This window comes from Roseinatronobacter bogoriensis DSM 18756, assembly GCF_004366635.1.
GTDB classification, from domain to species: domain Bacteria; phylum Pseudomonadota; class Alphaproteobacteria; order Rhodobacterales; family Rhodobacteraceae; genus Roseinatronobacter; species Roseinatronobacter bogoriensis.
Genome location: NZ_SORN01000003.1, coordinates 1 through 57020 on the forward strand (window position 1 = coordinate 1; position 57020 = coordinate 57020).

General features: G+C 58.5%; 54 protein-coding genes and 1 tRNA gene (1 of these 55 running past the window's edge). 23 read left to right on the forward strand and 32 right to left on the reverse strand.

The features are described 5' to 3' along the window. On the reverse strand, positions 1–197 hold a 197-nt coding region (locus EV660_RS08255), incomplete at its 3' end, for a hypothetical protein (protein WP_134047587.1). A gap of 228 nt (positions 198–425) precedes the next feature. Continuing rightward, positions 426–502 (reverse strand) — tRNA-Pro (locus EV660_RS08260). A gap of 138 nt (positions 503–640) precedes the next feature. Here EV660_RS08260 and rnd point away from each other — a divergent pair. Next, positions 641–1813: a ribonuclease D gene (rnd, locus tag EV660_RS08265; protein ID WP_071479932.1), complete on the forward strand. Its 1173-nt coding sequence runs from the start codon at positions 641–643 to the stop codon at positions 1811–1813. Positions 1814–1837: 24 nt separating this feature from the next. Here rnd and EV660_RS08270 read toward each other — a convergent pair whose 3' ends face one another. Beyond that, positions 1838–3064 (reverse strand): FAD-dependent monooxygenase, encoded by a 1227-nt coding sequence (locus EV660_RS08270; protein ID WP_071479931.1) that lies wholly within the window; start codon positions 3062–3064, stop codon positions 1838–1840. A gap of 151 nt (positions 3065–3215) precedes the next feature. Between EV660_RS08270 and EV660_RS08275 the strand changes: the two genes are divergently transcribed. The 3 genes from EV660_RS08275 to EV660_RS08285 all read left to right on the forward strand — a co-directional run bounded on the left by EV660_RS08275 (position 3216) and on the right by EV660_RS08285 (position 9098). Next, positions 3216–4556 carry an amidase gene (locus EV660_RS08275; RefSeq protein WP_071479930.1) on the forward strand — a complete coding sequence of 447 codons (1341 nt, stop codon included), beginning with the start codon at positions 3216–3218 and terminating at the stop codon, positions 4554–4556. Between the two features lie 182 nt (positions 4557–4738). Further along, positions 4739–5917, forward strand: a complete 1179-nt coding sequence (locus EV660_RS08280) for an aminotransferase class I/II-fold pyridoxal phosphate-dependent enzyme (protein WP_071479929.1) — start codon at positions 4739–4741, stop codon at positions 5915–5917. A gap of 13 nt (positions 5918–5930) precedes the next feature. Beyond that, positions 5931–9098, forward strand: a complete 3168-nt coding sequence (locus tag EV660_RS08285; RefSeq protein ID WP_071479928.1) for a DNA translocase FtsK — start codon at positions 5931–5933, stop codon at positions 9096–9098. A 56-nt stretch (positions 9099–9154) separates the two neighbouring features. On the opposite strand, the gene EV660_RS08290 is transcribed toward EV660_RS08285, so the two are convergent. From EV660_RS08290 to EV660_RS08310, 5 genes are read right to left on the reverse strand one after another with little or no spacing between them, the layout of a single operon-like run. Beyond that, positions 9155–10267 (reverse strand): flagellar basal body P-ring protein FlgI, encoded by a 1113-nt coding sequence (locus tag EV660_RS08290; protein WP_071479927.1) that lies wholly within the window; start codon positions 10265–10267, stop codon positions 9155–9157. Next, positions 10264–11283: a flagellin gene (locus EV660_RS08295; RefSeq protein WP_084634725.1), complete on the reverse strand. Its 1020-nt coding sequence runs from the start codon at positions 11281–11283 to the stop codon at positions 10264–10266. The genes EV660_RS08290 and EV660_RS08295 overlap by 4 nt, the downstream gene beginning before the upstream one ends. Continuing rightward, on the reverse strand, positions 11283–12737 hold the full coding sequence (gene flgK, locus EV660_RS08300; RefSeq protein ID WP_071479925.1) for a flagellar hook-associated protein FlgK: 1455 nt from the start codon (positions 12735–12737) through the stop codon (positions 11283–11285). The genes EV660_RS08295 and flgK overlap by 1 nt, the downstream gene beginning before the upstream one ends. Positions 12738–12762: 25 nt before the next feature. Then, positions 12763–14073: a flagellar hook protein FlgE gene (locus EV660_RS08305; protein ID WP_071479924.1), complete on the reverse strand. Its 1311-nt coding sequence runs from the start codon at positions 14071–14073 to the stop codon at positions 12763–12765. A 50-nt stretch (positions 14074–14123) separates the two neighbouring features. Continuing rightward, the gene (locus EV660_RS08310) at positions 14124–14930 is read right to left on the reverse strand and encodes a flagellar motor protein MotB (RefSeq protein ID WP_071481930.1); all 807 of its coding nucleotides are present in this window, start codon (positions 14928–14930) and stop codon (positions 14124–14126) included. Positions 14931–15127: 197 nt separating this feature from the next. Here EV660_RS08310 and EV660_RS08315 point away from each other — a divergent pair, with 197 nt between their 5' ends. Then, positions 15128–15718, forward strand: coding sequence for a transglycosylase SLT domain-containing protein (locus EV660_RS08315; protein ID WP_071481929.1), 591 nt, complete (start codon positions 15128–15130; stop codon positions 15716–15718). Positions 15719–15733: 15 nt separating this feature from the next. Here the strand turns inward: EV660_RS08315 and paaZ are convergent, their stop codons facing one another. From paaZ to EV660_RS08360, 9 genes are all read right to left on the reverse strand, one after another. Continuing rightward, entirely contained in the window at positions 15734–17785 is a 2052-nt protein-coding gene (gene paaZ, locus EV660_RS08320) for a phenylacetic acid degradation bifunctional protein PaaZ (protein ID WP_100319064.1), read from the reverse strand. Next, the gene (locus EV660_RS08325; protein ID WP_071479922.1) at positions 17785–18537 is read right to left on the reverse strand and encodes a Phenylacetic acid catabolic protein; all 753 of its coding nucleotides are present in this window, start codon (positions 18535–18537) and stop codon (positions 17785–17787) included. Before EV660_RS08325 ends, paaZ begins: the two co-directional genes overlap by 1 nt. Positions 18538–18549: 12 nt before the next feature. After that, positions 18550–19620 carry a 2Fe-2S iron-sulfur cluster-binding protein gene (locus tag EV660_RS08330; protein WP_071479921.1) on the reverse strand — a complete coding sequence of 357 codons (1071 nt, stop codon included), beginning with the start codon at positions 19618–19620 and terminating at the stop codon, positions 18550–18552. 10 nt (positions 19621–19630) lie between these two features. Next, entirely contained in the window at positions 19631–20137 is a 507-nt protein-coding gene (paaD, locus tag EV660_RS08335) for a 1,2-phenylacetyl-CoA epoxidase subunit PaaD (RefSeq protein ID WP_100319065.1), read from the reverse strand. Beyond that, a complete protein-coding gene (gene paaC, locus EV660_RS08340; protein ID WP_071479919.1) occupies positions 20131–20901 on the reverse strand; it encodes a 1,2-phenylacetyl-CoA epoxidase subunit PaaC in 771 nt (256 codons plus the stop codon). Before paaC ends, paaD begins: the two co-directional genes overlap by 7 nt. Next, positions 20901–21185 (reverse strand): 1,2-phenylacetyl-CoA epoxidase subunit PaaB, encoded by a 285-nt coding sequence (paaB, locus tag EV660_RS08345; RefSeq protein WP_071479918.1) that lies wholly within the window; start codon positions 21183–21185, stop codon positions 20901–20903. The genes paaC and paaB overlap by 1 nt, the downstream gene beginning before the upstream one ends. 89 nt (positions 21186–21274) lie before the next feature. Beyond that, positions 21275–22252, reverse strand: coding sequence for a 1,2-phenylacetyl-CoA epoxidase subunit PaaA (gene paaA, locus EV660_RS08350; protein ID WP_071479917.1), 978 nt, complete (start codon positions 22250–22252; stop codon positions 21275–21277). A 15-nt stretch (positions 22253–22267) separates the two neighbouring features. Then, positions 22268–23473, reverse strand: a complete 1206-nt coding sequence (gene pcaF / locus EV660_RS08355; RefSeq protein ID WP_071479916.1) for a 3-oxoadipyl-CoA thiolase — start codon at positions 23471–23473, stop codon at positions 22268–22270. 134 nt (positions 23474–23607) lie between these two features. After that, positions 23608–24591, reverse strand: a complete 984-nt coding sequence (locus EV660_RS08360) for a PaaX family transcriptional regulator C-terminal domain-containing protein (RefSeq protein WP_084634721.1) — start codon at positions 24589–24591, stop codon at positions 23608–23610. A gap of 133 nt (positions 24592–24724) precedes the next feature. On the opposite strand from EV660_RS08360, the gene EV660_RS08365 reads away from it, so the two are divergent. The 4 genes from EV660_RS08365 (at position 24725) to EV660_RS08380 (ending at position 28266) form a co-directional block, all read left to right on the forward strand. Further along, positions 24725–25774 carry a TRAP transporter substrate-binding protein gene (locus EV660_RS08365; RefSeq protein ID WP_071479915.1) on the forward strand — a complete coding sequence of 350 codons (1050 nt, stop codon included), beginning with the start codon at positions 24725–24727 and terminating at the stop codon, positions 25772–25774. A 72-nt stretch (positions 25775–25846) separates the two neighbouring features. Further along, positions 25847–26440, forward strand: coding sequence for a TRAP transporter small permease (locus EV660_RS08370; protein WP_244927324.1), 594 nt, complete (start codon positions 25847–25849; stop codon positions 26438–26440). Beyond that, entirely contained in the window at positions 26437–27933 is a 1497-nt protein-coding gene (locus tag EV660_RS08375; protein WP_071479914.1) for a TRAP transporter large permease, read from the forward strand. The genes EV660_RS08370 and EV660_RS08375 overlap by 4 nt, the downstream gene beginning before the upstream one ends. Before the next feature lie 153 nt (positions 27934–28086). Further along, complete coding sequence (locus EV660_RS08380) at positions 28087–28266, forward strand: hypothetical protein (protein ID WP_071479913.1); 180 nt, start codon at positions 28087–28089, stop codon at positions 28264–28266. Here EV660_RS08380 and EV660_RS08385 read toward each other — a convergent pair. The 7 genes from EV660_RS08385 to pyk all read right to left on the reverse strand — a co-directional run bounded on the left by EV660_RS08385 (position 28256) and on the right by pyk (position 32534). After that, positions 28256–29065 carry a division plane positioning ATPase MipZ gene (locus tag EV660_RS08385; RefSeq protein WP_071479912.1) on the reverse strand — a complete coding sequence of 270 codons (810 nt, stop codon included), beginning with the start codon at positions 29063–29065 and terminating at the stop codon, positions 28256–28258. The two genes, EV660_RS08380 and EV660_RS08385, sit on opposite strands and share 11 nt — an antisense overlap. A gap of 154 nt (positions 29066–29219) precedes the next feature. Beyond that, positions 29220–29441 (reverse strand): 50S ribosomal protein L31, encoded by a 222-nt coding sequence (rpmE, locus tag EV660_RS08390; RefSeq protein ID WP_071468043.1) that lies wholly within the window; start codon positions 29439–29441, stop codon positions 29220–29222. An 11-nt stretch (positions 29442–29452) separates the two neighbouring features. Next, complete coding sequence (gene rplS / locus EV660_RS08395) at positions 29453–29833, reverse strand: 50S ribosomal protein L19 (protein WP_071479911.1); 381 nt, start codon at positions 29831–29833, stop codon at positions 29453–29455. Between the two features lie 299 nt (positions 29834–30132). Further along, positions 30133–30495, reverse strand: coding sequence for a 50S ribosomal protein L20 (rplT, locus tag EV660_RS08400; protein WP_071468041.1), 363 nt, complete (start codon positions 30493–30495; stop codon positions 30133–30135). A gap of 12 nt (positions 30496–30507) precedes the next feature. Continuing rightward, positions 30508–30708 (reverse strand): 50S ribosomal protein L35, encoded by a 201-nt coding sequence (gene rpmI / locus EV660_RS08405; RefSeq protein ID WP_071479910.1) that lies wholly within the window; start codon positions 30706–30708, stop codon positions 30508–30510. A 116-nt stretch (positions 30709–30824) separates the two neighbouring features. Continuing rightward, on the reverse strand, positions 30825–31058 hold the full coding sequence (locus EV660_RS08410; RefSeq protein WP_071479909.1) for a hypothetical protein: 234 nt from the start codon (positions 31056–31058) through the stop codon (positions 30825–30827). A gap of 27 nt (positions 31059–31085) precedes the next feature. Next, on the reverse strand, positions 31086–32534 hold the full coding sequence (pyk, locus tag EV660_RS08415; protein WP_071481926.1) for a pyruvate kinase: 1449 nt from the start codon (positions 32532–32534) through the stop codon (positions 31086–31088). A 195-nt stretch (positions 32535–32729) separates the two neighbouring features. On the opposite strand from pyk, the gene EV660_RS08420 reads away from it, so the two are divergent. From EV660_RS08420 to EV660_RS08435, 4 genes are all read left to right on the forward strand, one after another. Next, positions 32730–33044, forward strand: a complete 315-nt coding sequence (locus tag EV660_RS08420) for a DUF1244 domain-containing protein (protein ID WP_071481925.1) — start codon at positions 32730–32732, stop codon at positions 33042–33044. Positions 33045–33047: 3 nt separating this feature from the next. Continuing rightward, a complete protein-coding gene (locus EV660_RS08425) occupies positions 33048–33671 on the forward strand; it encodes a DUF5671 domain-containing protein (RefSeq protein ID WP_071479908.1) in 624 nt (207 codons plus the stop codon). A gap of 1 nt (position 33672) precedes the next feature. Beyond that, positions 33673–34068, forward strand: coding sequence for a hypothetical protein (locus EV660_RS08430; RefSeq protein WP_100319067.1), 396 nt, complete (start codon positions 33673–33675; stop codon positions 34066–34068). 219 nt (positions 34069–34287) lie between these two features. Beyond that, positions 34288–36162 carry a calcium-binding protein gene (locus tag EV660_RS08435; RefSeq protein WP_071479906.1) on the forward strand — a complete coding sequence of 625 codons (1875 nt, stop codon included), beginning with the start codon at positions 34288–34290 and terminating at the stop codon, positions 36160–36162. A gap of 68 nt (positions 36163–36230) precedes the next feature. On the opposite strand, the gene EV660_RS08440 is transcribed toward EV660_RS08435, so the two are convergent. From EV660_RS08440 to dgcN, 4 genes are all read right to left on the reverse strand, one after another. Beyond that, positions 36231–37094: a D-amino-acid transaminase gene (locus EV660_RS08440; RefSeq protein WP_071479905.1), complete on the reverse strand. Its 864-nt coding sequence runs from the start codon at positions 37092–37094 to the stop codon at positions 36231–36233. A 1-nt stretch (position 37095) separates the two neighbouring features. Continuing rightward, the gene (ilvD, locus tag EV660_RS08445) at positions 37096–38937 is read right to left on the reverse strand and encodes a dihydroxy-acid dehydratase (protein ID WP_100319068.1); all 1842 of its coding nucleotides are present in this window, start codon (positions 38935–38937) and stop codon (positions 37096–37098) included. 60 nt (positions 38938–38997) lie between these two features. Continuing rightward, positions 38998–39960, reverse strand: a complete 963-nt coding sequence (dgcA, locus tag EV660_RS08450) for an N-acetyl-D-Glu racemase DgcA (protein WP_071479904.1) — start codon at positions 39958–39960, stop codon at positions 38998–39000. Between the two features lie 71 nt (positions 39961–40031). Further along, positions 40032–41033: an N-acetyltransferase DgcN gene (gene dgcN / locus EV660_RS08455; RefSeq protein WP_071479903.1), complete on the reverse strand. Its 1002-nt coding sequence runs from the start codon at positions 41031–41033 to the stop codon at positions 40032–40034. 264 nt (positions 41034–41297) lie between these two features. Between dgcN and EV660_RS08460 the strand changes: the two genes are divergently transcribed. Continuing rightward, positions 41298–42254 carry an L-malyl-CoA/beta-methylmalyl-CoA lyase gene (locus EV660_RS08460; RefSeq protein WP_071479902.1) on the forward strand — a complete coding sequence of 319 codons (957 nt, stop codon included), beginning with the start codon at positions 41298–41300 and terminating at the stop codon, positions 42252–42254. A gap of 135 nt (positions 42255–42389) precedes the next feature. On the opposite strand, the gene dnaE is transcribed toward EV660_RS08460, so the two are convergent. Then, the gene (dnaE, locus tag EV660_RS08465; protein WP_100319069.1) at positions 42390–45833 is read right to left on the reverse strand and encodes a DNA polymerase III subunit alpha; all 3444 of its coding nucleotides are present in this window, start codon (positions 45831–45833) and stop codon (positions 42390–42392) included. A gap of 175 nt (positions 45834–46008) precedes the next feature. Here dnaE and EV660_RS08470 point away from each other — a divergent pair, with 175 nt between their 5' ends. The 9 genes from EV660_RS08470 (at position 46009) to EV660_RS08510 (ending at position 55011) form a co-directional block, all read left to right on the forward strand. Next, positions 46009–47535, forward strand: coding sequence for an ABC transporter ATP-binding protein (locus EV660_RS08470; RefSeq protein WP_071479901.1), 1527 nt, complete (start codon positions 46009–46011; stop codon positions 47533–47535). Next, positions 47532–48617, forward strand: a complete 1086-nt coding sequence (locus tag EV660_RS08475) for an ABC transporter permease (protein ID WP_100319070.1) — start codon at positions 47532–47534, stop codon at positions 48615–48617. Before EV660_RS08470 ends, EV660_RS08475 begins: the two co-directional genes overlap by 4 nt. Then, positions 48614–49543 (forward strand): ABC transporter permease, encoded by a 930-nt coding sequence (locus tag EV660_RS08480; RefSeq protein WP_071479900.1) that lies wholly within the window; start codon positions 48614–48616, stop codon positions 49541–49543. The genes EV660_RS08475 and EV660_RS08480 overlap by 4 nt, the downstream gene beginning before the upstream one ends. A gap of 32 nt (positions 49544–49575) precedes the next feature. Continuing rightward, a complete protein-coding gene (locus tag EV660_RS08485; protein ID WP_071479899.1) occupies positions 49576–50640 on the forward strand; it encodes a BMP family ABC transporter substrate-binding protein in 1065 nt (354 codons plus the stop codon). Positions 50641–50821: 181 nt separating this feature from the next. Further along, positions 50822–51415 carry an HD domain-containing protein gene (locus EV660_RS08490; RefSeq protein WP_100319071.1) on the forward strand — a complete coding sequence of 198 codons (594 nt, stop codon included), beginning with the start codon at positions 50822–50824 and terminating at the stop codon, positions 51413–51415. Between the two features lie 63 nt (positions 51416–51478). After that, positions 51479–52375, forward strand: a complete 897-nt coding sequence (gene hemF, locus EV660_RS08495; protein ID WP_071479898.1) for an oxygen-dependent coproporphyrinogen oxidase — start codon at positions 51479–51481, stop codon at positions 52373–52375. A gap of 66 nt (positions 52376–52441) precedes the next feature. Further along, complete coding sequence (gene panC / locus EV660_RS08500; RefSeq protein WP_071479897.1) at positions 52442–53311, forward strand: pantoate--beta-alanine ligase; 870 nt, start codon at positions 52442–52444, stop codon at positions 53309–53311. Next, a complete protein-coding gene (gene panB / locus EV660_RS08505; protein WP_071479896.1) occupies positions 53308–54117 on the forward strand; it encodes a 3-methyl-2-oxobutanoate hydroxymethyltransferase in 810 nt (269 codons plus the stop codon). Before panC ends, panB begins: the two co-directional genes overlap by 4 nt. A 306-nt stretch (positions 54118–54423) precedes the next feature. Continuing rightward, positions 54424–55011 carry an NADPH-dependent FMN reductase gene (locus tag EV660_RS08510; protein ID WP_071479895.1) on the forward strand — a complete coding sequence of 196 codons (588 nt, stop codon included), beginning with the start codon at positions 54424–54426 and terminating at the stop codon, positions 55009–55011. Positions 55012–55302: 291 nt separating this feature from the next. Here EV660_RS08510 and EV660_RS08515 read toward each other — a convergent pair whose 3' ends face one another. The 3 genes from EV660_RS08515 to EV660_RS08525 form a co-directional block, all read right to left on the reverse strand. Continuing rightward, the gene (locus tag EV660_RS08515) at positions 55303–55437 is read right to left on the reverse strand and encodes an entericidin A/B family lipoprotein (RefSeq protein ID WP_100319072.1); all 135 of its coding nucleotides are present in this window, start codon (positions 55435–55437) and stop codon (positions 55303–55305) included. Positions 55438–55612: 175 nt separating this feature from the next. Beyond that, a complete protein-coding gene (gene cobS, locus EV660_RS08520) occupies positions 55613–56584 on the reverse strand; it encodes a cobaltochelatase subunit CobS (protein WP_071479894.1) in 972 nt (323 codons plus the stop codon). A 95-nt stretch (positions 56585–56679) separates the two neighbouring features. Further along, on the reverse strand, positions 56680–57020 hold the 3' portion of the coding sequence (locus tag EV660_RS08525) for a cytochrome P450 (RefSeq protein ID WP_071481924.1). The gene runs 829 nt beyond the window's last position; only the last 341 of its 1170 coding nucleotides appear in the window; its start codon lies off the right edge, out of view — the gene reads right to left on this strand; it ends in the stop codon at positions 56680–56682.

The following is a 57020-nucleotide window of genomic DNA, read 5'->3' on the forward strand; positions in this document are numbered from 1 at the left end:
AATGAGGGGTTACACTGGCCGGTCTGGTCATTCGCCCATTTCACCGACAGCGCGCTTGCGAGTGTCTTTGCCCGGTCTGTAACATCGGCTTGCAGTGCACGCTTGAGCCACTCTAGGCGGTGATGTGTGCGGTGTACAAGGCGCGGATCAGGCTTGGCCCGGTCTGAGGCGCGCTGGATCCGAAGGGTATCGCTCATAACCGACCGCCTTTCTGGCTTGTGAAAAGGCCGTGAACAATGTATTCAGAAGGGGTCCATTTAGACTTCGGCCCTAGCCCCTCGAGCGTGTCCAGCTCGGGGGGGTTTCCGTTTCTAGCCGGGGGAAGCAAAATTGCCTGCAGGGCTGAAAATGGGGGTTTTTGCACCAAAGTGCAGAAACGCGGCTTTTCAAGCTGCGCGCTACCTCTACCAAGTCCCTGTAAATATTGGTCGGAGTGAGAGGATTCGAACCTCCGGCCCCTGCCTCCCGAAGACAGTGCTCTACCAGGCTGAGCTACACTCCGACTGCGGTGGGCTATAGCTTCGGCGCCAGATGAATGCAAGCGTTCCGATAGGGTTGAAAAAGCCCTTATCCGTGGGGTTTTCAAAGCTGCGGTTATTGCATATGCACTGTTCATAGCACGAGCAGTCAGGCAGTTTTGATGGAACTGATCACCACAACCGAAGATCTGGCGCGCTTTTGTGCGCAGGCGCAAGCCGCCCCCTATGTAACAGTGGATACCGAATTCCTGCGAGAGCGTACATATTACGCAAAATTGTGTCTGTTGCAGATGGCCCTACCGGGGCCAGAGGGGCCGGAAACTGGCCCTGCTGTGCTGGTCGACCCCTTGGCCAAAGGCCTGTCGCTGGAACCGTTTTACGAATTGTTGCGCGATACCAGCACCGTCAAGGTGTTACATGCTGCGCGGCAGGATCTGGAGATTTTTCTGATCGAAGGGCGCAGCCTGCCCAAACCGCTGTTCGACACCCAGATCGCTGCGATGGTCTGTGGCTTTGGCGACCAGATCGGATATGAAACCCTTGTGCGCAAGCTGACGCGTGGCAGCGTTGATAAAAGCTCTCGGTTCACGGATTGGTCGCGCAGGCCCCTGACCGATGCACAGCTGGGCTATGCGTTGGCAGATGTGACGCATCTGCGTGTTATCTATGAGAAACTCGCTGCGCGCCTTGAAGAAACTGGCCGCGCAAGTTGGGTTGCAGAAGAACTTGCCACGCTGGACGACCCTGCCACATATATCACGCAACCCGCCGATGCCTGGAAACGGGTCAAGACGCGCAACGACTCCGGGCGCTTTCTGGCAATCGTGCGGGAACTGGCAGAGTTTCGCGAAGCGCATGCGCAATCCAACAATGTGCCACGCTCGCGGGTGTTCAAGGATGATGCGTTGCTGGAACTGGCCTCGCTCAAGCCGCAAACGCCCGATGATCTGGGACGCACGCGCCTGTTGTTGCGCGAGGCCCGCAAGGGAGAGATTGCCCAAGGCATTCTGGATGCTGTCGCGCGTGGCATGACTTGCCCGCCCGAAAATTTTCCAAAACCTGAAAATGGCCGCGAGAACCTGCAAGTCAACCCGGCTTTGGCCGATCTGCTGCGGGTCTTGTTGAAGGCCAAATCAGACGCGACCGGCGTGGCGGCCAAGCTTATCGCCTCGGCATCGGATCTGGATGCATTGGCCGCAGGTGTGCGGGATGTGCCCGCGCTTTCTGGCTGGCGCGCGGCTGTGTTCGGGGATGACGCGCTTAGCTTGTGTAACGGCGAAGTCGGTCTGGCCGTGCGTGGCGAACGTGTTGAGGTGATGGCGGTGCCACGCTGAAGCGCGCCGCCGCAATTGAGGCAGTCAGATCGGCAGGCCCCGCATCAGGCGTGGCAGATCCTCTGTCAAACCGGCCGCTTCGCGCATGAAGGTGCGGCGCAAAGCAGGCACCGCCGAAATTGCCCCCATGCCCAGATCGCGCAACCCGCGCAGCACAGTATTGTCATTGGAAAACAAGCGGTTCACACTATCCGTGCCAACGGCCATGACCATTGTGTCAAAACGCCGCCATTGCTGATAACGCTCCAATACCAGCGGGCTGGCAATATCTTCGCCGCGCCGCGCGGCGTCTATCAGCACCTCGGCCAATGCGGCCACATCGCGCAGCCCGAAGTTGAAACCTTGCCCGGCAATCGGGTGCATACCATGTGCTGCGTCCCCAACCAAAGCCAGACGCGGGCCAATAAAGCTGTTGGCGATGGTCAGTTTCAACGGATAGGCAAAACGCTTGCCAGCCAGTGAGAGCTTGCCCAGAAATTCGCCAAAGCGCGGGCGCAGGGCGTCGAGATAGGCGTCGTCATCAAGGGCATGGATCGCGGCGGCAGCCTCTGTCCGCTCGCTCCAGACGATGGAAGATCGGTTGCCGGGCAAGGGCAGGATCGCCAGTGGTCCTGCTGGCATGAAAAACTGATGCGCGCAGCCATTATGGGGCAGTTCATGTTCAACGGCACAGACCAGACCTGTCTGGCCGTAATCCCAACCCGTGCGCTTGATGCCCGCGCGTTGTGCGGTAGCGCTGTCGCGCCCGTCACAGCCCACCAGCAGGCGGGACCGCAATGTCCTGCCACTATCCGTGGTAACAGTAACACCATGCGCGTCAACTTCTTGGCCAATAACACTTTCACCTGAAAGATGCGTTATGCGATCCTCGCGGTCCATTGCGGCCAGCAGGGTCGGGCGCAATATGCGGTCTTCCAGCATGTGGCCCATTGGCCCTTCTTCAAGTTCGGCATGGTCGAAATGCAGGAAAAAGGGTGCAGCACCTTCGGCAGGGCGGCCATCGCTGGCCTTGATCTGCAAGATGGGCTGAGTCTTGTCCGCGACATCGGCCCACACACCCAGCCCGGCCAGAACGCGGGTTGAGGCGATTGCCATAGCATAGGCGCGGCCATCGAATTCGGGGTCTGCCCGCGTGTCGCGTGGCAAGGCGTCAATTACTGTGACGCGCAATCCCCCCTGCGCCAGCGCCAAAGCCAGTGACGGGCCATTCAACCCGCCGCCTACGATCAGAATGTCGGTATCATAAGTCATAATGCAACTATGCCATTCAGAACCACAAAGTCCATGCGGCAAAAGCAGCGAAGCGCCGCATTTTTGGTGATTTGCTGCGCCTATTGTCCTTGACAGCGGGGCCCGGCAGATAGTCCCTTTCGGCAAGACAAAACACCAGCGCGAGGGACAGATGACACAGACAAACTGGGCCGGGCTATCCGCAACAGATCTGGGACGACAGATTGAGGCTGGCAAGATTTGCCCGGTTCAGTTGACCGAGGATTTGCTGGACAAGATCAGCAACCACCCGGACGGCACCCGAATCTATGCCCGCCTGACGCGCGAAAGGGCGCTGGACGAGGCAATGGCCGCGCGCGGTCGTGCGCGGGCAGGCCTGCGGCGCGGGCCGCTGGATGGCGTGCCAGTGTCATGGAAAGACCTGTTCGACACAGCAAATGTCGCAACCGAGGCCGGGACAGCCCTGTTGAAAGGGCGCGTTCCGACGCAAGATGCTGAGGTGCTGCGCACAATGACGCTGGCGGGCACCATATGCCTTGGCAAGACGCACATGACGGAATTTGCCTATTCAGGGCTAGGGCTTAACCCGGTGACAGAAACACCGCCTTGCATCAACAATCCGCAAGCTGTGCCGGGGGGGTCGTCTTCGGGGGCAGCGGCCTCGGTTGCCTTTGGGCTGGCGCTGGTTGCGATCGGTTCTGACACGGGGGGGTCCGTTCGCATTCCGGCGGCATGGAATGACCTTGTGGGGCTGAAGACGACATCAGGGCGGTTGTCTTTGGCCGGTGTGGTCCCTCTGGCCCCGAAATTCGACACGGTTGGCCCGCTGGCCCGCAGTGTCGAGGATTGCGCGCAGATATTGGGCGCGATGGAAAACCGGCCCGCACCCGATTTGCGGGGTGCGACACTGGCGGGGCGGCGTTTTCTGGTGCTGGAAGGCGCGCCATTTGAGGGTATCCGCGAACAGCCCGCGCAAGGGTTTGAACTGGCAGTGGAAAAGCTGGAACAGGCGGGCGCACAGATCGAGCGCGCCACGCTTTCCCCGGTCGAAGATGCCTTGGCACTCTCGCCGATCATCTATACGCCCGAATGTTACGCGCAATGGCGCCACCTGATAGAGACACGGCCAGAAGTCGTGTTTTCACCCATTCTGGAGCGTTTCCGTTCAGGGCGTGATCACAATGCAGCCGATTATCTGGTTGCGTGGGATGCATTGCGGGCGCATCGACAGGACTATCTGGCGCGGACGGCGGGCTATGATGCGGTCTTGTTGCCCACTGCCCCCAATATGCCACCAGATGCCGAGCGCCTGATGCAGGACCACGCTTATTTCACAACCGAAAACCTGCTGACTTTGCGCAACACCCGCATCGGCAACCTGCTGGGGCTGTGTGTGTTGACCTTGCCCACGCAGACCCCCTCGGTCGGGATCAGCCTGATGGCGCCCCCGATGGCCGAAGACCGTTTGTTGCGTCTGGGCGCAGCGGCGGAAATCTGTCTGCGTCAGGGCTAAGTCATGCGCTAGAGTTAGCGGAAACCGACATAGGACACACGATATCTTGTATGATCTGCGAAAATGCCACAAATTCGTGGGGTTATTGTCGTTTCTTCAAGCCTTTTTCTGGACCAGCGCCGCCTGTCGCGGTATGCTCTGCCTCAATAGGGGCAAAAGACCCCAGGAATTTGAGGCAGTCCATGGCATTTCCAGAGCGGTTTTCGAACCTGCCTGAATACGCATTTCCGCGCTTGCGCGCGCTGTTGGATCACCACCAGCCCGGTGGTGCACCTGTCGCCATGACCATTGGCGAGCCGCGCCACGAAATGCCGCCCTTCCTGACTGATGTGTTGAATGCGCATCTGGATGGTTTCGCAAAATACCCTGTGAATGAAGGTATTCCAGAGTTGCTGGAGGCTATTCAGGGGTGGATTTCCCGGCGCTATGGCGCTTCGCTTGCAGCCGAAAACCTGATGGTGCTGAACGGCACAAGAGAAGGTCTGTTCAACGCCGCCCTTGCCTTGTGCCCGGAGCAAAAAAACGGCCAGACCCCCGTTATTCTGACACCAAACCCGTTTTATCAGGCTTATGCCGTGGCGTCGCTGGTTCTGGGCGCAGAGTCCATTTATGTGCCTGCGACAGAGGCAAGCGGGCACCTGCCCGATTACGCAAACCTGCCTGCCGAATTGCTGGACCGTGTTGCGATTGTCTATATCTGCTCGCCCGCCAACCCGCAGGGCTCGGTTGCCGATGCTGCTTATCTGCGCAACCTCATAACACTTGCAGAACGCCACGATTTCCAGATTTTCGCAGATGAGTGCTATTCCGAGATATACCGCGACACGCCACCACCAGGTGTATTGCAGATAGCCGCCGAGATGGGCGTTTCCCCAGAGCGCGTGTTGTCCTTTCACTCGCTGTCCAAACGCTCGAACATGCCCGGGCTGCGGTCGGGCTTTGTTGCGGGTGGGGCCGAAAGCATCCGCCGTATCCGCCAGTTGCGGGCCTATGCGGGTGCGCCCTTGCCTGCACCTTTGCAGCATGTTGCCGCCGCTGCCTGGAATGACGAGAAGCACGTAAACCGGTCCCGCGCGCTGTATCAGCAGAAATATGCGCTGGCAGACCGTATTTTTGCGGGTGTTGACGGTTATCAGGGTCCAGAAGCAGGGTTTTTTCTGTGGCTGCCGGTTGAAGATGGCGAAGCAGCGGCCTTGCACCTGTGGAAGCAGACCGGAATCCGCGTGTTACCGGGGGCTTACCTTTCGCGCGACAGCGGCGATCTGAACCCCGGCAAGCAGTTCATTCGCGTGGCGATGGTTGCACCAATTGACGAACTAGAAGAGGCGCTTCGGCGTCTGCGCAACTGCCTTTACCCGTAACGAGGCTTAAAAGATGGCATCTTACAATACCCGTTCGAACGACCCTTTGCTGGACAGCAATCTGCAAGCAATGTTGCAAAAGCGCGGCCGAGAGCTTGTTGGTCTGGGACTGATCGTTCTGGCCGGGGTCTTTGCGTTGTTGCTGGGGTCATATTCGCCTGCGGATCCAAGCTGGCTAAGCTCATCTGATGTCGCGTTTGAAAATTCGTTGGGGCGCTTCGGGGCAATGATCGCCTCTCCGCTGATGATAATCATCGGTGTCGCGTCTTGGGGGATGGTACTGTTTCTTGGTGGCTGGGGCCTTCGCCTGATAACGGGAGTGGGGCATAATCAGGTCTTCGCGCGCGGTATTTTCTTTCCCATTGCGCTGGCTGTCACCGCGGTCTGGTGCGCGTCTTTGGTTCCCACGGCTGGTTGGGACACCCTTTACGGGATGGGTGGCGTTTTTGGTGATACGGTCTTGGGTGCAATCATAAATGCCCTTCCCATGAGCGCGTCTGCAGGCGTCAAGCTTATGGGTGTGCTGATGTTGCTGGCAACGGCAGCGATCTGGGCGTTTGTGCTTGGTGTCCAGCGCCACGAAGCAACGCGCTTCATGCGCTTTGTGATTGCGGGTGCTGTTCTGTTCTACGCGGGTATTCTGGCGCTTTTGCGCAGCGGTGTGTCTGGTGGCGCAACAGGTGTACGGGCCGCAGGTGGTGCAATGGCGCGCAAGCTGCAAGACAGATATGCCGCGCATGGCGCACGCGCGGCGCATGAAGCTTCGGCACATCATGGCACAGCTGAGGGCGCCTATCCCAATCCGCAGATGCGACCGGCCCATGTTGCCGGTCAACAGGAACCGGGCCTGCTTCGCACGGAACCGGTCCTGAACGCCGGGATGCCGCGCCGTGCGCCCCCGGTGATCCGTGCCGCAGCCCACCCGCCGCAGGATCATGCCTTGCTGGACGAGGATGATCACGATTATTCCTATGCGCATCAGAATTCGGCGCATCATCCGGCACATATGCGCGCCATGCCCGAAATGCCGCCGCACCCCGCCCCGGCATCTCATGCCCCGGAAGAGGCACCTTCAGGCTTGTTGGCGAGGTTGAAGTCACTCAGCAATCGTCCGCAACCTGCTGCGTCTGAACCTGCCGAACCTGCGCTTCCCATCCGTGGAGAGCTTGTGGAACCACGGCTGAGTGCGGCTGCGATTGATGCCCGCCCTTCGGGTGATGCGCGCATTAAGACACGCATTGCTGATGCGATCCGCCATCGAAAAGGGGCGAAGCCGGTATTTCAGTTTGACCGTACCCGTCACCCTGTGTCGGAACCCCCGTTGCGTGCACCAGCAGCGCCAGCTCATGCGCAACCGATGGCTGCACCGCAGGCGACGATGCCAAATGCACCCGCTGCCAGCCTGAGCGCCAGCCTTGATGCGGCACCCTATGGTGCAGTGCCAATGCCCGATTGGATGGTTGCCGCACAGCCAGAAGCACCATCGCCCGCGCCCCAGCCTGTTGCCGCGCCGAAATTGCATGCAGAGCCGCTGTTTGAACAAGACTCACCCCGCAAAGCTCATGTCCTGCAACGCCGCGTTGTTGCGAACCAACCGGCACGGTCGCAACCCTCACGTCAGGCCCAGGCCGAGGCAGAGCCGACCTTTGCCTTTGAACCCGCTGCACCCGTATTCGAATTGCCGCCCCTGTCCCTGCTGGAACACCCAAGCGAGGTAAAGCGCTACACATTGAGCGATGAAGCGCTGGAAGAAAACGCACGAATGCTGGAAAATGTGCTGGATGACTATGGCGTGCGCGGCGAGATTGTCAGTGTCCGCCCCGGTCCGGTTGTAACCCAGTATGAACTGGAACCTGCGCCGGGGCTGAAGGCCAGCCGCGTCATCGGGCTGGCCGACGACATTGCGCGTTCCATGTCGGCACTTTCGGCGCGCGTCTCCACTGTGCCTGGCCGGTCAATCATCGGGATCGAATTGCCGAATGTGCAGCGCGAGAAGGTTGTGCTGCGCGAGATTCTGGCCGCGCGAGATTTTGGCGACAGCCAGATGCGCCTGCCCCTGGCGCTGGGCAAATCCATCGACGGTGAATCCGTGGTCGCCAATCTGGCCAAGATGCCGCATTTGCTGATTGCGGGGACAACCGGTTCGGGGAAATCAGTGGCGATCAACACCATGATCCTGTCGCTGCTGTACCGTTTGTCGCCCGAAGAATGCCGTATGATCATGATCGACCCAAAGATGCTGGAACTCAGTGTTTATGACGGGATCCCTCATCTTCTCTCGCCCGTGGTGACAGACCCGAAAAAGGCTGTGGTGGCCTTGAAATGGGTCGTCGGCGAGATGGAAGAGCGCTATCGCAAGATGTCGAAAATGGGTGTGCGCAACATTGACGGCTATAATGGCCGCGTGCGCGAGGCGCTGGACAAGGGCGAAATGTTCAAGCGCACCATCCAGACCGGCTTTGATGACGAAACCGGCGATCCGGTCTTCGAGAGCGAGGAATTCGCTCCCGAACTGCTGCCCTATATCGTCGTCGTGGTCGATGAGATGGCCGACCTCATGATGGTTGCAGGCAAGGAAATCGAGGCATGTATCCAACGCCTTGCGCAGATGGCGCGGGCCAGTGGCATTCACCTGATAATGGCAACGCAACGCCCCTCGGTTGATGTGATCACCGGTACAATCAAGGCGAATTTCCCGACCAGAATCTCGTTTCAGGTCACGTCCAAAATCGACAGCCGCACCATTCTGGGCGAACAGGGGGCAGAGCAGCTTTTGGGAATGGGTGACATGCTTTACATGGCAGGTGGCTCCCGGATTGTGCGTGTTCATGGGCCATTCGTCAGCGATGAAGAGGTTGAGGAAGTTGTAAACCACCTCAAATCCTTCGGTCCACCGGATTACAAGTCAGGCGTGGTCGATGGGCCGGAATCCGACAAGGAAGCTGATATTGATGCTGTGCTTGGGCTGGGTGGCAATACGACCGGCGAAGACGCGCTGTATGATCAGGCGGTGCAGGTGGTGATTCAGGATCGCAAATGTTCGACCAGCTATATCCAGCGCAAGCTGGGCATCGGGTATAACAAAGCGGCGCGGCTGGTAGAGCAGATGGAAGATGAAGGGCTTGTCACGCCAGCCAATCATGTTGGCAAGCGCGATATTCTGGTGCCAGAACAGGGGTAGAACCCCCGCCCCTTCTGGTCTCTCTTGCCAGGGTCGCGCGATACGATCGGACCCGTTCAGCGAACAAGCAGCTCTGCGTGCAGCGCCCCTGCGGCGTTGATACTGTTGAGGATGTCGATCATGTCGCGCGGTGCAACCCCAAGGGCATTCAACCCGGCGACAATGTCTGAGAGCGTGGTCCCCTCGCGCAATTCTGCAAGGGCCAAGGGCGGTGCGTCCTCTATCTGCGCCTGTGTGCGCGGGACAACAACTGTTTCCCCTTCGGCAAAAGGATTGGGCTGAACGACAAGCGGTGTTTCTTCCACGCGCAGCGTTAACCCGCCTTGCGCAACAGCGACACGGCTTATCCTGACGTCTTCGCCAATGACGATTGTGCCAGAGCGCTGGTCCACGACAACACGCGCACGAACTTCGGGGGTAATCCGCAAATTCTCGATCCGAGCCAGCGCATGCGCTGCGGATGGCATATTGGTCTGCCGTAGATCGAGAACGACTGTTCCTGCGTCGGTCATCATCGCGACACTGCGATTAAACTCTGCATTGATGCGCTGTTCGACGCGTAGTGCGGTTGTCAGGTCGGGAACCCTAAGCGCCAGCCTTATCCGTTCGATGCTTGTGAAATCGAAATCTACTTCTCTCTCCACCCGCGCGCCTAGCGGGATAGACCCAGAGGTGGGCACGCCACGAACCTCGCGCGCGGCCTGCCCTTCGGCTGCAGCGCCACCAGCGATGATCGCACCTTGGGCAACCGCATAGATCGCCCCATCAGCACCGTTCAAAGGCGTCATGACCAGTGTGCCACCCAACAAGCTTCGGGCATCGCCAATGGCCGACACGGTCACATCCACGCGCCCGCCCGCCCGCGCAAACGGTGGTAGTGTGGCAGTGACAATAACGGCTGCAACGTTTCTGGGGCGAAACTGCTCACCCGTTACATTCACGCCCAGCCGCTCAAGGATGTTTGACAGCATGTCTTCGGTGAAGGGCGAATTGCGCATCCCATCGCCTGTGCCATCCAGCCCGACAACCAGCCCATACCCGACAAGGTCGTTTCCACGAACACCGTCAAATTCGACAAGATCTTTCAACCTGACAGATGCGTCTGCACTCGGTGACAGCAGTACGATTGCGCATGCCAAGAGGAATGGTGTTAGAATGTATCTTATCATCTTAAATACGTCGCCAGGGATAACCGTGATAGCCGCGCGGTGAGATTATAGATCAAGTCCAGCTGGGTCATTGCCTGCTCCAGTCGGACGGCTGCATCATAAGGGTCTGCTTCCAGTAACTCCGCGCGTGCAATTGACATAGCTGTATGTTCTGCTTCGGCGCGAGAGCGCCCGATATCAGCGCGCTCTTCTTCTATGCCCAGTTTTGCGGACAGTTTGATCAACCCTTGATGCGCTTTAGACATGCCTTTCGCAGCATGGCCAAGCATGGCGTGTTGTTCGGAGGGGTCGCCCTCGAACAGGCCTTTGGACAGGATCGCACCTGTTGCAGCTGCGCTTAAATGGTTTCGAATACTTTCATCTTCTGCTGTGATATCCATTCCGACCGAGATGCCATTTCCAAGATCCAGCCGCGCCGGTATCTTCGCGCCGCCGACATATCCGCTCACACCGAAATTGCCACCATCCGCAAACCAAGACGCAATGAATGCGCTTGTTGTTTCTGCATCAGGCCCGGCTGGATGGGTTGCCATCAAATCATCAAATATGGCATCCAACATGGCGTCCGCCGTAATCAGGGCGGTGCCATCTGTGGCGGTGCCAGCAAAGACGGCGCGCCCACCGATCTGAGTGTTCAACTGTGAAACGGCGCCGCGGAATCTCTCCTCCATTTGCGAGATCCCAAGCGCGATTTCTGTTTCATTCACCGTGTCACCGCGCTTGATCCCTTCAAGAACACCAGCCTGTGCTTGATTGCCGAGTTCAAGGAGGACTGATTGTTGTGACGAAAAGATCATTCCAGCCAACTGTGCATTCGCCTTGCGCGCAGATGCCATTTCCAAAGCGCTACTCACACCAGTAAGCGCCGAAAAATCGCCTTTGACCTTAAGCGATTTGTCTTTTGCAATCCCTGTTGTCAGCTCTTGCGAAAGGTTGGAGACGGTACGCTTCAAGCCAGAACCATGACGTTGCAATGTCAAGCGTTGCGCCATATCCCCAAAAGTCGTTGGTAACATTACATTGCCTCCAGCATAGTGCGCCACATGGCGTCGACGGCGGCGATGACCTTTGCATTCGCGGCATAGGCCTGTTCAAGTACAAGGAGTTTGCTTAATTCTGCGTCGGTATCCACGCCGCGCGCCGCAAGGTCTTCGCTTAGAATGGCGACGCGGGCAGTGTTTGTGGCGTTGCGCTGGTCGGCAGCAAGCCGATTTGTTGCGACCATAGATAGCGCGTCGCTTGCGTGCATTGACACAGATCTTGCCACTGATGACCCATCAGACAGCGGGGCGGTCGTGTTCAGCATCTGCAGCTTTCGGGAGAGAAGCGCATTGTCGGCCACCATTCCCGTGGGCTCGCTCATCAGGCCCATACCATTGCGAAGGCGCCACAGCGCACCGTCCTTGCTGGGATCGACCTGCGGGTTCAGAGCAATGCGACCGGAAACACCTATCTTGTCAGTTGGCAGGCTGGACAACCCTTCCAGTGAAAACAGACCAAATGATCCCGGGCTCAGGCTTGGGTCCAGATCTGGCTGGCCGAAGCGGGCAACAAGATCATAGGCCATATCATCCAGTTTTTTCTGGATATCTGGTGCGGCCTTGTCTCGGATCTCAAGAGAAGCGCCGATCCGGCCGGTCGAGAATAGCTGGCTGTCCTGACTCAGGTCTCGGCCATTGAGCTTTACAGACGATAGAGCACCGTTTTCGATACTATCTGCCGCATCGAGATTTGGTGAGCTTGTAAACTCGAATTGCGATGCAGTCTTGTCGACCAGAACCGAGCCGTCACGCCCCATCAGCATGATCCGGCCATGATCGCGCGGGATTTCCTGAACGGAAACAATTTCAGAGATGTCATTGATCATCTTCTGACGTGCATCCACAAGGTTTTCCGGCGCTCCGCCCAGAAGCACTTGTCGCTGTATCTGGTTGTTCAAGTCAGCGATTCCGGCAAGCGTCTGGTTCAGAAAGTCAACATCCCTGGCGATGGTAGAATCTGCCTGAGCGCGTTGCGCCTGAATGGTATCGTGTATACCACCAATGCTGCGGCTAATATCAGCCGCGGCGCGGCTGACCTGACTCAAGAGCGCCTCGGATTCCGGCTGGGCTGCCGCATTCTGTAGCGTTACGCCCAGAGCGTCGATCAAATTGGAAAGCCCACCGGGTTCATCAGGCATTCCGAAGGCTGCTTCGATGCGCGACCAGAAGCCGGAAAATACCTTGTCCTGAGCGTTGTCTGCGGTTGCATTGCGTAGGTCAGACAGAAGGACAGGGTCCATATCGCGCTGGATGCCGGTTGCCATGACCCCGTTGCCTTGAGAGCCAGTGACCCGTGCAGCCTGGGAGAGAGAGCGAACGCCATACCCTTCGGTCTGGGCGTTCGCGATGTTATCCGAAACGACCTGAGTGGCGCGTGCTGACACGTTGAGGCCGCTTAGTGCAGACGACAAGGCAATGGATAATGACATGTTGCAGCCTCATGCAGAGTAGGGATTAGCGTTTGATATTGGTCGTTTCCTGAAACATTTCGTCCACGGTCTGGATGACTTTCGCATTCGATGAATAGGCGCGCTGTGTCTGGATAAGACCTGTCAGTTCGGCTGCGACATCGGTTGCCGATTCCTGCAAGGCGAAGCCGACAAATTCCCCTACAGGCCCGTCGCCTGCGTCCCAAAGAAAGAAAGAGCCGCTGTCGCGCGACAGTTGGAATGTCTGCGAATTCATAGAGGTAAGGCCGTTGGGATTGGGGACATCAACAATCGGGATGCGGAACAATGTGCGCCGGAAGCCCTGATCATAGACAGCATCCAGATTGCCGTTTGCATCCACCATCAAGCCAATCAGATTGCCAGCGCCAGAGCCGTTTTGTTCAATACCGGCAGGAGAGAATGATGTCCCTTTTTGCGCGAGGCCTGCGGCTTCGCCATATCGCCCTATGAAAAAGTCTATTTCTTGTGGTCCCACATCAAGCTTGATCGAACCGGTTTCGGGATCATAGTCGCCAAGGCCCCCGCCCGATGCATCTGAGATAGAGGCCAGAGTCCCACCTTTGCCGGGAGAATTGTCAAAAACCAGATCATAGCTTCCCAGTGGCGCGCCGGTTTGGGCATGTTCCATGGACATGCGCCAAGTATTCTCGGGCGGCCCGACATTTGGGGTAAGCGCGACATCAATCATCTCGGGGATGCCGAGAGAGTTGTAGAATTCGACAGACATTCTGAGGGTTTCGCCGGAAGCGCCTGGAAGGGTTGCGGACGCAGGCAGATTCACCCCGAAATTGATTTTTGTCGTTTCGGAGAATGCCTGTTGATTGACCTCGATACGGATTGGCCGCAAGCCTGATGCGCTGTCGCGCGGGTATTCCGGTACAGTGCCGTCTGTGTTGGCGGGCCAGCCCATCAAGGTATTGCCCGACGCATCGCGCAAGTATCCATTTGCATCTTGCCGGAAGGATCCGGTCGCGGCCAGCAGCAGGGGCGCTGTCCCGTCTTGCAACTGTGCACCCAGTTCTGTTGTGACAGGCAAGAACCCCCTGCCCGACAAGGAAATGTCAGTCGCGTTTTGCGTCCCGATCAAAGAGCCACCTTGATCAACCAGTCGCATGGTTGACGTGCGGACGCCCCCTGCAGAATAGCTGCCCTGCCCGACAACGCCTGAACCGACAACCATAGAGTGGAAGGTCGTCGATGCACGACGATACCCGTGGGTTGTGGAGTTGGCGATGTTGTCAGATATGGTTGCAAGCCTTGTCGCGTTGGCGCGCAGACCTGCAACACCTGCATTCATTGAGGACGATATGCTCATGTCGATTCCATTTCAGATACGATTCTCCGGTCCAGTATCGGGCTTGAGGCTTAATTTCCCCCTAACGGCTCTGGCATGGTGAATTTCCTGAGCAAGGTCAGTTCGATGCGGTTGTTGCGCATCGCTGTTGGCACCGGGTCAGCCAGTTCCCGATCTGCATGCCCGGTCACACGCTGGAACCGAGATGTGGACAGGCCAGAGAGGTCCATCATCTGGTGCACTTTCCGTGCCCGGTCGAGAGATGTTGGCCAGACAGGGTTTTCCAGAAAGACCGATGGGAAACTGCGGGAATGGGCGTCAATAGCGACCGGGTTCAACACCGTCTGAAATGCACTGGTTATGGCTTCGATCAGAAATTCCAACACAGGTTTGGGCGTATCTGTCCCGTCCTCGAACAAGCTGCGGTGTTCCAGATCGAACAGTTCAACGACCAGTCCGTCTTCGGTCATGCGGATGATGAGGTGTTCAAATGCGCTTGCAAGCGTTTCATCCTGCATCGCAAGTGACCTTATTGTATCCATCACGGTTTCTAGGGTGAGGGTTTCAGACTGGTATTCCTCTTTGGTGGCGATGTCATCGGTGATGGAATCCTCCAGCGAAAGGGAAACACCGCCAAACAAATCCCGTCCACCTGCGGAATCGCTGCGGACAGTCTGTGTGTCCGAGAAATAGTCCGCAATTCCCTGACGTTTTTCTTCGTTGACAGACCCAAGCAGCCAAAGCATCAGGAAAAATGCCATCATCGCTGTCACGAAATCAGCATAGGCGACCTTCCACGCACCGCCGTGATGCCCGTCGCCGCCGGATACCTTTTTCCGTTTAATAATTATCGGTCTGACATTGTCAGCTTTTGGCATCATCCCACCTATATCTTCACCCGCGCCCCAGCATATCGCCGATGGCTGAACAGCCCGTTAATTTGCGAATGAGAAAGGCAGACGTTCACATTTCCATCAGAAACGCAGAGAATACCGCATTCCACCCTGCCATGGCCCGTGTGGGGGTTACAAATTTGGCTTTATTCGCTATGATGACCCAAAAAATTGAGGATAAAATGAGCAGAATAATCCTTGTGGTGATGGTTCTCGCCAGCCTTGCCGCGTGTGGCAGGCGCGATGGTCAGTTTTCAGCCCCCCGAAATCTTGAAAATGCATGCTTGATGGAGCGCGAGCGTCCACAATATTTTGCGGCCATGCGCGCGACGGAGCGGCGCTGGGGTGTGCCCTTGCCGGTTCAGATGGCGATTATCCACGCAGAAAGCCGGTTTATCGGTGATGCGCGGACCCCTGTGCGCTACACTTTGGGGGTCATCCCGATGGGCCGGCAATCCTCGGCGCTGGGCTATTCGCAGGCGCTGGATGGCACATGGGAAGAATATGTTCAGGAAGTTGGCAGTCGCAGGTCATCGCGCACGAATATACGTGACGCAACCGATTTCATCGGTTGGTATACGAACAAGACGCGGGAACGTAACGGGATTCCCCTGACAGATGCGCGCAACCAGTATCTGGCTTATCACGAAGGGCATACGGGTTTCCGGCGCGGATCGTATAATTCCAAGCCCTGGCTGATTGGTGTTGCGGATCGCGTTGCCTCTCGTGCGGCGATGTATGACCAGCAATTGCGCGGGTGTGGGCGGCGGTGACAATGGGCCTGCCGGTCAGGCAGGCCAGGTTTTTGCAACCATCGTCAGCACATCATAGAGGGCGACAACCTCGCCAGTGTGCTTGTTGATCTGGCAATCCCAGCGCACTTCGCCATAATCGCCTTCGGCGCGCGGGTTTATGTCCTTGCACGTCAGTTTAACGCCAAGCCTGTCCCCGGGGTAGACCGGGGTCAGGAAACGCAGGTTGTCGATGCCGTAATTGGCCAGAACCGGCCCCGGATCGGGCTGCACGAACAACCCTGCTGCGAAAGACACGATCAGATAGCCATGCGCCACGCGCCCGTCAAAGAACGGGTTTGCGCGGGCAGCATCTTCATTCATATGGGCATAGAATGTGTCGCCGGTGAAGCCCGCGAAATGCTCGATATCCGCCAGCGTGATTTCGCGCTGCTTCGTTACAAGCTGGTCGCCGATGCGCAATTCGGCTAATGATTTGCGGAACGGATGAATGTCGGCGCGGGTTTCCGCCCCGTCCAGCCATTGCCCTGTAACGGCTGCCAACAGGCGCGGTGCGCCCTGAATGGCGGTGCGCTGCATGTAATGGTGCAAGCCACGCATCCCGCCCAGTTCCTCGCCCCCGCCAGCGCGCCCCGGTCCACCATGCACCAGCATCGGCAAGGGAGAACCGTGGCCGGTTGATGTTTTGGCGCTGTCGCGATTGCCGATCATCACGCGGCCATGAAAAGGGGCCAGCCCAAGAACCACCTCTTCGGCCACATCGGGCGCATGGGTGAACAGCGACGACACAAGCGAGCCTTTGCCCATCGCGGCCAGTTCTGCCGCTTGGCCAAGATCGTCATAGGGCATCAGCGTGGCGACAGGGCCAAAGGCTTCGACCTCATGGATTGCGCGCGCCTTCATCGGCTGATCGGCATAGAGCAGGACAGGGTTCAGGAACGCGCCTGTGTCACGATCGCCTGTTGTGAGCTGCACCGAGTCAGGGTTGCCGAAGATGATCTGCGCATCACTTGCAAGGGCTGCAATCGCGCGGCGCACATCTTCGCGCTGGTCCAGACTGGCCAGCGGTCCCATGCGGGTGGTCTTGTCGCCCGGCAGGCCGACCGCTACCGCCCCCAGCTTCGCGGCCAGCGCCGCGTGCACCGCATCGGCCTGTGCGCGCGGAATGATAACGCGGCGAATGGCGGTGCATTTCTGGCCTGCTTTCGCTGTCAACTCACGCACAATTTCACGGATGAACAGGTCAAACTCGGGGGTTTGCGGCGTTGCATCGGGGCCAAGGATACAAGCATTCAGGCTGTCTGCTTCCATTGTGAAGCGGGTGGAATTGGCGATGATCGCGGGATGGGCGCGCAACATCTGTCCGGTACTGGCCGATCCGGTAAAGGTGACGATATCCTGCCCTGTCACATGGTCCAGCAGATCACCGACATTGCCACAGACAAGCTGCAAACTGCCTTCGGGCAGCAGCCCTGTATCGATGATGCGGCGCACCATCAATTCGGTCAGATAGGCAGTCTGGCTGGCCGGTTTCACAATCGCGGGCATCCCGGCCAATATATTTGGGGCCAGTTTTTCCAGCATCCCCCAGATTGGAAAGTTGAATGCGTTGATATGCACCGCAACCCCGCGCAGGGGTGACAGGATATGCTGCGCGGAAAAGCTGGCATCTTTCGACAGGGGTTCAACCACGCCATCGCTCAATACGCGGGTATTGGGCAATTCGCGCCGCGCCTTGGACGCGTAGTTCAGAAGCGTTCCAATACCGCCCTCGATATCAATCTGCCCGTCCTTCGGCGTGGCCCCGGTGGCCAGCGACAGGGCATGAAAGGCGTCTTTCTGTTCCATCAGTTTCAAGCCCAGCGCCTTGAGCATCAGCGCGCGCTCATGCAGTTTCATGGCGCGCAACGCCCCGCCAGCGGCGCGCCCGTAAGCCAGTGCCTCGGCAAAATCCAGCCCGGTGGAGTCGATCTCGGCGACGATTTCGCCTGTGGCGGCATCGCGCAAGGGCTTGGCACTGCCAGTGCCCGCGCGCCATGCGCCGCAGATATAGCTTTCCAGCCGCAGGGGGTGTTTCACATCAAGCATCAGTCAACTTTCAATCCGTGTTCAGACAATTGCGCCGCAACTGTCGCCTGCCATTCTGCCAGCATCTCGGCATTGGGGCGGTGCCGTAGCCCGAACCGCCTGTGCATCTCGAAGCGCTGCGAATCCTTCGCGCCAAATCCAAGGCTGACCCGCGGGTGCCAATATCTGACCGAGGCCTGTGCGTCATCTAGGTTGGTTGCAACGATCTGCGCCAGACCCTCGCGCCCGAGTTCTGCATGGCGCGTCTCGGCTGGCAGGATGTCACGAAACACCTCGGCCAGCGGTTGGTAGGACATGCGCGCAAATTCCTGCAGTTGAATGACCGCCGCCGCGCCTTGCAGCACATTCATCACCACCGCATCGGCCCAGCCAGTGAACGGGTAGTGAAACACCGCCAGCCGCATATCGCCGCCCTGCCGCGCCGCGCCAATATCGGCGTCGCGCGCGACGCGCGCGGCCCAGGGGTGGGTGCCGACATATCGCGTCGTGTCAGCCCCGAAATCTGCCATGACTTTCAGCACGCGCCCTGCATGATCCGCCTTTTCCAGCACGATCCTTGCGCTGGCGATGCGAGAGGTGATGCCGGGTGCATCATTGATCACATCGGCAAACCCGGCAGAGGCCGCCAACTCGCTATCGACAAAGGCCGCCATCAGGCGCAACAACTCGCCCCGGTAGCGCGGTGGCACATTGTCGGGCGATGTCAGCCGCCCGCCCTGTGCCAGGTATTCTTCAATCGGCATCTCGCTCATGACTACGTCCCTTTATTCATCATAGCTGATGACCAGCCGATCACTCAGCGGCAGGCACTGGCAGGTCAGCACATAGCCTTGGCGGACCTCGTAATCCTCCAGGGCGTGGTTCACAGCCATTTCAGCCTCACCCTCCAGGACCTTGGCGCGGCAGGTCGAACAGACACCGGCCTTGCAGGCAAAAGGCGCGTCCAGACTGGCCCCAAGGGCGGCATCCAGCACTGAGGTGCCATCCAGCGGCAGGTCCAGATTGCGGGTGGTTCCGTCCAGAGTGATGGTCAGGGCACAGGTCTTGCCACTGGCCGCCTGCGTTTTGGCTTTTGCGCTTTGCTGCAACCGCCCCGGCTGGTTCGAGGCGAATAATTCAAACTTGATCTGCCCCTCTTCCAGCCCATGCTCGCGCAAGGCGCCCGCAATTGTCAGCATCATCGGCTCTGGTCCGCAGATAAAGGCCAGATTTACCGATGCAGGGTCAATCCAATGGGTGAACAGCGCCGCCATCTTGTCGGCATCAATCCGGCCGGTGAACAACTCGATTTCCTGCGCGTCCTGTTCCAGCACATGCAAAACCGTCAGCCGCCCCAGATGCATGTTCTTCAGGTCTTCCAGTTCCTCGCGGAACATGATCGAGCTGATCTGCCGGTTCGCATAGACCAGTGTGAATCGCGATTTCGGTTCTCTTGCCAGCACAGTGCGGATGATTGAGAGCACAGGCGTAATGCCGGACCCACCGGCAAAGCCAAGGTAATGCCGCCCCTGTTCGGGCGTCAGTGGCACATGGAAATTGCCCGCTGGCGGCATCGCCTCCAGCGTGTCACCGGGGGCAAGGTTCTCATTGGCCCATGTTGAAAACGCGCCCCCTTCGACCCGCTTTATTCCTACCCGCAAGCGGCCATCATCCAGCCCCGAACAGATCGAGTAGGAGCGGCGTATCTCCTGCCCGTCAAAGTCGCGCCGGAATGTCAGGTATTGACCCTGAACAAAGCGAAACGCGTCCTTATCCTTGGGCTGCAAGGTCACGATCACGGAATCGCGCGTATCATGAAGCACTTCGGTGACTTGCAACGGGTGAAAACGGCTCATCTTTCGGACCTCAGATACATTTGAAATAATCGAACGGTTCCAGACAGTCGCGGCATTGATAGGCCGCCTTGCACGGGGTTGACCCGAACTGGCTGACCTTTTGTGTCTGCTCTGACCCGCAGCGCGGGCAGGGCACGACCAATGCGGCGCCCGTCAGCCGGTTGATCCGGCCTGCAACCACCCCTTGCGCGCCGGTCCCGTCAATGGGCGGTGCAATGCCATAGGCGCGCAGCTTCTCGCGCGCTTCAGATGCAAGCCAGTCGGTGGTCCAAGGCGGGTCAAGGCGGCGCTCCAGCCGCAGCTTGTCAACCCCTTGCGCGCGCAGGGCTTTTTCGATCTCGAAATTGATGACCGAAGTGGCCGGGCATCCAGAATAGGTGGGCGTCACGGTCACAACCAGAGTGTCACCCTCATAGGCTACATCACGCACGATCCCCAGTTCGGTGACCGAGATGACAGGGATTTCAGGGTCGGGCACCTCTGCCAACCAGTCCCAGACCTGCGCAAGCTCTACCATGTCGCATCCGGATAGGCGCGTTGCAGCCATTGCATGGTTGCCAGCATATGGCCCAGATGTTCCGAATGCGTGCCCTGCTTGCCCCCTTTGTGCATGAAACCCTGATCGGGCGTTTTCAGAGTGGCTTCTGACAGAACCTCGGTTACCAATGCCTCCCATTGCGGGCGGATGCTGTCAGGTGCGGGCATGATCCCGGCCTCGGCCAATGCGCGGTCGGTGTCATCCGCCATCATCATCTCACCCGTATAGGGCCAAAGCCGGTCAAGTGCGCTTTGCATTCGCGTATGGCTTTCAGCCGTGCCATCGCCCAGACGGATCACCAGATCGGCCGACCGTTCCAGATGATAGGCCACTTCCCTGCCCGCCTTGGCGGCAATCGCGGCGATACGCGGATCGCCGGACCCTTCCAGCGCCTTCAACATTGGCTGGTGCCATGCGTCAAACAGGAACTGGCGCATCAGGGTCTGGCCGAAATCGCCATTCGGGCGCTCGACCAGCAGCAGGTTGCGAAAATCCCAGACGTCGCGGCGGAATGCCAGCGCATCCGCATCGCGCCCCTTGCCTTCAACCTCACCGGCCAGCCCCAGCCACATCTGCGTCTGCCCGATCAGGTCCAGCGCGACATTTGCCAATGCAATGTCTTCTTCCAGCACAGGCGCATGGCCGCACCATTCTGACACCCTATGCCCCAGAACCAAAGTGCTGTCGCCCAAGCGACACAGGCCTTCAAACAGGGCCACATCCAGATCCAGCGCCACGCTCATTACATTTTCCCCACTTCGTCGGGAATGTCGAAAAATGTCGGGTGCCGGTATACTTTCGCATTTGACGGCTCGAACAATGGTCCCTTTTCCGACGGGCTCGACGCCGTGATCGCATTGGATGGCACCACCCAGATGCTCACGCCCTCATTGCGCCGGGTGTAAACATCGCGCGCATGTTTGACCGCCATCTCGGCATCGGGCGCGTGCAGGCTGCCCACATGACGGTGGTTCAACCCATGCTGGCCGCGAATGAAGATTTCCCATAGAGGCCACTCACTGGACATCGCTTCGCCCTTTCATCCTTGTCAAAATATCCTGGGGGTAGGCCGCAGGCCGCAGGCCGCAGGGGGCAAAGCCCCCTGAGCCAGATCACCTATTCCGCCGCGACCTGTGCTGTGCGCTGTTTCGCGGCATGGGCCATCAGCCCGTCGCGAAACCACGCGCCGTCTTCCCACGCCTTTTGCCGTGCCTCGATCCGCTCGGCATTGCAGGGGCCATTGCCCTTGATCACCTCGAAGAACTCCGTCCAGTCCGGTTCCGAGAAATCGTAACCGCCCTTTTCCTCGTTCCATTTCACAGCAGGGTCAGGGATGGTCAGGCCCAGATATTCGGCCTGAGGTACGGTCTGATCGACGAATTTCTGGCGCAGCTCGTCATTGGTGTTCATCTTGATCTTCCACGCCATGCTTTGTGCGGAATGGACCGAATCCTTGTCGGATGGGCCGAACATCATCAGGCTTGGATACCAGAAGCGGTTCAGCGCATCTTGTGCCATCGCCTTTTGTTCAGGCGTGCCGCGGGCCATCTTCATCATGATGTCATAGCCTTGGCGCTGGTGGAAACTTTCTTCCTTGCAGATTCGGACCATCGCGCGGGCATAGGGGCCAAAACTGGTGCGCTGCAAGGGCACCTGATTCATGATTGCCGCGCCATCCACCAGCCAACCAACTGCGCCCATATCGGCCCAGGTCAGGGTCGGGTAGTTGAAAATGGAAGAATATTTCATTTTCCCCGACAGCAATGCTTCGGTCAACTCGTCGCGGGAAACGCCCAGTGTCTCGGCGGCGCAATAGAGATACAGGCCATGCCCTGCCTCATCCTGCACCTTGGCCAGCAGGATCGCCTTGCGTTCCAGTGTCGGTGCGCGGGTGATCCAGTTGCCTTCGGGCAATTGGCCCACAATCTCGGAATGGGCGTGCTGGCCGATCTGGCGGATCAGTGTCTTGCGGTAGCCTTCGGGCATCCATTCCTTCGGCTCGATCTTCTCGCCCGCATCTATGCGCGCCTGAAACGCGGCAAGCAAGGCGGGGTCGTCATTACTCGCTTCGGATTTAACCATCTGTGCATACATGACAGGACTCCTTGGTCAGACTCGTTCCAGTATCAGGGCGACACCTTGCCCCACGCCCACACACATGGTGCAGAGTGCATAGCGCCCGCCGCTTCGGTGCAGTTCCCATAGTGCGGTTGTCACCATACGCGCGCCAGATGCGCCCAGCGGATGGCCCATCGCGATGGCGCCGCCATTGGGGTTCACATGGGGTGCATCATCGGGCAGGCCAAGATCACGCAGTACAGCCAGCGCCTGGGCGGCAAAGGCTTCGTTCAACTCGATCAGGTCCATATCGTCGATTGTCAGCCCTGCAAGTGCCAGTGCCTTGCGCACGGCTGGCACCGGGCCAATGCCCATCAAGCGCGGCGTTACCCCGGCGGCGGCCATCGCAACGACACGGGCACGCGGGGTCAGACCCTGCGCGCGTGCCACCTCTTCCGAGGCTAGCAGAAGTGCTGCCGCACCATCATTGACGCCACTGGCATTGCCCGCGGTCACAGTAAGATCAGCGCCATTGATCCCGCGCAGTTTTGCAAGCGTGTCAGGTGTCGTATCGGGGCGGGGGTGTTCATCGCGGTCGATCACCAGCGGATCGCGCTTGCGTTGTGGCACTTCAACGGTGCAAAGCTCGTCCGCGAAGTGCCCGCTTTCCTGTGCCCGCGCCCAACGCGTTTGCGAACGGTGGGCGAAGGCGTCCTGATCCGCGCGTGACACGCCCCAATCCGCAGCGACATTGTCGGCGGTCTGGGGCATGGAATCGACGCCATATTGCGCTTGCATCTTTGGATTGATGAACCGCCAGCCAATCGTTGTGTCATAGACCGCATTGCTGCGTGAAAACGCTGCTTCAGCCTTTGGCATGACAAACGGCGCGCGGCTCATGCTTTCGACGCCGCCTGCCAGCATCAGTCCGCAATCCCCCGCACGGATGGTCCGCGCCGCCATGCCCACTGCATCCAGCCCCGAAGCGCAGAGGCGGTTGACCGTGATCCCCGGCACATCGACAGGCAGGCCCGCAAGCAGCGCGGCCATGCGTGCAACATTGCGGTTATCCTCGCCCGCCTGATTTGCACAGCCATAGATCACATCGTCAACAGCGCCCCAGTTCAGGGACGGGCTGCGCTCGATCAGTGCACGCAACGGAATCGCTGCCAGATCATCAGCGCGAACTGATGCAAGGGCACCCCCATAGCGCCCGACAGGGGTGCGCTGTGCGTCACAGATGAATGCGTGCGGCAAGCGTGCTCCTCCCAAAGCAAGACCGGCTAAGCCCGACCGATTGGTCAGACAATACGCATCATATGTCACATCTCAAAGCTATTTTTAAATATTTTTGTGATGTTTGGATTTGAATTTCAGAAAATACAAGAATTTCAGGGGCTCAGGCTCTGTCGCAACCGTGCGTAGCGGCTTGCGCTGTCCCCGTCCAACGCGCCATCAGAGCTATGAAAATTGGCCGCGACATGCGAATCAGCCGCATCGCTCAGGTCTAGATAAAGCTGCGCAAACACTCTTCGCGCGCGCTGCCCGGCCCAGTCGGGTGGCAGGGCTGCGCAGGGCAAGCGGGGGTCGCGCAAGATGATCTGGCGGAATGCGTGAACCAGCAGAACACGCGCGTGCAAAGCGTCAGGGGGAGAAAGGTCGCGCATGTTTCCGATCTGAGAGGCCAGCGTCAGAAACCCCTCATAGTCCTGCCCAAGCGCGTCCAGATTCCACAATGTGGCGCCCAAGTCTTGCAAGTAATCTGGCGCACCAACGGCGGAGGCGGTCAAGGCCAGGGCCGTTTCCGGGATGGCCCCGCGCGCAGGGCCAAAGGCAAAATGGTCATTCAGCGACACATATCCATGCAGGCCAAGCGCCTCGATCTGGAGGGTTGACGAAGCTTCAGCAAAGAAGAGAAGGCGCCATTCGCGGTCATCGGGTTGGCCATAAATGATGTCTGCGGCTTGCCGATATTCCGCCCGCGCGGCTTCTGTCAGTCGATAGTAACTGCGTCTGCCTTTGCGCAACCCGACCAGTTGCTGCGCGCTGACAAGGCGCGATACGGCCGTGCGGATCAGGGTTTCACTGATCCCGAAAGGGGCGCAGAATTCAATAAGATTGCCGATCCAGACCTCGCCACCGCGCGGTTCTATCACGTCACCAAAGACGGTTACGATAAAACTGCCCGCGCGGATTGGCTGGGACAGCGTCAGTTCCGATAGTGTTGCAGCGCCCATGACATTCCCTGCGCCAAACCCGTCAGCCGACGCTACTTTGCCCGCCGCGACCATGACTAGCAACTGCGAAGGCGAATCAAATCTTGCTTTCTTGATCAAAGGCGGTTCAATCTTGGGGAATGTGAACCGCTGTTTCATTGACGACACGGATAGCGCAGGTCGCAAAACAAACAAAATCAACCGCTCGGTCGAAAAAACAGTAGCGTGAGAGGGATTCTTGTGCTTTCACATAGATCGTTGCGGATGCAACATTATCTTACGGGAGGAGATCATGATGAAACGCAGACCGCTTTTGGGGCTGATGGGCGGCGCGGCATTGGGCGCGCTAAGCCTTGGACTGAGCAGCAGTGCAGCACTGGCCCAAGAGGTCACGCTGACGCTACACCATTTTCTGGCAGCGCAAGCCAATGTGCCGACACATATTCTGGATGTCTGGGCTGATCGCGTCGAGGAGGACAGCGAAGGCCGCATCAAGGTAGACCGCTACCCGTCCATGCAGTTGGGCGGAACGCCGGGCGAATTGTATGATCAGGCAGTCTCTGGCAGTGCCGATGTGATCTGGACGGTTGTCGGCCTGACGCCCGGGCGCTTTCCCAGCACCGAAGTGTTTGAACTGCCCTTCATGGTGACTGATGCGCGTGCTGCGTCACATGCCTATTGGACGATGTTCGAAGAATCGATGCAGGAAGAATTCGCCGATGTGAAAATGATCGGGACCTGGGTGCATGGGCCGGGCGTCATTCATACCGAAGACCCGGTAACCCAGCCATCGGACCTGCGCGGCATGCAGTTGCGTGGCCCCTCGCGGCTGACGGTGCAATTGCTGGAAGCGCTGGGCGCAACCCCTGTCGGGATGCCAATCGCACAGACACCAGAATCCCTGTCGCGCGGCGTTATCAACGGGGCTGTCATGCCTTGGGAAGTCACCCCGTCGCTGCGCATCCCCGAACTGGTCGAGAACCACACCGAATTCGAAGGCGAGATGCTGTATACGGTGACATTTGTTCTGGCGATGCATCAGCCAACCTATGATGCGCTGCCTGATGACCTGAAAGCGGTGATAGATGCGAATTCCGGTCTGGAATTCTCGATCTTTGCGGGTGGCACGCAGCAGGATTACGATGCGCCGGGGCGCGAAATGGCCGAGGAAATGGGTAATAACATCATCACCATTCCCGCAGAGGAAGTTGCAGAATGGAAAGCGCTGGCAGAACCGATATATGACCGCTGGATTGCCGATATGGAAGGGCGGGGCAAGGATGGACAGGCCCTGATCGACCGTGCGCGCGAATTGATGGCGGAATACGAAGCCGCGAACTGACGCGATCCGCAGTATCCGGGCGGCCTTTGCTTTGGGCAAAGGCCGTCCTTCCGCGCCCCAGACTTCAGGGATATGAAGATTATGCATGCGTTCATGATGGCAGCGTCGCGGGGTCTGGCGATGATCGGGGGCATTGTGCTTTCGGTCGTGATCCTGATGACTTGTGTTTCAATTCTTGGCCGTCATTTCAGTTCGGCGCTGAATTCCGATATGATGCAGACAGTGGCACCTGGCGTCGCAACCTGGCTGCTGGGCCTTGGAATCGGCCCGATCTATGGTGACTACGAATTGACAGAACTGGGCATGGGTTTTGCGATTTTCTGTTTCCTGCCCTTGTGTCAGATCACGTCAGGTCATGCGCGCGTTGATATCTTCACCGCGTTCCTGCGCGACACGACAAACCGTTGGTTGCGGCTGGTGATAGAGGTGATCTTTCTGGCCGCTATCGCGCTGATCGCGTGGCGCCTGTCGGTTGGCATGACCAGCCGGATGCGCAGCGGACAGACGACATATCTGCTTGAATGGCCCGTATGGTGGCCCTACGCGGCCTGCATGGCAGCGGCTTCGGTCGCTGTCATTGTGGCGGTTTACATGGTGTACGTCCGAATGCTCGAAGCCTTTGGTGGCAAGGATATCATCGGCGAAAGCGGGGAGGGCGAGCATTGAGCGCGATGACTATAGGGCTACTGTCCTTTCCTGCCCTTCTGACGCTTATCTTCCTGCGGGTGCCCATAGGTCTGGCCATGTTTGTGACAGGGCTGGTCGGGCTGGTGCTGGTCACGGGCAGCACGAATATGCCCTTCTCGCGTTTGCAGACGGAAACTTTCACCACCTTTGCCAGCTATTCGCTGTCGATTATTCCAATGTTCCTGCTGATGGGGCATTTCGCGACCCTTGGGGGGATGTCACAGGCATTGTTCAAGGCCGCCGAAGGATGGCTGGGCCATCGCAAGGGTGGGGTTGCAATGGCAGCGATCGGGTCCAGCGCAGGGTTCGGGGCAATTTGTGGGTCTTCGCTGGCAACTGCCGCCACGATGAGTCGCGTGGCGCTGCCGGAACTCAAGCGCTACGGCTATGCGGGGGGCTTTTCGACCGCGACGCTGGCTGCGGGGGGGACGCTGGGTATTCTGATCCCGCCATCCGTGGTGCTGGTGATCTATGCTATCCTGACAGAACAGAACATCGCCAAGCTGTTTCTTGCGGCCTTCGTTCCCGGTATCATGGCCGCGCTTGGCTATCTGATCGTGATCTCGATCTATGTGCGCGTGAACCCCGATTCGGCGGGCACGCGCCCCCGGATCGCCTATGGCGAACGGTTCCGCGCGTTGGTCAAGGTCTGGCCGGTGATGGTGGTTTTCGGGCTGGTTGTCGGGGGGATCTATGCAGGTTGGTTCACGCCAACCGAAGGGGCCGCCGTGGGCGCATTTGGCACCGGGCTGATTGCCTGGGTCAATGGCGGGCTGACACGCAAGACGCTGGCCGAAAGCTTCTATGTCACAGCGCGTTCCAGCGCGATGATCTTCTTCATCATCTTTGGCGCGGCGTTCTATAACGGGTTTCTGGCACTGACGCAGGTGCCGCAGAGTATTGCAGCATGGGTGGGCGGTTCCGGTTTCAGCCCGTTGATGGTGCTGCTTCTGATCCTGTGCTTCTATCTGATCCTTGGCTGCGTGATGGACAGCCTGTCAATGATCCTTCTGACCATCCCGATCTTCTGGCCGATCATGATGGAGCTGGATTTCAACTTTGTCACCATGGCCGACTTGCACGCTGCACGCGCCAGAGAGGCGTTCCGTGCAGGGGTGGAGGTGGCGCCGGAAATGCTGCGAAGTATCGAAGCTGCATTGGCCGCAGGCGCCGAGTTGTCGCGCGAGCAGATTCAGGCCCTTGGCTTGCGCCGCGTCAATGATCTGGCGCTGCAACGCGCCAATATCGAGATGACGGCCATCTGGTTCGGTATTCTGGTTCTGATCGTTGTTGAAGTGGGTCTGATTACCCCACCAGTTGGCATGAACCTGTTTGTCATCAATGCGATGGACCCGAAAACAAGGATTACCGATACCTATCGCGCGGTCATGCCCTTTGTGGCATCTGATCTGATCCGTGTTGTGATTCTGGTCGCATTCCCTGCGATCACGCTGTTCTTGATTTCGCCGTGACATACTATTTCGCTGCACCTCAAGCTGTTCTTTGCCTGGGGTGCAGCACCTTCCTGAAATATGCGAATCCGGCAAATGGCCCAGATGGCGCCACATTTTCGCCGTTACCCCTAAGCAAAACTAGGGGCGTTAACCATGTGGAAGGAAAAGCCGATGTTCCAATTTCTGTCGGAAGTCAGCACACCGAAGGCAAGTGAACCCAAGATGCCATTCATGTCATTTGGCAAGGCCAAGGCCAAGGCGGAGCCGGATGAGCGCGTCAATACGCGGATTGATCTGCTCTCGGAGAACCTTGATGCGCGGCTGCCAGATCGAGGATATATCAAACACTGATCTGAAGATCTGGCAATTCCAGCGCGCCCATAAGGTCGCGCAATTCCTGTCGGGCTGCGACATGGGACATGGTCATGGGTTCACTTCCCAGGTCGCGCAGATCCAGCAGCGTAAGCCCCTTAGGAAACAATTCACGAAACACCACGCGTTCGCTGAACCCTGGTGCCAGACGAAAACCGATGCGCCGGGACAAGACTTCCAGCGCATCGCCCACCTTGCGCTTATTATGCATGGCAGTGGTGCCCATCCTGTTGCGCAAAACGACCCAGTTCAGCGGGCGCAACCCTGCCTGCGCGCGTGTCTGGCGCGCCTTCCAGACCATTTCGGAATAGATTGAGGGGGATAATACCTCGCCGGTTTCCGGGTCTGTCCGGGCCAGCAAATCGAAATCTATGAAACTGTCATTGATCGGGGTGATCAATGTATCGGCCACGGAATGGGCATATTGGCTTAGTCTTGTGTAAGAGCCCGGACAGTCAATGACAATATAATCACAATCCGCGCTGAGCGCTTCCAGCGCCGCACCCATGCGGGCGTCGTGCAATTGTGGGCCTTCGGGGATGTCGAAATCTGCCGCATCGGGTAACGGCTGAAAACGCGGGGTTGGCAGGTCCACGCCCGAACGCTTGACCCAGTTGCGGCGGTTCTCGATATAGCGGCCAAAGCTTAGCTGGCGGACATCAAGGTCCATCGCCCCGACACGCTGCCCCATGCGGGCCAGTGCCACCGAGACATGCATCGACACCGTTGACTTGCCCGATCCGCCTTTTTCATTGCCGACCACGATGATATGCGCCATCGCGAATGCCCCGCTACCTTGCCCCGAATATGCCTGCGTCCATCTAGGCTGGCCGCAAGGCGGATACAAGCATTCTCATCAGTCATGCAAGGGTTTGTCTGAAAACAAAAAAGGCGCGGTTTCCCGCGCCTTTCCGAACGTTCTGCGGCAGGTTTCAGAAACCAAGGCCAGCATATTTGTTCTTGAACTTCGACACACGGCCACCTGTGTCCAGCAGACGGCTGCTGCCACCGTTCCAGGCGGGGTGTACGCTTGGGTCCACGTCGAGCGACAGGGTGTCACCTTCGGCGCCCCAGGTCGATTTCATCTGAACGATGGTGCCATCGGTCATCTTGACGTTGATCAAGTGGTAATCGGGATGAGTTTCGGATTTCATGGCTGCGCTCCTCAGGCTTTCGCGTCAAGCGGACGGTAGTTGGTCTTTTCGGCGATACGGGCAGATTTGCCGCGACGGTCGCGCAGATAATACAGTTTCGCACGGCGAACACGGCCACGACGCACAACCGAAATGCTGTCGATATTGGTCGAATACAGCGGGAACACACGCTCTACGCCTTCGCCGAACGAGATTTTGCGCACTGTGAAAGAAGCAGCGATTCCATCGCCACCTTTGCGCGCGATGCACACGCCTTCAAAGTTCTGCACCCGCGAGCGCGTGCCCTCGGTCACCTTGTAGCCAACGCGGATGGTGTCGCCCGCCTTGAAATCGGGAATTTCCTTGCCAAGCTCTGCAATCTGCTCGGCTTCTATCTGTGCGATCAGGTTCATCGCAAATCCTCTCATATGCACGCAGTTTTTCTGCGTCGGTGATGCTGCCCAAGAGCTCTGGTCTTCGACCGGGTCCATCGAAATGCCCGCCAGAGGTAGGTCACGCTTGTCATATCGCAGCAATGCTTCCTGATCCTGATGAAGCGGCCAGGTATGGAAACACGCAAAGACCCTTGGCCGAATCTCGTCCAAAGGTTGCGCTCTATTACGGCGCGCGGACCTTTGGGTCAAGGCATTTGGGTAGCAAAAACCCCGCAATACGGCGGTATTGCGGGGCTTCAATTTCAGTTTGGCGCAGTTCAGGCCATTGCAGCCTTGGCTTTGGCGACGATCTGGCCAAATGCATCGGGTTCGTGCACAGCAAGATCGGCCAGAACCTTGCGGTCCACTTCGATCCCGGCCAGGCCCAGCGCGTTGATGAAACGCGAATAGGTCAGCGAGGGATCAATCTCGCGCACCGCTGCGTTGATGCGCTGAATCCACAATGCGCGGAAATTGCGCTTGCGAACCTTGCGGTCGCGGGTGGCGTATTGGTTGGCTTTGTCCACAGCCTGCGTTGCAGTGCGGAAGTTGCGCGAACGCGCGCCATAATAGCCTTTGGCGGCCTTTACGACCTTGCGATGACGGGCGTGGGTGACTTTGCCGGATGTTACACGTGACATGACAGCTGCTCCTTAGCGATCGTAGGGCATATATTTCTTGACGATGCGCGAATCCTGATCGGACAGGATTGTATTACCGCGCGCGTCGCGAATGAATTTCTTGGTCCGCTTGATCATGCCGTGGCGTTTGCCTGCCTGACCTGCCTTGACCTTGCCTGTGGCTGTCATGGAGAAGCGCTTTTTAGCGCCGGATTTCGTCTTCATCTTAGGCATTTCCGTCTCCTTTCGGTGGAGGGTGGTTGATGCGACTCGGCATGCCTCTTGGCCGGCCGCATTCTGGTTAGAGCGCGCCGCTTAACGCAGAACGCCAGCCTGCGCAAGAGCGGGTGTTACAAAAGCGCAGCGACCCGCGCGACAAATTGCGTTGTCAAAAGCGGTATCTCATGAAGCTGATACATGCCTTCGGGCCGGTCAATCGCTACGAAAACAATCAAGCCTGCGCCCAGTATCAGAAGCGACGCCGCAAATACCGGTTTGCGGCCATGTGCCCACGCACTGACAAAGCTTACGAAAGCAAGCGGTAACAGATAGGCCCCGGCCAGAAAGAGTGTCGCGTGATCCATGATGCGCCGTAAAATAGGTGCCGCAAATTACTCCGGCTCGCCCGTCATGATCAAGTGTTCCGCGCAGGGTGCGACGCGCAGGATATTCGTTGTGCCGGGCTGGTTGAAGGGGATGCCCGCAGTCACAAGGATCTGGTCCTTTTCGGTTGCGAATTCATATTTCCGCGCCACGCGCACAGCGTTGATGACCGCTTTCTTGAAGCGCTCCACATCGCCAGTGATCGTCTCGCAATGCACACCCCAGATCAGGGCAAGCCTGCGTGCGACGGGTTGGATGGGGGTGATCGCGATGATCGGCACATGTGGGCGCTCACGCGCCACAAGATTAGCGGTTGTCCCGGACTCCGTGAAACAGCAGATCGCGGCGATATCGGTTTTCTCTGCCAACTCCCGCGCAGCCGCGACAATACCATCAGCAATCGTGTGGTGATTGACCTTGCGAGAGCTGTCGATGATTTCGATATAGGTCGGGTCGCTTTCAACTTCGATAGCGACGTTGTTCATTGTGGTCACTGCCTCGATCGGGAACTGACCGGCGGCGGATTCTGCCGACAGCATGATGGCATCTGCGCCCTCATAAATGGCTGTCGCAACATCGGACACTTCGGCGCGGGTGGGCATCGGGCTTTCGATCATCGATTCCAGCATCTGGGTGGCCACGATGACCGGCTTGGCGGCGGCACGCGTCCGGCGCACAAGGCGCTTCTGGATTGGCGGTACGTTCTGCACCGGCAGTTCCACACCCAGATCGCCGCGCGCCACCATAATCCCGTCTGACACAGCAAGAATTTCATCAAACGCCTTGATCGCGGCCGGCTTTTCGATCTTGGAGATGATTGCAGCGCGGCCCTGCGTCAGTGTTCGCGCTTCCGTCACGTCCGAGGCGCGTTGCACAAATGACAGCGCCAGCCAGTCCACACCCAACCGGCAGACGAATTCAAGATCGTTGCGATCCTTTTCTGACAAGGCGGCCAGTGGCAACACGACCTCTGGCACATTCACGCCCTTGCGGTTTGAGATTGTGCCACCCACAGTCACGGTGCAATCGGCAAAATCGGGGCCGCAGGCATTCACGCGCAAGCGGATCTTGCCATCATTCACCAGCAGTTCCGCGCCCGGTTCCAATGCCTTGAAAATCTCTGGATGTGGCAGATTCACGCGTGTTGCGTCACCTTCGGCCTCATTCAGGTCAAGCCTGAATTTCTGCCCGTCCTCCAGTTCCACAGACGACTGGGCGAAGGTTCCAACACGCAGTTTTGGCCCCTGCAAATCGGCCAGAATGGCGATTGGGCGGCCCAGATCGGCCTCAACCTGCCGAATAATTGCATGGCGCGCCGCGATCTCGTCATGGCTGCCGTGACTCATGTTCAGCCGAAAGACATCTGCGCCTGCTTCGAAAAGTGCACGGATCATCTCGTAGCTGGAAGAGGCAGGGCCAAGGGTTGCCACGATCTTGATCATACGATGACGACGCAATGGGGAGGTCATACAATTTCCTTTCTACCGGCGCAGCGCCGCATGTCAGCCTAAGCAGGGTTTATGACAGGACACCCAGAAACTGAAACCGTTAGCGCAATCATCTATCAGGTCCGGTTTGATTTGCAAGTCTCGTCAGGCTTGACGCAGATGCGACGCAAGCGCAAGTTACAGCCTATTCAAGGGAGTATGAGCATGGATGAACAGACCCGGATAGAACTTGAAGCCGCAGCGTTTCGCACGCTGATGGATCACTTGCTGCACAAACGCCCCGATGTCCAGAATATCGACATGATGAACCTCACGGGCTTTTGCCGCAACTGCCTGTCGCGCTGGTATCAGGAAGCAGCCAATGCACGCGGTATCGACATGAACAAGGAAGAAGCGCGTGAAATCGTTTACGGGATGCCCTATTCGGAATGGCGCGATAAGCACCAGACCGAAGCAAGCCCTGAGAAACAGGCCGCTTTTGAGAAGTCCTTTGCCGAGAATGTGGGCCGAAAGACATAGTCGATGAAACCCGCAGATCAGCTTGCCGCTTTTGTACAGGACGGGTTTCGCGCGGGCCATAGTGCAGAAGAATTGCGCGATGCGTTGGGGCGCGCGGGCTGGTCGGACCCGGAAATTGACAGCGCCTTGGCAGGGTGGTCGGATCATGGATTGCGGTTGCCCGTGCCACGCCCGCGCCCGTCCCTCAACGCGGCAGAGGCCGCAACCTACGCGCTGCTGTTCTTTGCTCTGCTGTCTGTCACATGGAATGTGGTGGCGCTTTCCTTTTGGTTGATCGAGATATGGTTGCCAGAGCCGGATAGCAGGTCTGGCTATGGGACAGCACGGTCCATGCGCTGGTCGATTGCTGTTCTTGTCGTGGTTTTGCCCCTGTTCCTGTGGTTACAGGCGCGCACAGATCGCGCCGCGCGCGCCAATCCCGGCGAGCGTCGGTCGCCCACGCGCAAGAATTTCGGGGCGGTCACTGTGTTTCTGGCAGCGCTGGTGTTGTTGGCAGATGCGATTGCCGTGGTGTTTGCGTTTCTGAATGGTGACATGACGTTGCAATTTCTTCTGAAGGCCGCGGTTGTGGCACTGGTGGCGGGGCTGATCATTGCCTGGTTTCGCAGTTTTCTGGCGGATGATTGACATGCGCGCACCTGCACTTGCGCTGATACTGTTAAGCTTGGCTGTTGTGGTGGCTGCCGTGGTGACGATTGGCGGGCCAGAACAGGCCCGCGCCGAACGGCGCGATGCGCAGCGTATGACCGACCTGAATACGTTGGGCCGGCATCTGACTTGCCTGCTGGATCAGGGCCTTGCGCCTGACGACATCTCAGATATTTGCCCCCAGCCCGCGCGGCTGACAGATCCGAAAACGGATATGCCCTATCAGATCACCCAGATCTCGGCCGCGACAGCGCGGGTCTGCGCAGAATTTGAGCGGCCAGCGGGGACAGATGCTTTTGCCTACCGCGCAGATTTTGACAGGGATACAGGCTGCCTTATTGTGCGCCGGACGCCATCGCGCCCGATGCGGGAGTGACCGGCCCGGCGATGCGCGGTGGCCCCCGGCCTCGACTCCGCGCAACTGATGGGCCACAAAATCCCGCAAAGCTGACCCTTATCACTCATGGCGGCACTATGTGCCGGGTCCAGAACCGCAAGAAACTTGGCTGTTTATCACCCTCATCTCCAAGGTACATTGACTCGTAAGCGGATACACCCCAGAATTTCATGATATTATTTTATTTCGGATTTCATTATGGAATATGGTTACCTGCTATTGCTGCTTGGCGCAGGGGCGATGGCCGTTCTCAGTGACATGTTGACTTCAAACAACTCTGACAACGATGCCGCCACAGAACCGGCAACTCCAAACGAGGAAGAGGACACATCCGCAGATCGGGTGATCCTTGGCACCGAAGAAAACGACCGATTGGAAAGCCTGGGTGGCGAAACCCTATTTGGTCTTGGCGGTGATGACGTTCTTATAAGTTACGGCAACAGCACTATGTTTGGCGGCGATGGAGATGATGTGCTTGTCTCTGTCGGCGGCGGTGCGGTGCTCATTGGCGGGGAGGGGGCAGATACCTTCCGCATAGAGCTTCTTGGCGTGCGCGATGATGGCACGCTGCTGGATTTTTTCGGCCAGCCCGTCGCTCCGGCAGTGATTGACGATTTCAACCCGGATACCGACCGGCTGATTCTGGACCTGCTTGACAGTACATTGCTGCCCGATGAGCCCGGGCCGGTTGTGCTGACCGGCACCGAAGCGCCTGATGGCGAGGGGCTGATGGTGCAAGTCAATGGTGTGAATGTTGTACAACTGTCCAGTTATGGGGGCGGTGACATGCAAGCGGCGCTGGAAGCGCTGGTCAAGGATTTCGATGCGCTGCAAGTCATCGGGGCCGGTTTCGAATTCCCGCCACAGGTCACAGGGACGCCAGAAGGTGTGGAGATCATCGAAAGCCCGGATGGGTCGCTGTCATTTGTAATCACCGACGATTATTCGGGGGGCGGTGAACTGGTCGGTGTTGCGGCTCGCGCCGATATCCTCGACCTGTCACAAGTCAGCGGGAGTGCCTCGATCATCGAAGACGACGAGGACAATATCTATCTGCGCATCGAAGGCGATGACGTGGAGCCGACGCTTTTGACGAATGTCACTTCGGTTATCCTCGGATCAGGCGAAAACGTCGTCAGTGTTGGCAGCGTGCCGGGCGGTTTCACAGTGACAGCAACTGATGGGACGAATGACATTTCGGCCTGGCGCGGGGGTCTGGATGTCAATCTTCAGGGCGGGACGAATACAGTCTATCTGGCCGATGAAGGTACATTGAATCTGCGCATCGGGGGTGGCGACAATACCATCACAGCGGATGAATTTGTCGGGATGCGCGTGACGATGCTGGAGGGCGCGGACGGAACCACTGTGATCGAAGGTGGCGAAACGAACGGCTTGGTGGAGTTTCTTGGCAGCGAACCCGACTTGAGCGCGGTGCTGACAGAGATGGGCGGAATGAATGCAACCTGGGCGGATGGAGGCCTTGAGGTTGAGTGGGTCCGCAGCTTGTTTGTCCAAGACGGCGCGACTGTCGATGCCTCTGCCCGTGATCCCGCTATATCACCCTTCCTGACGGTTAAAGCGATTGGTCCGAACACGACCGTCATCGGCAGTGCCGGTGTGGATCTGATCGAGGGGCAAGGGCGTTTCTTCGGCGGTCCCGGTGACGATGGGCTCGAAATTATGCTGAGCGGTGATGGGGGTGCAGAGGTCGATGGCGGCCCAGGCGATGATTTCATCTCTGTCTATCTGCTGCCCATGACATCGGGCGATATCGTGCTGACGGGGGGAGAGGGGCAGGATCAGTTCTATATCGCGGTCGGCTTTCAAGGTTGGACGGGTGAAAGCGGGGTCGTGCGGATCACGGATTTCGAAGACGATGAGCGTATCGTGATTGATGTCGCCAATTGGTTTGCGACGCCCGACATGCCGCAGATCCCGATAACGTTCGTAGAGGATGCGCAGGCGAATGAGGTTCAGATCCAGCTTGAGGGCAGACCAATTATCATTCTGGAGAATCGTTCAACTGTTCCACCCGGCGCAGTGCAGGTTTTTGATGCTCGGGACTTGTGAGGGGAAGGGCCGATCCAGTCAGATCGGCCCGTATTTTGGTTAACCAGCCGCACTGAACCGCGCTTGGGTCAGATCGCAGCCTTGCGGCTCTCTTCGATATAGATTTCGCGCAACCGCAGCGCCATCGGCCCCGGCACGCCCTCGCCCAGTGTTACGCCGTCAATCTGGACGACCGGCATAACAAAGGTGCTGGCCGAGGTCACGAATGCCTCATCTGCTGATTTCGCCTCTTCCACTGTGAAGCTGCGCTCCTCAACCGGCATCTGCGCCTCACGCGCGAAACGCAGCACGGCCGCGCGGGTAATCCCGTGCAGGATGTCATTCGACAGCGCCCGCGTCACGATCCGCCCGTCCTTGATGATATAGGCATTGTTCGAGGTGCCCTCGGTGACCGCGCCATCCTGCACCATCCACGCATCATCCGCGCCCTGTTTGATGGCCATCATCTTGCCCATGCTGGGGTAGAGTAGCTGAACTGTCTTGATATCGCGGCGACCCCAGCGAATGTCATCAATGGTAACTACCTTGATGCCCTTCTTTGCCTTGGGGCTGTCAACCAATGCGGGGTTGGATTGTGTGAACAACACCACAGTGGGTGTGGTGGTTTCCGGGTCCGGAAAGATGAAGTCCCGATCACCAGGCGCACCACGGGTGACCTGTAGATAGATCATGCCCTGCTCTACGGCGTTTTGCGCTGCAAGCTGGCGATGAACGTCCAGCCATTCCTCGCGGTCCATCGGGTTTACGATATCCAACTCGTTCAGAGAGCGTTCCAGCCGGTTAAAATGGCCATCAAAATCGATCAGCTTCCCGTCGATAACGGTGGTAACCTCATACACCCCGTCTGCCATCAGAAATCCGCGGTCAAAGATCGAAATCTTGGCCTCGCCCTCTGGCAAGTAGTCACCATTCACATAAACGACGCGGCTCATCTCACATCCCTTCAGGCAGTTTTCGGACAGCGCCCATCGCGGCCGAGGTGGTCAGCGCCGCATAGGCGCGCAATGCAGTTGTCACCTTGCGGGGGCGCGGTTTGGCAGGCACCCAACCTTTTTCATCCTGTGCCGCGCGGCGCGCAGCAAGGGTTGCGTCATCCACGGCCAGATGAATGGTGCGGTTCGGAATGTCGATCTCGACCAGATCGCCATTCTCCACGATCCCGATCAGGCCGCCTTCCTCTGCCTCGGGGCTGACATGGCCGATGGACAGACCAGATGTCCCCCCAGAGAAACGCCCATCAGTGATAAGCGCACAGGCCTTGCCCAGACCTTTGGATTTAAGATAGCTAGTTGGGTACAGCATTTCCTGCATGCCCGGCCCGCCGCGCGGGCCTTCGTACCGGATGATGACCACTTCACCGGCCTTGACCTTGCCGGTCAGAATGCCGCTGACCGCATCATCCTGACTTTCGAATACATGCGCAGGGCCAGAGAATTTCAGGATCGATTCATCCACGCCTGCGGTTTTCACAATGCAGCCCTGTTCAGCCAGATTACCAAACAGCACGGCCAGCCCGCCATCCTGACTAAAGGCATGTTCCTTGTTGCGGATCACACCTTTTTCGCGGTCTGCGTCAACCTCGCCGTAGCGCTTGTCTTGCCCGAAAGCCTGCGTTGTCCGCACGCCGCCCGGGGCCGCACGGTAGAAGTCATGCACGTCCGGGTCGTCCGTGCGCTTGATATCCCACATATCCAGCGCCATGCCCATTGTCGCGCTATGAACAGTGGGCAAATCTGCATGCAGCAGCCCGGCGCGATCCAGCTCGCCCAGAATAGACATGATCCCGCCGGCGCGGTGCACATCTTCCATATGCACATCGTCCTTGGCAGGCGCGACCTTGCACAGGCAAGGCACGCGGCGCGACAGGCGGTCGATATCCTGCATGGTAAATTCAATCTCGCCTTCATGCGCGGCGGCCAGTAGGTGCAGCACTGTGTTGGTAGATCCGCCCATCGCAATATCGAGCGACATTGCATTCTCGAACGCCTTGAAGGACGCGATCTTGCGCGGCAAGACGCTGTCATCATCCTGCTCGTAATAACGTTTGGCCAGATCAACGATCAGATGGCCCGCGCGCAAAAACAGCCTCTTGCGGTCAGCATGGGTTGCAAGTGTCGATCCATTTCCTGGAAGCGACAGGCCCAGTGCCTCTGTCAGGCAATTCATCGAATTGGCTGTGAACATACCCGAGCATGACCCGCAAGTGGGACAGGCGGCCTCTTCAATCGCTTGCACCTGCGCGTCTGTGTATTTGTCATCTGCTGCGACAACCATCGCATCGACAAGGTCAACGGCCTTTTGCACCCCATCGGCATCGACCTTGCCTGCCTCCATCGGTCCGCCAGAGACGAAGACCACAGGAATATTCAGACGCATCGCAGCCATCAGCATGCCAGGTGTGATCTTGTCACAATTGGAGATGCACACCATCGCATCGGCACAATGCGCATTGACCATATATTCCACTGAATCCGCGATAATCTCGCGTGACGGCAGCGAATACAGCATCCCGTCGTGGCCCATGGCGATGCCGTCATCCACCGCAATGGTGTTGAATTCCTTGGCCACGCCGCCCGCCTTCTCGACCTCACGCGCGACCATCTGGCCCAGATCCTTCAGGTGCACATGGCCCGGCACAAACTGCGTGAAACTGTTCACGATGGCGATGATCGGTTTGCCGAAATCATCTTCCTTCATGCCTGTGGCGCGCCATAGCCCGCGGGCCCCGGCCATGTTGCGTCCATGCGTGGTCGTACGAGAGCGGTATCTTGGCATCTGGCTATCCTCCGAATTCGCGCCTTGCATAGCGCATGCGCAGGGCTTGGGGAAGAGTAGTCAGCCCCAGAGCGCAGGCAAGGGGGGATGAGCACCCTTTTCATCATAGTGAAGCGGTGTTGCGCGATCCTCGGCCAGCAAAAGCGGGCCATCCAGATCCACGATCTCAGCGCCTTGGGCCACCAGAACGGCAGGGGCCATTGCCAGCGAACTGCCGACCATGCAACCGACCATAACGGTAAATCCTTCGGCGCGTGCGGCATCACGCAGGGCCAGGGCCTCGGTCAGTCCGCCGGTCTTGTCCAGCTTGATATTGACCATGTCATATTTTCCGCGCAACGCGGGCAGGCTGGCGCGGTCATGGCAAGATTCATCGGCACAAACCGGCAGCGGGCGCGCAATCTCGCCCAACATCCCGTCACTGCCAGCGGGCAGGGGCTGTTCCACCATGGCAACACCCAGCCGCAGCAAATGCGGTGCCAGATCGCTGTAGACTTCGGCGCTCCAGCCTTCATTGGCATCAATGATAATCCGTGTATCCGGCGCACCACGTCGGACGGCCTCCAGACGGGGCATGTCGTCCGGGGTTCCAAGCTTGATTTTCAACAACGGCCTGTGGGCATGTTTGCGTGCCGCAATTTCCATCTTGTCCGGGCTGTCCAGCGACAGGGTAAAGGCAGTTTGCATTGGCCCCGGTTCCGCAAGGCCCGCGAGCTGCCAAACCCGCCGCCCCGCGCGCTTTGCGTCCCAATCCCATAATGCGCAATCCACGGCATTGCGCGCGGCCCCGGCAGGCAGCGCGTCCTGCACCTCGGCACGCGTTACCCCGGCGGGCAACCTTTCGATCTGCGCGCGCACTGATGCCAGCGTTTCATCGTAACGCGCATAAGGCACGCATTCACCCCGTCCGCGCACACCATCGCGTGTGATATCAATGGTCAGCACATCTGCATGCGTGCGTGATCCGCGTGCGATTGTGAACACTTCGGCCAATGCAAAGCGATCCTCGGTGACTGTCAGCATGCCAACTCCATTTTCTTGCACGAAATACTCTGGGGTGAATTGAGCCGCAGGCGAAAAAGGGGCAAAGCCCCTTATACCTCGGCCAAGGCATCAACCAGCCGCCCGGCACCGTGGCGGAACGGGTCGACTGTCGGCAAGCCCATGCGTGCTTCGACCTGTTGACAATAATCCAGGGCCTCTTGCTCGGACATGGCGGCGGTATTGATCGAAATCCCCACGACCTTGCAGGCCGGGTTGGCCACGCGCGCCAGGTGTAGCGCGGTGTCGCGCAGATCCTCAAGCGATGGCAATGCATAGCCGGGCAGGCCGCGCATATGGGTGCGCGTTGGCTCGTGGCTCAGGATCAGCGCATCGGGCTGGCCGCCATGAATCAGCGCCATCGTGACCCCGGAATATGACACATGGAACAACGACCCCTGCCCCTCGATCAGGTCCCAGTGGTCGGGATCATTGTCGGGCGTCAGCCATTCCACCGAACCGGCCATGAAATCGGCAATTACGGCGTCCAGTGGCACGCCATCGCCAGTGATCAAAATGCCGGTCTGGCCTGTGGCGCGGAAGCTGGCCTTCATGCCGCGCGCAACCATCTCGCGTTCCATGCACAGGGCGGTATACATCTTGCCGACCGAGCAATCGGTCCCGACTGCAAGGCAGCGTTTTCCTGCGCGCTTTTCGCCGTTGGCAATCGGGTATTGCACAGACGGGACGCGGACATCATGCAAGGTGCGCCCCGTGGCCTCTGCCACAGCTTTCAGGTCCGGCTCGTCACGAAGCAGATTATGCAGCCCCGAGGCCAGATCAAACCCTTCTTCAAGCGCGGTGACCAGAACTTTCTTCCACGCGGCCGAGATGACGCCACCACGATTGGCCACGCCGATCACAAGGGTCTTGGCACCTGCCGCCTTGGCTTCGGCCAGCGTCATGTCGGGCAGTTTCATGTCGGCCTTGCAGCCCTCCATGCGGAACTGCCCGATGGCGAAATCCGGCCGCCAGTCCTTGATGCCCTGCGCAACTTTGGCGGCCAATGGGTCGGGCGCGTCGCCCAGAAACAACAGATAGGGGGTCTGGATCATGTCGGACTCCGATATGTGGTCAGGTGCAAGTGGTAAGTCTTGCGCAGTTTCTGGCGAATGTTGTCGTTAAATTACAGGTTTAGACATTATTCTTGGGAAGTTTCTTCTGCAAACTGCGTGTTTTGCGCAGGAAATGTGCAACCGTCCTGCCGCATTGCAGCACAGCTAGCTTTGCAGGTGCAGAAGACTGCTTGCGCGGCAATGCGCAACAATATATCCCAAGCCCCGAGATATTCGACATTTCCTGACTTAGATAGGTGACGCATGAGCTTTCGTATCCAGCCCACACCCGCAGCCCGCCCCAACCGGTGTCAGCTTTTTGGCCCTGGTTCGCGCACCGCTTTGTTCGAGAAAATGGCTGCAAGTGCCGCAGATGTCATCAATCTTGACCTTGAGGACTCGGTGGCGCCGTCCGACAAGGACACGGCGCGCGCGAATATTATTGCCGCCACGCATGATGTGGATTGGGGCAACAAGTATCTGTCTGTGCGCATCAATGGTCTGGATACGCCTTTCTGGTACCGCGATGTCGTGGAGTTGCTGGAACAGTCCAGCGACCGGCTGGACCAGATCATGATTCCGAAAGTCGGGTGCGCGGCAGATGTCTATGCTGTAGATGCTTTGGTCACCAGCATCGAGGCCGCGAAGGGCCGCAAGAAGCGTATCAGCTTCGAGGTCATCATCGAATCCGCTGCCGGGATCGCACATGTGGAAGAGATTGCCGCTTCCAGCCCGCGCTTGCAGGCCATGAGCCTTGGCGCAGCGGATTTCGCGGCGTCGATGGGCATGTCGACCACCGGCATTGGCGGGACGCAGGAAAATTACTACATGCTGCGCGACGGCGCGCAATACTGGTCTGACCCGTGGCACTGGGCGCAATCGGCGATCGTGGCGGCGTGTCGCACGCATGGGGTTTTACCCGTCGATGGCCCATTCGGTGATTTCAGCGATGATGACGGCTTTCGTGCACAGGCCCGCCGCTCTGCCACGCTGGGCATGGTGGGTAAATGGGCGATTCACCCCAAACAGGTGGCCCTGGCCAATGAGGTGTTCACCCCGTCCGAGGCTGCGGTCGCAGAGGCGCGAGAGATTCTGGAAGCGATGGAAGCTGCCAAAGCGCGCGGCGAGGGGGCTACGGTCTATAAGGGGCGGCTGGTCGATATTGCTTCGATCAAACAGGCAGAAGTGATTGTGCGGCAGTCCGAGATGATCGCGGGCTGACCGTTCTGTTCCGACACAGGGGGGTGTGGGGGACCAAAGAGGGGCGCGGCGATGCCGCGCCCCTCTTTGGTCCCCCACTGGTGGCGCTTTGCCGCTGGCAAAGCGCGCCGGATGGGCTTGCGCCATCGCGGCCTGTTACATTTCCTCAACCATCACGACACCCCCCAGTGACTTCACAGCCCCTTTTATCTGTGGCGTGATGGCAAACATCTGACCGGTGTCGATGTCGTATTCCTGACCCTGCGCAATATCAGTGACGCAGAACCAAAGCGGCCCGCGCGCCCGCGCCGGCCCCTCCTTGTAGCGCGCCAGCAAGGCCGCGACCGAACTGATCGCATCGGGCGACTCGACATGAATGCGCAAGCCCGCCGCGCCAGCATCCGCCACCACTGAATCGATGGGCTGGATACCCCGCGCCAGGAGTTTCAGGGTTTCTGCCTCCATCGTGGCCTCGACAGTGAGCACGACATTCTGCCCGGTTTCCAGATATTGGCGTCCTGCCTCCAGAGTGTCGGAAAAGACGGTGACCTCATAAAGCCCGGTCGGATCGGAGAGTTGCACAAAAGCGAAGCGGTTGCCGCGTGCGGATTTGCGTTCCTGCCGCCCTGAAACAGAGCCAGCAATCTTGGCGACAAATGCCCCCTCTGCGGCCTTCTTCTCGACCTCGGCCAGTGTCAGCACCTGTTTGCGTTTCAGCGGGCCTGCATAGTCATCCAGCGGGTGGCCGGACAGGTAGAAGCCCACGGCCTGATGCTCATGCCCCAGCCGCTCTGTTGGAAGCCAGTCATCCACCTGTGCAAGGCGCGGTTCGGGAATATCTTCGCCCGCTTCGCCAAAGAGTGACACCTGATTGGAGGCGCGTGCCTCGTGAATCGCGGCGGAATAGGTCACCAGCTTGTCGAGGCTTTCGAATACGCGGCGGCGGTTGCGGTCCAACTGGTCGAACGCGCCTGCCCGCGCCAGCATTTCCAGTGGGCGTTTGCCCACACGCTTCAGGTCTGCGCGGCGGGCAAGGTCGAAGATCGTGGCAAAGGGCCTGTCGCTGCGGGCATCGACGATCAGGCGCATGGCGTCCACACCAACATTTTTCAGCGCGCCAAGACCGTAGACCAGCGCACCATCCTGCACATCGAACCGCGCGCGAGAGCGGTTGATGCAGGGCGGCACGACCTCAATCTCCAGCCGGTCGACTTCGCGTTTGTAAACCGCCAGCTTGTCGGTCAGGTGCAAGTCGCAATTCATTACACCGGCCATGAATTCGACCGGGTAATTCGCTTTCAGATAAGCGGTCTGATAGCTGACGACAGCATAGGCAGCGGCGTGGGATTTATTGAAGCCGTAATTGGCGAATTTCTCCAGCAGATCGAACACCTCGCCCGCTTTCTTCTTGTCCACGCCATTGGCCACAGCGCCATCGACGAATTTGGGGCGTTCCTTGGCCATTTCTTCGGCAATCTTCTTGCCCATCGCGCGGCGCAACAGGTCGGCACCGCCCAGGCTATAGCCCGCCATGACCTGTGCGATCTGCATCACCTGTTCCTGATAAACGATGATCCCTTGGGTTTCCTCCAGAATGAAATCAATTGACGGGTGGATCGATTCCAGCGGCCTTAGGCCGTTTTTCACCTCGCAATAGGTGGGAATGTTTTCCATCGGGCCGGGACGATACAGCGCCACAAGCGCCACGATATCTTCGATACAGGTGGGTTTCATGCGCCGAAGCGCATCCATCATGCCCGAGCTTTCCACCTGAAACACGGCCACAGTGCGCGCGGAGGCATAGAGTTTGTAGGTCGCCTCGTCATCCAGCGGGATGGCCGAGATATCCAGATCAACACCGCGACGGCGCAGCACCTCGATTGCGTTCTGAATGACCGTCAGGGTTTTGAGGCCAAGAAAGTCGAACTTCACCAGACCGGCCTGTTCAACCCATTTCATGTTGAATTGCGTGGCTGGCATGTCAGAGCGCTGGTCGCGGTAAAGCGGCACCAACTCATCCAGCGGGCGGTCGCCAATAACAACACCGGCCGCGTGGGTCGAGGCGTTGCGCAACAGCCCTTCGACCTTCTGTGCGTGGGTCAGAAGCCGGTCCACCACCTCTTCGGATTTGGCAGCCTCGCGCAGGCGCGGTTCATCCGCCAGTGCTTTCTCGATGCTGACAGGCTTCACCCCTTCCACCGGGATCAGCTTGGATAGTTTATCCACCTGCCCATAAGGCAATTGCAGCACACGCCCCACATCGCGCACAGCCGCTTTGGACAGCAGCGCACCGAATGTGATGATCTGGCCAACCTTGTCGTGGCCATACTTCTCTTGAGTGTAGCGGATCACCTCTTCGCGGCGGTCCATGCAGAAGTCGATATCGAAATCCGGCATGGACACACGTTCCGGGTTCAGGAACCGCTCGAACAGCAGCGCATATCGCAGCGGGTCAAGGTCGGTGATGGTCAGTGCATAGGCCACCAGACTGCCCGCCCCGGACCCACGACCGGGGCCAACAGGGATGTCATTGTCCTTGGCCCATTTGATGAAATCGGCCACGATCAAGAAATAGCCGGGAAACCCCATGCCCTCGATGATGCCAAGCTCGAATTCCAGGCGCTTTTCATACTCCTCCACTGGTGCCGCATGCGGGATGACCGCCAGACGCGCGGCCAAACCTTCCTTGGCCTGCCGCCGCAACTCCTCCACCTCGTCATCGGCAAAGCGCGGCAGAATGGGCGGGCGCTTTTCGGCCTTGTAGGCGCAGCGCCGGGCAATCTCGACAGTGTTTTCCAGCGCCTCGGGCAGATCAGCGAAAAGTGCGGCCATTTCTTCAGGCGATTTCAGATAATGCTGCGGTGTCAGGCGGCGGCGCGGTGCGGCCTGATCCACATAAGAACCTTCCTTGATGCAAAGCAGCGCATCATGGGCCTCGTACATATCTGATTTCGGAAAATAGGCGTCATTTGTGGCCACAAGCGGCAGGTCCATCGCATAGGCCATCTCGACAAAGGCGCGCTCGGTCACGCGTTCTGCTTCCATCATCTGGCCATCGCCATCAGCATGGCGCTGCAATTCGACATACAGGCGGTCAGGATAGGTCTTTGCCAGAAATTCCATCAAGGCGCGAGCTTTTGGCAACTGGTTGGTCTGGATCAGCTTGCCCACAGCCCCCTCAGACCCGCCAGACAGGCAGATCAGACCGTCGGAATATTGCTCCAGTTCCTCCAGCGTAACCTGTGGCACTGCACGATCCTTGGGCAGATACAGGCAGGAATTCAGTTTCATCAGGTTCATATAGCCGCGCTCGTTCTGGGCCAGCAGGACCACTGGCGCGGGCATGCGCAGCTTTTCACCGGGGGCGGGCGGGTCATAGGCGACCGAGATCTGACAGCCCAGAATGGGCTGAAGCCCGGTAGCAGAGGCGAGGACCGAAAATTCCAGCGCGGCGAACATGTTGTCGGTATCGGTCACAGCGATTGCCGGATAGCCCTTGGCCACGCTGTCCTTTACCAGTTTCTTGAGCGGAATCGCCCCTTCTAGCAGGGAATATTCCGTATGGGTGCGCAGATGAATGAAGCGAGGTGTCTGGGTCATGGTGTGACTATAGGGCGTGGGGGCGAGGCGGAAAAGGGATCATTGATTATCAATCAGGCATTGATTCAGTCTCGCCAGTCTGGGATTAGTTTTTTCTTGTGTCACAGCCCCCATGCGGCTTTGCTGGTGCGAACAAGAATGCCTGAAAAGGGCGAAGTCAGGGAGATTACATTCTATGCGCATGCCATTGCTGCGCCTTGAGGGGCTGACAAAGGCTTATCCCGGCGTTGTCGCCAATGATGATGTCTCTTTCGAAATCGGGACTGGGCAGATTCATGCACTTCTTGGCGAGAATGGTGCAGGCAAGTCGACTCTGGTGAAGATGATCTACGGGCTGGTCAAGCCGGACAAGGGCGAAATGATCCTGCGTGGCCAGCCTTTTGCGCCAGGTCAACCTTCTGATGCGCGGCGCAATGGCGTGGCGATGGTGTTTCAGCATTTCAGCCTTTTCGATGCGATGGATGTGGCCGAAAATGTGGCGTTGGGCATGGAAAACCCGCCGCCCTTGCGCGATCTGGCGCGCCGTATCCGGGATGTGTCCGAAGATTACGGTCTGCCGCTGGACCCGTCCCGGCTGGTTGGTGAACTTTCGGCCGGAGAGCGGCAGCGCGTGGAAATCGTGCGTTGTCTGCTGCAAGATCCAAAACTACTGATCATGGACGAGCCAACCTCGGTTCTGACCCCGCAGGAAGTGGATATTCTGTTTCGAACGCTGCGAAAACTGTCATCTGAGGGAACATCCATCCTCTATATCTCGCACAAGCTGGAAGAAATCCGCGCGCTGTGTGACGAAGCCACGATCCTGCGCGGTGGCCACAAGATCGCGACTTGTGACCCGCGAGAGAAATCGGCCCGCGAACTGGCAGAGTTGATGGTGGGCCAAGTGCTGCACCCGCCAGAGCGACCCGCGCGCCCAATGGGTGATGTCGTGCTGAGCGTGGAGAAGCTGTCGCTCAAGTCCAACAACCCTTTTGGCACGTCGTTGAAGGACATCTCTTTTACCCTGCGCGCGGGTGAAGTGCTGGGCATTGCGGGTGTCGCAGGCAATGGGCAGGATGAATTGCTGCTGATGCTTTCGGGCGAATTGCGCGCACCATCGGCGCAGGTCAAACTCAAGGGCTTGCCAGTGGGTCATCTGGGGCCAAATGCACGGCGAAAGCGCGGTTTGGTCAGCGCCCCTGAAGAACGCCTTGGCCATGCCGCAGCACCGGATATGAGCCTGACCTCGAATGCGCTGCTGTCGGCAAGCGAACGCAAGGGGCTTGCAAGTCGCGGTTTCATTGACTGGTCGGCGACCGAGTCATTTGCCCAACAGATCATCGAACGGTTTGATGTCCGCACCCCCGGCACGCATGTTCTGGCGCGCGCGCTGTCCGGGGGGAATTTGCAGAAATTCGTCATCGGGCGCGAGATCGAGCTTGATCCTGATGTGATTGTCGTGAACCAGCCGACATGGGGGGTTGATGCCGCTGCCGCCGCGACCATTCGGCAGGCCCTGCTTGATCTGGCGGGCAAGGGGGCGGGGGTGCTTGTCATCTCTCAGGATCTGGATGAATTGCTGGAAGTGGCCGACAGCTTCGCGGCGCTGAATGAGGGGCGCTTGTCGAAAGTACGCCCTGCCAAGGGGCTGACAGTCGAAGAGATTGGCCTGATGATGGGGGGTGCGCATGATATGCATGTGGCACATGAGGCAAGCGCATGATCCGACTTGAGAAACGCAAAGAGCCGTCGAAATTCTGGCGTATCGCCAACCCGTTTCTGGCAGTTGTCCTGACGATGATTGCGGGCGGGATCATGTTTGCCATGCTGGGCAAAGACCCGTTTGTGGCAATCAGGCTTATCTTCTTCGATCCCATCTTTTCCGAGACATTCGCCAGCTATTCGCGCCCGCAACTGCTGATAAAATCTGCGCCCCTGATCCTGATCGCAGTGGGGCTTGCCATCGGCTTCAAGGCAAATGTCTGGAATATCGGGGCCGAGGGGCAGTATATTATCGGAGCGCTTTTTGGTGCGGGGGTGGCGCTCGCGTTCTTCCCGCAGCCGGGGTGGTATATCTTCCCGCTCATGGTGCTGGCAGGTGCGTTTGGTGGCTTTCTCTGGGCGATGATCCCTGCCATTCTCAAGACGCGATTCAACACCAATGAAATCCTTGTGTCACTGTTGCTGGTCTATGTGGCTGAACGGATTCTTGCTGCAATGGCGCTGGGGCTAATGCGTAATCCCGACCAGCCCGGCTTTCCCGGTTCGCGCGATTTGCGCCGCTACGAGGCCGCGCATAATGCCGAATTGATTGCGAATACCGGAATGCACTGGGGTGTGGTTGCGGCCTTTATCGCAGTTATTTTTGCCTATGTAATCATGACACGGCACATGCTGGGCTTTCATGTCCAGCTTGCTGGCCAAGCGCCGCGCGCCGCGCGTTTTGCCGGTGTTGCGCCTGCGCGGCTGGTCGTGGTCTGTCTGGGAATTGCAGGGGCACTTGCCGGGCTTGCCGGTATGTTCGAGGTGTCCGGCCCCGGCGGGCAGGTGCGGATAGAGTTTGCCAGCGGTTATGGTTTCACAGCGATTATTGTGGCCTTTCTGGGCCGGCTGAACCCGCTGGGAATCGTGTTGGCAGGGTTCTTGCTTGGGCTGACATATATCGGCGGTGAATTGGGGCAGATGATGCTGCAACTGCCCGGTGCCGCGATACAGGTGTTTCAGGGCATGCTGCTGTTCTTTCTTCTGGCGCTCGATTTCCAGACCAATTACCGGATACGCCTGACACAAGGAATGCGCGCATGATCTTGGGCTCGATCAACCCCGCTGTTCTGATGGCTGCGCTGATGGTAGCGGCAACCCCCATCCTGCTGGCCGCAATTGGCGAATTGGTGGTGGAAAAGGCAGGCGTCCTGAACCTTGGTGTCGAGGGGATGATGATCATGGGCGCCTGTGTCGGCTTCATTGTCGCCGTCAACACAGGCAGCCCGATCATGGGATTCATCGGGGCGGCGCTGGGCGGCATTGCGCTGTCTTTGCTTTTTGCGCTGTTGACACAGGCGCTGATGACAAATCAGGTCGCCTCTGGCCTGGCGCTGACGTTGTTCGGGTTGGGGCTGACGGCGTTGCTGGGTCAGGGATATGTCGGCATCACACCCCCGCGCACACCCAAGCTGGACCTTGGCCCCTTGTCCGACATCCCGTTTCTGGGGCGCGCGCTGTTCACGCATGATATCGTTGTTTATTTGACCATTGCGCTGGTGGGGGCGGTGTGGTGGTTTCTGAAATACTCTCGCGCGGGGATGATCCTGCGTGCGGTGGGGGAGAACCACGATGCCGCTCATGCGCTGGGGTATCATGTCAAGCGTGTGCGGGTATTTGCCATCATGTTTGGTGGTGCTTGCGCGGGCCTGGGCGGGGCCTATTTGTCGCTGATCCGCGTGCCGCAATGGACCGAGGGTATGACGGTCGGTGCGGGCTGGATTGCGCTGGCGCTGGTGGTGTTTGCTAGCTGGCGGCCCTGGCGCGCGATGGCGGGTGCCTATCTCTTTGGCGGTGTCGTGGTGCTACAACTGAATTTGCAGGCCGCAGGCGTTCGTATTCCGGTCGAGTACTTGTCAATGTCGCCCTACCTGATAACCATCCTTGTGCTTGTCATCATCTCATCGGGCAAGGGACGCTCGCTGAACGCGCCCGGCTCTTTGAACAAACCTTTCCACGCCTCAAGCTGAGGCATATTGCTACCAACAGGGAGACTGGACACATGAAAAAACTGCTGACAGCTGCTGTGCTGAGTGCTGCACTCGCCACACCGGCGCTGGCCGACACAACCAAGGTCGGTTTCATCTATATTGGCCCCGTGGGCGATTTCGGCTGGACCGCGGGCCATGACCGCGCACGGCAGGAATTGCAGGAGCATTTTGGCGATGCGGTTGAAACCAGCATTGTCGAGAATGTCGATTACGGTGCTGATGCCGAGCGCGTCATGACACAAATGGCGCTGTCTGGAACCGATATGATCTTTGCGGCCTCATTCGGCTATGGGCCGGATGTCAATGCCGTGGCAGGGCGCTTTCCTGATGTCGCGTTCCAGCATGCGACTGGCTATATTCAGGAACATGACAACATATCGCTATTCGACGCACGCTTCTATGAGGGGCGCGCCGTTCTGGGCCATATCGCAGGCAAGATGACCGAAACCAACACCATCGGTTACATCGCATCCTATCCGATTCCGGCTGTGGTTTCGGGGATCAATTCGGCCTATCTCCACGCCAAGGCCGTAAACCCCGATGTGAATTTCCGCATTATCTGGACCTATTCATGGTTCGATCCGGCACTGGAAGCTGATGCTGCCGAAACACTGATCGAACAAGGTGCGGATGTGATCATGCAGCACACCGATTCGACCGCCGCTGTGCGCGTGGCCGAAGATGCAGGCGTCATGGCCTTTGGTCAGGCCAGCGACATGACAGAGTTTGGCCCGAATGCGCATCTGTCTGCCATCGTGGACCGCTGGGCACCCTATTACATCAGCCGCGTTCAGGCGCTGAAGGATGGCACATGGGAAGCGCAGAATTCCTGGATGGGCTTTGCCGAAGGCATCATCGAGATGGCCCCATGGAATGACCGCATTCCTGCCGAGTTGCAGGAAGAAGCTGATGGCCTGATTGCGGCTATTTCTGCGGAAGAATACCACCCTTTCACCGGTCCGATCAACCGTCAGGACGGCACTGCGTGGCTGGCAGATGGCGAAGTCGCGGATGACGGCGCACTTGCCACGATGGATTTCTTTGTCGAAGGCATTACGGCTGAATTCCCGAACTGATCCGGGCATTGATTGCGAAGCCCCCGGCCATGCGCCGGGGGCTTTTCTTTGCGCGCAAAGCGGCACCACCGAGGCTGTGCTACGCAATACGGCTCAGCGGTCGCAGGATTTCCGGACGTCGTGTACTTGATGCGCGCCGTATTGGCGGATATGCCATCACAAAACCTGCAAGAGACATTTCATGCCCCCACCCCCCCGCGCATGGCAACGCATGTTGTCTGGCCGCCGACTGGACCTGCTTGACCCGACCCCTGTCGATATCGAGATAGAGGATATCGCGCATGGTCTGGCCTTTGTTGCACGCTGGAACGGGCAGACGATGGGCGACTGGCCCTATTCCGTGGCCGAGCATTCGCTTCTTGTCGAAGAAATCTTTACGCGCGCCTCGGCACGCCCTGATCCGCGCTGGCAACTTGCGGCGCTGCTGCACGATGCGCCCGAATATGTAATCGGAGATATGATCTCGCCGGTAAAGGCGGCAGTCGGTCCCAGCTATGGCGAGTTGGATGACCGCTTGAGTGCGGCCATTCACATCCGCTTCGGCCTGCCTGCGCGGCTGCCTGCTGTGGTCAAGAAACGCATCAAGGCCGCCGACAAGGTTTCCGCATGGCTTGAGGCGACACAGATCGCGGGTTTTGCAGAGGCCGAGGCAAACCGCTTTTTTGGCCGCATTGATCCGGCCTTGCTGAACGGTTTGTCGTTGCATCTGCGCCCCCCGAAAGAAGCGCGCAACGCCTATCTGGCCCGGCATGCCGCCTTGCTGGCAAAAATGTAAACTTCACTTGTCACTTTTGTCCAGCCGTGCCAAATCTGGGTCTTAACGAAAGGACACTGCCCTATGACTGACGATCTGTTCATTGACCGCAAGCGCCGCGCCGCCCTTTGGTTCCGCGAGCTTCGTGACCAGATCGTTGCCGCATTCGAACATTTGGAGGATTCGCATATCGAGGGCCCCATGTCCGACCGCGCTGCGGGACGGTTCGAGATCCGCGAAACCTCGCGCACAGCGGCAGATGGTGCAGATGCGGGCGGCGGATTGATGAGCGTCATGCGCGGCGGACGCGTATTCGAGAAAGTGGGCGTCAATGTCTCGGAAGTGTTCGGCCCGCTGGGCCAACAGGCGCAGCGCTCATTGACCGCGCGCAAGGAAATTCCGGGGCTGGAAGATGACCCGCGTTTCTGGGCCAGTGGTATTTCGCTGGTTGCCCATATGCAAAACCCGCATGTTCCAGCCGTGCATATGAACACGCGCATGTTCTGGACACCGGGCGCGTGGTGGTTTGGCGGTGGTTCTGACCTGAACCCTTGTATCGAATATGCCGAAGATACCGCAGATTTTCATGCCACATTGCAGCGCCATTGCGACCCGCATGGTGCCGACCTCTACGCCAGGTTCAAGCAATGGGCGGATGAATATTTCTATATTCCGCATCGTAAGCGCGCGCGCGGTGTGGGCGGCATTTTCTATGACGATCACTGCACCGGCGATTGGGAGGCTGATTTCGCCTTCACGCAAGATGTGGGTCGCGCGTTCCTGCCTGCCTTTCTGGCGCAGGTCGAACGGCGGCGGCACATGGACTGGTCCGAGGTCGACAAGGAAACCCAGCTTGTCCATCGTGGGCTGTATGCCGAATACAACCTTGTCTATGACCGGGGTACCAAATTCGGGTTGCAGACCGGCCACGACCCCGACGCGGTGCTGATGTCACTGCCGCCCTTCGCGCGTTGGGTATAAGCAACAATCTTGCGCAGCCCGCCCGCTGGCCCTAAACACGGCGTGATCCATTCGCGAGGGGGCTTGATGAAGGTTTGTCGAACAAAGGCCGCAATTCGCGCAGAGGTTTCAGCGTGGCGCGCGGCCGGGGCCGATGTCGTGCTGGTGCCCACAATGGGCTTTTTGCACGAGGGGCACTTGTCGCTGATGCGTTTGGCACGTGCGCGTGCCGGCGTGGGCGGTAAGGTCGTCACCTCGATTTTCGTCAACCCGACTCAATTCGGGCCGGGTGAAGATCTGGACAGCTACCCCCGCGATGAAGCGCGTGATCTTGCCCTGCTCCAGCAAGAAGGGGTTGATGCGGTCTTTGCCCCTGATGTGGGCCAGGTTTACGATCCGCAGGCGCAAACTATTGTGGAAACTACCGAATTGTCGCGTGTTCTGATTGGCAAGCTGCGGCCGGGGCATTTTCGGGGTGTGGCGACTGTCGTGACCAAATTGTTCAACATCATACGGCCTGATGCGGCCGTATTCGGTGAAAAGGATTTTCAGCAACTGGCTGTTATCCGTACGATGGTGCGTGATCTGGACATGGAGATAGAGATCATTGGCGGTGCCATTGCGCGCGAAGCCGATGGGCTGGCCATGTCATCACGCAATGTGCGCCTGTCGCCTGCTGACCGTGCCGCCGCCCCCGTTCTGGCCCGCGCGCTGGATCAAGCCGCCGAAATGGCGCCCACTGGCGTTACGGCATCGCGGCTGCGCAGCCATGTTCGCGCGATGCTGGAGGCCGAGCCGCGCGCGAGTGTGCAATCAGTCGATATCCGCGATGCGGTCACCCTCGACACGATCGCAGGCCCGTTGACGCGGCCTGCGGTCATCTTGTTGGCCGTGAAGTTCGGTCAGGTTTTTCTGATCGACAACCGTGTCCTATACCCCACAAAGGAAAGCACATGAGTACCCAAGCCCCCATCCGCCGCATGACCGTTCCGCAAATCCGCGCGAAAAAGGGCGGTGAGCCGATCATCTCGCTGACCTCTTACCATGCGCATACAGCGGCGATTGTGGACAAATACGCTGATTTCATTCTGGTGGGTGACAGTCTGGGTATGGTCATGCATGGCATGGAATCGACCATCGGGGTGCCGCTGGATCTGATGATCATGCATGGCCGTGCTGTGGTGCGCGGCACAAAGCGCGCGTTGATCGTGGTCGATATGCCCTTTGGCACCTATGAAGAAAGCCCGAATATGGCGTTTCGCAACGCAGCCCGGATCATGAAGGAAACCGCCTGCGGCGCGGTCAAGCTGGAAGGCGGCGCGCGTATGGCCGAAACCATCCATTTCCTTGTGGAGCGCGGCATTCCTGTCATGGCCCATATCGGGCTGACCCCGCAATCCAGCCATGTGATGGGCGGCTTTAAGACCCAAGGCCGCGAGGAAGAAACCTGGGCCGCGCATATTGCCGATGCGGTTGCAGTGGCTGAAGCGGGCGCTTTCGCGCTTGTGGTCGAAGGCGTGGTGGAACCACTGGCCGACAAGATCACGGCAGCGGTGGATATTCCCACCATTGGCATCGGCGCGTCTGCGAATTGCGACGGCCAGATTCTGGTGCTGGAGGATATGCTTGGTCTGAATCCATGGGTGCCGAAATTCGTCAAGAAATATGGCGATCTGGGCCCCGCAATCGAACGCGCGGTCGCGGATTATGCGCAAGAGGTCAAGACCCGTGCCTTTCCGGGTGAGGATCACGTCTATCGATAGTGTGTTTTGCCCAAGCCAATATAGCCGGTGAAGGGCCGCAGGGCCCTTTACAGATGTAGGCACATGAACCAAGGCGCATAGCGTCTTTCTGGGGCGCGGGTGGCCTTCAACCTTGGTTCTTGTGCCGCAAGGGCTGCAAAGCCCGAATAACAATCACAGACAAGAATGGATCACCTTTTGAAAGGTGATGTGCACGCTTCGCGCCCAAGGGGGCGGATGCGCGCACATGGCCTGTGCAACAATCGGTGTTTCGCTTGTGTCGGACAAGGCGCAGATAAGTGATAGAAAAACAAAGGAGTATGCACCATGTCTTCCAAACCCCGTATAGCAGTCATCTTGGGTTCGACGCGCGATTCACGCTTTGGCGATGCCCCGACCGAATGGATCTTCAACCGGGCCAAAGCGCGCGATGATTGGGATGTTGAACTGGTTGACCTGAAAGCGTTCAACCTGCCTCTGTTCAACGAAGTTGCATCAAACGCTTGGGCCCCATCCGAAGATTCCGCCGCTCGCGAGTGGCAAGCGACCATCGCGCGTTTCGACGGGTTCATCTTTGTTACCCCGGAATATAACCGCTCGATCACTGGCGCACTGAAAAACGCGCTGGATCAGGCCTATGTCGAATGGAACCGCAAGGCATTCGGTATTGTCAGCTACGGTTCTGTTGGCGGCACACGCGCTGCGGAGCATCTGCGTAGCATCGGGATCGAGTTGCAGATGGTTTCAACCCGCTCTGCTGTGCATATTGGCGGCTCTGATTTCTTCAGCGTTCACCCGTTGGGCGGCGACCCCAAGCCAATCGAGTCGCTTGAAGCTTCAATCGGTGGTTCGGCAGATTCCATGCTGGAAGAGTTGGACTGGTGGACCCGCGCGACTCTTGCCGCGCGCGGTTGAGGCAACACCTTGAGGGCAAGAGAAAGGGGCGCATGTGTTGCGCCCCTTTTTCGCATCGGCACTTCACGCCGGGCCGATTCAGTTTGGGCGTGTCACTATTGTTTGCCACGTAACACAGGATACCCGATGACAACTTGTAGGGCGTTGCGGACGGTCGATGTTAGCGCGAAGCCGCGCAGCGGCGACCTTCGGCCTCGACTCCGCGCAACTGATTGTCCGCAAAGTCCCGCATAGCCACCTCGCGTGAAAGCATCGCATAGAGCGCGGGAACCGTTCGTCAGGTGGCAAACACTACTGCGCCGCGCGTGCTTCTTGCTGGATCGCAACGCCTGCGCGGGTCATGTCCTGCCCGGCACCTTCGACAGTATTGCAGGCGGCAATAAACAGAACGCCAAGCAACGGTACGGCTTTTCTAACGATTGTCATGATAGTCGCTCCTCTATGTTTGATGACCAAACGCGCGACTGCTGATTTCGTTGCGAAAAAAACCGGACTGCGGGAAAAACCCTCGAACCCTGTCGGACAACACACGCATGGAAATGGCCCATCCTGTCTAGTCTGACAGAATGGGACGTCTGTACTCGATTGTTGCGGTCAGGGTTCAGCCAAGGCTCATGCTGACGGCAGATTCGGGCAATTCTTCATCGAAGCAGCGCTGATAGAATTCAGCCACGGTCTGCCGCTCCAACTCATCGCACTTGTTCAGAAATGACAAGCGGAAGGCATACCCAAGCGAGCGGAAGATGCGTGCATTCTCTGCCCAGTTAATGACTGTCCGGGGCGACATGACGGTCGAGAGGTCGCCATTCATGAACGCTGTGCGCGTCATATCGGCGACGGTCACCATCTGGCTGATCTCTTGCCGGCCCTTGGCTGTGTTATAGGCCGGATTCTTCGCCAGAACGATGGCGGCTTCGGCGTCATGGCTCAGGTAGTTCAGCGTCGCCACCAGTGACCAGCGGTCCATCTGCGCCTGGTTGATCTGCTGTACACCGTGATACAGCCCGGTCGTGTCGCCCAGACCAACCGTATTCGCAGTTGCAAACAGACGGAAGGACGGATGCGGGGTGATAATTTCGTTCTGGTCCAGCAGTGTCAGCTTGCCATCATGTTCCAGCACGCGCTGAATAACGAACATCACATCCGGGCGGCCTGCGTCATATTCGTCGAACACAATCGCAACGGGGTTGCGCAGCGCCCAGGGCAGGATGCCTTCCTGAAACTCTGTCACCTGTGCGCCGTCGCGCAGCTTGATTGCGTCCTTGCCGATCATGTCGATACGGCTGATATGGCTGTCAAGGTTGACCCGCACAGAGGGCCAGTTCAGCCGCGCGGCCACCTGTTCGATATGCGTGGATTTGCCCGTGCCGTGATAGCCCTGGATCATCACGCGGCGATTATAGGCAAAGCCTGCCAGAATCGCGAGTGTGGTGTCCGGGTCGAACTTGTAGGTCGGGTCAAGGGCCGGAACGCGGTCGGTAGCTTCGGCAAAGCCCTTTACCTTCATGTCCGAGTCAATTCCGAACACATCCCGGACCGAAATTTCTTCGGTTGGTTTTTCTGATGCCGTCATGCTGTCACGTCCCGCCTGAAAATTGTCCTTGCGCCCTGTCGCGCCTCATGGTGCCAGATGTGAAACATATCCGTCGCGGGCGCAAGGGAAAGGGGTTATTTCGCTGTAACCATCAGAGATTTCAGGCCGTGGAAATGATAGATATCTGCGTAAAGCGGGGTCTGCGCCAGTTTCAGTCCCGGTAGACGCGCGACCAGCGCATTTAGCGCATGCACAATTTCCAGCCGTGCAAGCGGTGCACCAAGGCAGAAATGCAGCCCCGCCCCAAATGCCAGATTCGCCTTTGGGCTGCGCGTCGGGTCGAAACTATCGGGTGCATCCCAGTGTTTGGGGCAACGGTTGGCGGCCCCAAGCAGGCAGGCAATCTGCGTGCCTTTCGGGATGACATGCCCGACCACATCAATATCGTCATAGGCCCAACGGGCGAACAGGTGCA

What these genes read in the sequence shown, in the direction of transcription:
- rnd (WP_071479932.1), top strand. Translation starts at nt 641, where the DNA reads ATGGAACTGATCACCACAACCGAAGATCTGGCGCGCTTTTGTGCGCAG.
- EV660_RS08270 (WP_071479931.1), bottom strand. Translation starts at nt 3,064, where the DNA reads ATGACTTATGATACCGACATTCTGATCGTAGGCGGCGGGTTGAATGGC.
- EV660_RS08275 (WP_071479930.1), top strand. Translation starts at nt 3,216, where the DNA reads ATGACACAGACAAACTGGGCCGGGCTATCCGCAACAGATCTGGGACGA.
- EV660_RS08280 (WP_071479929.1), top strand. Translation starts at nt 4,739, where the DNA reads ATGGCATTTCCAGAGCGGTTTTCGAACCTGCCTGAATACGCATTTCCG.
- EV660_RS08285 (WP_071479928.1), top strand. Translation starts at nt 5,931, where the DNA reads ATGGCATCTTACAATACCCGTTCGAACGACCCTTTGCTGGACAGCAAT.
- EV660_RS08290 (WP_071479927.1), bottom strand. Translation starts at nt 10,267, where the DNA reads ATGATAAGATACATTCTAACACCATTCCTCTTGGCATGCGCAATCGTA.
- EV660_RS08295 (WP_084634725.1), bottom strand. Translation starts at nt 11,283, where the DNA reads ATGTTACCAACGACTTTTGGGGATATGGCGCAACGCTTGACATTGCAA.
- flgK (WP_071479925.1), bottom strand. Translation starts at nt 12,737, where the DNA reads ATGTCATTATCCATTGCCTTGTCGTCTGCACTAAGCGGCCTCAACGTG.
- EV660_RS08305 (WP_071479924.1), bottom strand. Translation starts at nt 14,073, where the DNA reads ATGAGCATATCGTCCTCAATGAATGCAGGTGTTGCAGGTCTGCGCGCC.
- EV660_RS08310 (WP_071481930.1), bottom strand. Translation starts at nt 14,930, where the DNA reads ATGCCAAAAGCTGACAATGTCAGACCGATAATTATTAAACGGAAAAAG.
- EV660_RS08315 (WP_071481929.1), top strand. Translation starts at nt 15,128, where the DNA reads ATGAGCAGAATAATCCTTGTGGTGATGGTTCTCGCCAGCCTTGCCGCG.
- paaZ (WP_100319064.1), bottom strand. Translation starts at nt 17,785, where the DNA reads ATGCTTGATGTGAAACACCCCCTGCGGCTGGAAAGCTATATCTGCGGC.
- EV660_RS08325 (WP_071479922.1), bottom strand. Translation starts at nt 18,537, where the DNA reads ATGAGCGAGATGCCGATTGAAGAATACCTGGCACAGGGCGGGCGGCTG.
- EV660_RS08330 (WP_071479921.1), bottom strand. Translation starts at nt 19,620, where the DNA reads ATGAGCCGTTTTCACCCGTTGCAAGTCACCGAAGTGCTTCATGATACG.
- paaD (WP_100319065.1), bottom strand. Translation starts at nt 20,137, where the DNA reads ATGGTAGAGCTTGCGCAGGTCTGGGACTGGTTGGCAGAGGTGCCCGAC.
- paaC (WP_071479919.1), bottom strand. Translation starts at nt 20,901, where the DNA reads ATGAGCGTGGCGCTGGATCTGGATGTGGCCCTGTTTGAAGGCCTGTGT.
- paaB (WP_071479918.1), bottom strand. Translation starts at nt 21,185, where the DNA reads ATGTCCAGTGAGTGGCCTCTATGGGAAATCTTCATTCGCGGCCAGCAT.
- paaA (WP_071479917.1), bottom strand. Translation starts at nt 22,252, where the DNA reads ATGTATGCACAGATGGTTAAATCCGAAGCGAGTAATGACGACCCCGCC.
- EV660_RS08360 (WP_084634721.1), bottom strand. Translation starts at nt 24,591, where the DNA reads ATGAAACAGCGGTTCACATTCCCCAAGATTGAACCGCCTTTGATCAAG.
- EV660_RS08365 (WP_071479915.1), top strand. Translation starts at nt 24,725, where the DNA reads ATGATGAAACGCAGACCGCTTTTGGGGCTGATGGGCGGCGCGGCATTG.
- EV660_RS08370 (WP_244927324.1), top strand. Translation starts at nt 25,847, where the DNA reads ATGAAGATTATGCATGCGTTCATGATGGCAGCGTCGCGGGGTCTGGCG.
- EV660_RS08380 (WP_071479913.1), top strand. Translation starts at nt 28,087, where the DNA reads ATGTTCCAATTTCTGTCGGAAGTCAGCACACCGAAGGCAAGTGAACCC.
- EV660_RS08385 (WP_071479912.1), bottom strand. Translation starts at nt 29,065, where the DNA reads ATGGCGCATATCATCGTGGTCGGCAATGAAAAAGGCGGATCGGGCAAG.
- rpmE (WP_071468043.1), bottom strand. Translation starts at nt 29,441, where the DNA reads ATGAAATCCGAAACTCATCCCGATTACCACTTGATCAACGTCAAGATG.
- rplS (WP_071479911.1), bottom strand. Translation starts at nt 29,833, where the DNA reads ATGAACCTGATCGCACAGATAGAAGCCGAGCAGATTGCAGAGCTTGGC.
- rplT (WP_071468041.1), bottom strand. Translation starts at nt 30,495, where the DNA reads ATGTCACGTGTAACATCCGGCAAAGTCACCCACGCCCGTCATCGCAAG.
- rpmI (WP_071479910.1), bottom strand. Translation starts at nt 30,708, where the DNA reads ATGCCTAAGATGAAGACGAAATCCGGCGCTAAAAAGCGCTTCTCCATG.
- EV660_RS08410 (WP_071479909.1), bottom strand. Translation starts at nt 31,058, where the DNA reads ATGGATCACGCGACACTCTTTCTGGCCGGGGCCTATCTGTTACCGCTT.
- EV660_RS08420 (WP_071481925.1), top strand. Translation starts at nt 32,730, where the DNA reads ATGGATGAACAGACCCGGATAGAACTTGAAGCCGCAGCGTTTCGCACG.
- EV660_RS08425 (WP_071479908.1), top strand. Translation starts at nt 33,048, where the DNA reads ATGAAACCCGCAGATCAGCTTGCCGCTTTTGTACAGGACGGGTTTCGC.
- EV660_RS08430 (WP_100319067.1), top strand. Translation starts at nt 33,673, where the DNA reads ATGCGCGCACCTGCACTTGCGCTGATACTGTTAAGCTTGGCTGTTGTG.
- EV660_RS08435 (WP_071479906.1), top strand. Translation starts at nt 34,288, where the DNA reads ATGGAATATGGTTACCTGCTATTGCTGCTTGGCGCAGGGGCGATGGCC.
- EV660_RS08440 (WP_071479905.1), bottom strand. Translation starts at nt 37,094, where the DNA reads ATGAGCCGCGTCGTTTATGTGAATGGTGACTACTTGCCAGAGGGCGAG.
- ilvD (WP_100319068.1), bottom strand. Translation starts at nt 38,937, where the DNA reads ATGCCAAGATACCGCTCTCGTACGACCACGCATGGACGCAACATGGCC.
- dgcA (WP_071479904.1), bottom strand. Translation starts at nt 39,960, where the DNA reads ATGCTGACAGTCACCGAGGATCGCTTTGCATTGGCCGAAGTGTTCACA.
- dgcN (WP_071479903.1), bottom strand. Translation starts at nt 41,033, where the DNA reads ATGATCCAGACCCCCTATCTGTTGTTTCTGGGCGACGCGCCCGACCCA.
- EV660_RS08460 (WP_071479902.1), top strand. Translation starts at nt 41,298, where the DNA reads ATGAGCTTTCGTATCCAGCCCACACCCGCAGCCCGCCCCAACCGGTGT.
- dnaE (WP_100319069.1), bottom strand. Translation starts at nt 45,833, where the DNA reads ATGACCCAGACACCTCGCTTCATTCATCTGCGCACCCATACGGAATAT.
- EV660_RS08470 (WP_071479901.1), top strand. Translation starts at nt 46,009, where the DNA reads ATGCGCATGCCATTGCTGCGCCTTGAGGGGCTGACAAAGGCTTATCCC.
- EV660_RS08475 (WP_100319070.1), top strand. Translation starts at nt 47,532, where the DNA reads ATGATCCGACTTGAGAAACGCAAAGAGCCGTCGAAATTCTGGCGTATC.
- EV660_RS08480 (WP_071479900.1), top strand. Translation starts at nt 48,614, where the DNA reads ATGATCTTGGGCTCGATCAACCCCGCTGTTCTGATGGCTGCGCTGATG.
- EV660_RS08485 (WP_071479899.1), top strand. Translation starts at nt 49,576, where the DNA reads ATGAAAAAACTGCTGACAGCTGCTGTGCTGAGTGCTGCACTCGCCACA.
- EV660_RS08490 (WP_100319071.1), top strand. Translation starts at nt 50,822, where the DNA reads ATGCCCCCACCCCCCCGCGCATGGCAACGCATGTTGTCTGGCCGCCGA.
- hemF (WP_071479898.1), top strand. Translation starts at nt 51,479, where the DNA reads ATGACTGACGATCTGTTCATTGACCGCAAGCGCCGCGCCGCCCTTTGG.
- panC (WP_071479897.1), top strand. Translation starts at nt 52,442, where the DNA reads ATGAAGGTTTGTCGAACAAAGGCCGCAATTCGCGCAGAGGTTTCAGCG.
- panB (WP_071479896.1), top strand. Translation starts at nt 53,308, where the DNA reads ATGAGTACCCAAGCCCCCATCCGCCGCATGACCGTTCCGCAAATCCGC.
- EV660_RS08510 (WP_071479895.1), top strand. Translation starts at nt 54,424, where the DNA reads ATGTCTTCCAAACCCCGTATAGCAGTCATCTTGGGTTCGACGCGCGAT.
- EV660_RS08515 (WP_100319072.1), bottom strand. Translation starts at nt 55,437, where the DNA reads ATGACAATCGTTAGAAAAGCCGTACCGTTGCTTGGCGTTCTGTTTATT.
- cobS (WP_071479894.1), bottom strand. Translation starts at nt 56,584, where the DNA reads ATGACGGCATCAGAAAAACCAACCGAAGAAATTTCGGTCCGGGATGTG.